This window comes from Rubritalea tangerina (assembly GCF_042683245.1).
Lineage (GTDB): Bacteria > Verrucomicrobiota > Verrucomicrobiia > Verrucomicrobiales > Akkermansiaceae > Rubritalea > Rubritalea tangerina.
In genome coordinates this window covers 57,672-115,342 of the sequence record NZ_JBHUJB010000021.1, presented here as the reverse complement: position 1 = coordinate 115,342, position 57,671 = coordinate 57,672, and the positions used below count along the sequence as shown (strand labels likewise).

At 49.2% G+C, this 57,671-nt stretch carries 47 protein-coding genes, 1 other RNA gene and 2 pseudogenes (2 of these 50 cut by a window edge); 21 read left to right on the top strand and 29 right to left on the bottom strand.

The window, feature by feature from the left end:
* Both ACFSW8_RS04740 and ACFSW8_RS04735 read left to right on the top strand, forming a co-directional pair.
* A protein-coding gene (locus ACFSW8_RS04740; protein ID WP_377090359.1) for a tetratricopeptide repeat protein crosses the window boundary here: on the top strand, positions 1–1,740 show its 3' portion. Its footprint begins 1,035 nt before the window's first position; only the last 1,740 of its 2,775 coding nucleotides appear in the window; the start codon falls outside the window, past its left edge; its stop codon occupies positions 1,738–1,740.
* A 26-nt stretch (positions 1,741–1,766) separates the two neighbouring features.
* Positions 1,767–2,411, top strand: a complete 645-nt coding sequence (locus ACFSW8_RS04735; RefSeq protein WP_377090357.1) for a hypothetical protein — start codon at positions 1,767–1,769, stop codon at positions 2,409–2,411.
* On the opposite strand, the gene lysA is transcribed toward ACFSW8_RS04735, so the two are convergent.
* Both lysA and pheA read right to left on the bottom strand, forming a co-directional pair.
* Positions 2,401–3,699: a diaminopimelate decarboxylase gene (lysA, locus tag ACFSW8_RS04730; protein ID WP_377090356.1), complete on the bottom strand. Its 1,299-nt coding sequence runs from the start codon at positions 3,697–3,699 to the stop codon at positions 2,401–2,403. The genes ACFSW8_RS04735 and lysA overlap by 11 nt on opposite strands.
* A 4-nt stretch (positions 3,700–3,703) precedes the next feature.
* Complete coding sequence (gene pheA / locus ACFSW8_RS04725; RefSeq protein ID WP_377090355.1) at positions 3,704–4,981, bottom strand: prephenate dehydratase; 1,278 nt, start codon at positions 4,979–4,981, stop codon at positions 3,704–3,706.
* 249 nt (positions 4,982–5,230) lie between these two features.
* Between pheA and ACFSW8_RS04720 the strand changes: the two genes are divergently transcribed.
* From ACFSW8_RS04720 to ACFSW8_RS04685, 8 genes are all read left to right on the top strand, one after another.
* Entirely contained in the window at positions 5,231–7,621 is a 2,391-nt protein-coding gene (locus ACFSW8_RS04720; protein WP_377177578.1) for a PSD1 and planctomycete cytochrome C domain-containing protein, read from the top strand.
* Positions 7,622–7,673: 52 nt separating this feature from the next.
* Positions 7,674–9,146: a DUF1501 domain-containing protein gene (locus tag ACFSW8_RS04715; protein WP_377177576.1), complete on the top strand. Its 1,473-nt coding sequence runs from the start codon at positions 7,674–7,676 to the stop codon at positions 9,144–9,146.
* Positions 9,147–9,159: 13 nt separating this feature from the next.
* On the top strand, positions 9,160–11,037 hold the full coding sequence (locus ACFSW8_RS04710; protein WP_377090352.1) for a c-type cytochrome domain-containing protein: 1,878 nt from the start codon (positions 9,160–9,162) through the stop codon (positions 11,035–11,037).
* A 2-nt stretch (positions 11,038–11,039) separates the two neighbouring features.
* Positions 11,040–11,567 carry a sigma-70 family RNA polymerase sigma factor gene (locus tag ACFSW8_RS04705; protein ID WP_377090351.1) on the top strand — a complete coding sequence of 176 codons (528 nt, stop codon included), beginning with the start codon at positions 11,040–11,042 and terminating at the stop codon, positions 11,565–11,567.
* Between the two features lies 1 nt (position 11,568).
* Positions 11,569–13,110, top strand: a complete 1,542-nt coding sequence (locus ACFSW8_RS04700; protein ID WP_377090350.1) for a LamG-like jellyroll fold domain-containing protein — start codon at positions 11,569–11,571, stop codon at positions 13,108–13,110.
* 5 nt (positions 13,111–13,115) lie between these two features.
* Positions 13,116–14,153 (top strand): NHL repeat-containing protein, encoded by a 1,038-nt coding sequence (locus ACFSW8_RS04695; protein ID WP_377090349.1) that lies wholly within the window; start codon positions 13,116–13,118, stop codon positions 14,151–14,153.
* A gap of 216 nt (positions 14,154–14,369) precedes the next feature.
* Positions 14,370–14,942 carry a discoidin domain-containing protein gene (locus ACFSW8_RS04690; protein ID WP_377090347.1) on the top strand — a complete coding sequence of 191 codons (573 nt, stop codon included), beginning with the start codon at positions 14,370–14,372 and terminating at the stop codon, positions 14,940–14,942.
* A 228-nt stretch (positions 14,943–15,170) separates the two neighbouring features.
* Positions 15,171–15,611: a hypothetical protein gene (locus tag ACFSW8_RS04685; protein WP_377177574.1), complete on the top strand. Its 441-nt coding sequence runs from the start codon at positions 15,171–15,173 to the stop codon at positions 15,609–15,611.
* Here ACFSW8_RS04685 and ACFSW8_RS04680 read toward each other — a convergent pair.
* Both ACFSW8_RS04680 and obgE read right to left on the bottom strand, forming a co-directional pair.
* Positions 15,608–15,961: a gamma-glutamylcyclotransferase family protein gene (locus ACFSW8_RS04680; protein ID WP_377090344.1), complete on the bottom strand. Its 354-nt coding sequence runs from the start codon at positions 15,959–15,961 to the stop codon at positions 15,608–15,610. The genes ACFSW8_RS04685 and ACFSW8_RS04680 overlap by 4 nt on opposite strands.
* Positions 15,962–16,004: 43 nt before the next feature.
* Complete coding sequence (obgE, locus tag ACFSW8_RS04675) at positions 16,005–17,132, bottom strand: GTPase ObgE (protein ID WP_377090343.1); 1,128 nt, start codon at positions 17,130–17,132, stop codon at positions 16,005–16,007.
* 232 nt (positions 17,133–17,364) lie between these two features.
* Between obgE and rpsP the strand changes: the two genes are divergently transcribed.
* Together rpsP and ACFSW8_RS04665 are read left to right on the top strand one after the other, a co-directional pair.
* Positions 17,365–17,616, top strand: coding sequence for a 30S ribosomal protein S16 (gene rpsP, locus ACFSW8_RS04670; RefSeq protein WP_377090338.1), 252 nt, complete (start codon positions 17,365–17,367; stop codon positions 17,614–17,616).
* Positions 17,617–17,764: 148 nt separating this feature from the next.
* Positions 17,765–18,055 (top strand): putative quinol monooxygenase, encoded by a 291-nt coding sequence (locus tag ACFSW8_RS04665; protein ID WP_377090337.1) that lies wholly within the window; start codon positions 17,765–17,767, stop codon positions 18,053–18,055.
* 6 nt (positions 18,056–18,061) lie between these two features.
* On the opposite strand, the gene ACFSW8_RS04660 is transcribed toward ACFSW8_RS04665, so the two are convergent.
* From ACFSW8_RS04660 to ACFSW8_RS04620, 9 genes and pseudogenes are all read right to left on the bottom strand, one after another.
* Positions 18,062–20,281, bottom strand: coding sequence for a molybdopterin oxidoreductase family protein (locus ACFSW8_RS04660; protein ID WP_377090335.1), 2,220 nt, complete (start codon positions 20,279–20,281; stop codon positions 18,062–18,064).
* A 5-nt stretch (positions 20,282–20,286) separates the two neighbouring features.
* On the bottom strand, positions 20,287–21,984 hold the full coding sequence (locus ACFSW8_RS04655; RefSeq protein ID WP_377090334.1) for a DmsC/YnfH family molybdoenzyme membrane anchor subunit: 1,698 nt from the start codon (positions 21,982–21,984) through the stop codon (positions 20,287–20,289).
* Positions 21,985–22,063: 79 nt separating this feature from the next.
* Positions 22,064–22,759 (bottom strand): annotated as a pseudogene (locus ACFSW8_RS04650) (serine/threonine protein kinase); the annotation flags it as partial.
* Between the two features lie 18 nt (positions 22,760–22,777).
* The gene (locus ACFSW8_RS04645) at positions 22,778–23,806 is read right to left on the bottom strand and encodes a PP2C family protein-serine/threonine phosphatase (RefSeq protein ID WP_377090332.1); all 1,029 of its coding nucleotides are present in this window, start codon (positions 23,804–23,806) and stop codon (positions 22,778–22,780) included.
* A gap of 6 nt (positions 23,807–23,812) precedes the next feature.
* A pseudogene (locus tag ACFSW8_RS04640) lies at positions 23,813–25,288 on the bottom strand (NarK family nitrate/nitrite MFS transporter).
* Between the two features lie 106 nt (positions 25,289–25,394).
* On the bottom strand, positions 25,395–26,291 hold the full coding sequence (locus tag ACFSW8_RS04635; RefSeq protein ID WP_377090331.1) for an ABC transporter ATP-binding protein: 897 nt from the start codon (positions 26,289–26,291) through the stop codon (positions 25,395–25,397).
* Between the two features lie 3 nt (positions 26,292–26,294).
* The gene (locus tag ACFSW8_RS04630) at positions 26,295–27,188 is read right to left on the bottom strand and encodes an ABC transporter ATP-binding protein (RefSeq protein ID WP_377090330.1); all 894 of its coding nucleotides are present in this window, start codon (positions 27,186–27,188) and stop codon (positions 26,295–26,297) included.
* A gap of 18 nt (positions 27,189–27,206) precedes the next feature.
* Positions 27,207–28,880, bottom strand: a complete 1,674-nt coding sequence (locus ACFSW8_RS04625; protein WP_377091563.1) for an ABC transporter permease — start codon at positions 28,878–28,880, stop codon at positions 27,207–27,209.
* A gap of 132 nt (positions 28,881–29,012) precedes the next feature.
* Positions 29,013–30,383: a CmpA/NrtA family ABC transporter substrate-binding protein gene (locus ACFSW8_RS04620; RefSeq protein ID WP_377090328.1), complete on the bottom strand. Its 1,371-nt coding sequence runs from the start codon at positions 30,381–30,383 to the stop codon at positions 29,013–29,015.
* 161 nt (positions 30,384–30,544) lie between these two features.
* Between ACFSW8_RS04620 and ACFSW8_RS04615 the strand changes: the two genes are divergently transcribed.
* The 4 genes from ACFSW8_RS04615 (at position 30,545) to nirD (ending at position 35,910) form a co-directional block, all read left to right on the top strand.
* Positions 30,545–31,480 (top strand): LysR family transcriptional regulator, encoded by a 936-nt coding sequence (locus ACFSW8_RS04615; RefSeq protein WP_377177572.1) that lies wholly within the window; start codon positions 30,545–30,547, stop codon positions 31,478–31,480.
* A gap of 112 nt (positions 31,481–31,592) precedes the next feature.
* A complete protein-coding gene (locus ACFSW8_RS04610; RefSeq protein ID WP_377090326.1) occupies positions 31,593–32,828 on the top strand; it encodes a hypothetical protein in 1,236 nt (411 codons plus the stop codon).
* Between the two features lie 129 nt (positions 32,829–32,957).
* A complete protein-coding gene (gene nirB, locus ACFSW8_RS04605; RefSeq protein WP_377090325.1) occupies positions 32,958–35,489 on the top strand; it encodes a nitrite reductase large subunit NirB in 2,532 nt (843 codons plus the stop codon).
* 85 nt (positions 35,490–35,574) lie between these two features.
* Positions 35,575–35,910, top strand: a complete 336-nt coding sequence (gene nirD, locus ACFSW8_RS04600) for a nitrite reductase small subunit NirD (protein ID WP_377090324.1) — start codon at positions 35,575–35,577, stop codon at positions 35,908–35,910.
* Positions 35,911–36,038: 128 nt separating this feature from the next.
* Here nirD and mutL read toward each other — a convergent pair whose 3' ends face one another.
* Positions 36,039–37,838, bottom strand: coding sequence for a DNA mismatch repair endonuclease MutL (gene mutL, locus ACFSW8_RS04595; protein ID WP_377177570.1), 1,800 nt, complete (start codon positions 37,836–37,838; stop codon positions 36,039–36,041).
* Between the two features lie 36 nt (positions 37,839–37,874).
* Entirely contained in the window at positions 37,875–40,253 is a 2,379-nt protein-coding gene (locus ACFSW8_RS04590; protein WP_377090322.1) for an ATP-binding protein, read from the bottom strand.
* 102 nt (positions 40,254–40,355) lie between these two features.
* Here ACFSW8_RS04590 and alr point away from each other — a divergent pair, with 102 nt between their 5' ends.
* The gene (alr, locus tag ACFSW8_RS04585) at positions 40,356–41,450 is read left to right on the top strand and encodes an alanine racemase (protein WP_377090321.1); all 1,095 of its coding nucleotides are present in this window, start codon (positions 40,356–40,358) and stop codon (positions 41,448–41,450) included.
* A gap of 148 nt (positions 41,451–41,598) precedes the next feature.
* Here the strand turns inward: alr and ACFSW8_RS04580 are convergent, their stop codons facing one another.
* The 5 genes from ACFSW8_RS04580 to trxB form a co-directional block, all read right to left on the bottom strand.
* Entirely contained in the window at positions 41,599–42,303 is a 705-nt protein-coding gene (locus tag ACFSW8_RS04580) for a DUF3109 family protein (RefSeq protein ID WP_377177568.1), read from the bottom strand.
* 1 nt (position 42,304) lies between these two features.
* On the bottom strand, positions 42,305–42,784 hold the full coding sequence (locus tag ACFSW8_RS04575) for a rhodanese-like domain-containing protein (protein WP_377090319.1): 480 nt from the start codon (positions 42,782–42,784) through the stop codon (positions 42,305–42,307).
* A gap of 87 nt (positions 42,785–42,871) precedes the next feature.
* Complete coding sequence (locus tag ACFSW8_RS04570; protein ID WP_377090318.1) at positions 42,872–43,684, bottom strand: helix-turn-helix transcriptional regulator; 813 nt, start codon at positions 43,682–43,684, stop codon at positions 42,872–42,874.
* A gap of 12 nt (positions 43,685–43,696) precedes the next feature.
* Complete coding sequence (locus tag ACFSW8_RS04565; RefSeq protein WP_377177566.1) at positions 43,697–45,229, bottom strand: YifB family Mg chelatase-like AAA ATPase; 1,533 nt, start codon at positions 45,227–45,229, stop codon at positions 43,697–43,699.
* 156 nt (positions 45,230–45,385) lie between these two features.
* Positions 45,386–46,339, bottom strand: a complete 954-nt coding sequence (trxB, locus tag ACFSW8_RS04560) for a thioredoxin-disulfide reductase (RefSeq protein ID WP_377090316.1) — start codon at positions 46,337–46,339, stop codon at positions 45,386–45,388.
* Between the two features lie 179 nt (positions 46,340–46,518).
* Between trxB and dnaG the strand changes: the two genes are divergently transcribed.
* The 3 genes from dnaG to ACFSW8_RS04545 all read left to right on the top strand — a co-directional run bounded on the left by dnaG (position 46,519) and on the right by ACFSW8_RS04545 (position 50,284).
* Positions 46,519–48,366: a DNA primase gene (gene dnaG, locus ACFSW8_RS04555; RefSeq protein ID WP_377090315.1), complete on the top strand. Its 1,848-nt coding sequence runs from the start codon at positions 46,519–46,521 to the stop codon at positions 48,364–48,366.
* Between the two features lie 79 nt (positions 48,367–48,445).
* Positions 48,446–49,081, top strand: coding sequence for an RNA polymerase sigma factor (locus ACFSW8_RS04550; protein ID WP_377090314.1), 636 nt, complete (start codon positions 48,446–48,448; stop codon positions 49,079–49,081).
* A 63-nt stretch (positions 49,082–49,144) separates the two neighbouring features.
* Positions 49,145–50,284 (top strand): PQQ-dependent sugar dehydrogenase, encoded by a 1,140-nt coding sequence (locus ACFSW8_RS04545; protein WP_377090313.1) that lies wholly within the window; start codon positions 49,145–49,147, stop codon positions 50,282–50,284.
* 14 nt (positions 50,285–50,298) lie between these two features.
* Here the strand turns inward: ACFSW8_RS04545 and ACFSW8_RS04540 are convergent, their stop codons facing one another.
* From ACFSW8_RS04540 to pyrF, 7 genes are all read right to left on the bottom strand, one after another.
* A complete protein-coding gene (locus ACFSW8_RS04540; protein ID WP_377090312.1) occupies positions 50,299–50,775 on the bottom strand; it encodes a rhodanese-like domain-containing protein in 477 nt (158 codons plus the stop codon).
* Positions 50,772–51,470: a DUF1573 domain-containing protein gene (locus ACFSW8_RS04535; RefSeq protein ID WP_377090311.1), complete on the bottom strand. Its 699-nt coding sequence runs from the start codon at positions 51,468–51,470 to the stop codon at positions 50,772–50,774. Before ACFSW8_RS04535 ends, ACFSW8_RS04540 begins: the two co-directional genes overlap by 4 nt.
* A 7-nt stretch (positions 51,471–51,477) precedes the next feature.
* On the bottom strand, positions 51,478–51,966 hold the full coding sequence (locus ACFSW8_RS04530; protein ID WP_377090309.1) for a hypothetical protein: 489 nt from the start codon (positions 51,964–51,966) through the stop codon (positions 51,478–51,480).
* A 6-nt stretch (positions 51,967–51,972) separates the two neighbouring features.
* Positions 51,973–52,536 (bottom strand): hypothetical protein, encoded by a 564-nt coding sequence (locus ACFSW8_RS04525; RefSeq protein WP_377090308.1) that lies wholly within the window; start codon positions 52,534–52,536, stop codon positions 51,973–51,975.
* Positions 52,533–53,180, bottom strand: a complete 648-nt coding sequence (locus ACFSW8_RS04520) for an RNA polymerase sigma factor (protein WP_377090307.1) — start codon at positions 53,178–53,180, stop codon at positions 52,533–52,535. The genes ACFSW8_RS04525 and ACFSW8_RS04520 overlap by 4 nt, the downstream gene beginning before the upstream one ends.
* Positions 53,181–53,210: 30 nt before the next feature.
* Positions 53,211–54,287, bottom strand: coding sequence for a DNA replication/repair protein RecF (recF, locus tag ACFSW8_RS04515; RefSeq protein ID WP_377090306.1), 1,077 nt, complete (start codon positions 54,285–54,287; stop codon positions 53,211–53,213).
* A 278-nt stretch (positions 54,288–54,565) separates the two neighbouring features.
* Positions 54,566–55,348, bottom strand: coding sequence for an orotidine-5'-phosphate decarboxylase (pyrF, locus tag ACFSW8_RS04510; protein ID WP_377177564.1), 783 nt, complete (start codon positions 55,346–55,348; stop codon positions 54,566–54,568).
* Between the two features lie 89 nt (positions 55,349–55,437).
* Between pyrF and ACFSW8_RS04505 the strand changes: the two genes are divergently transcribed.
* The gene (locus tag ACFSW8_RS04505) at positions 55,438–55,806 is read left to right on the top strand and encodes a KH domain-containing protein (RefSeq protein ID WP_377177562.1); all 369 of its coding nucleotides are present in this window, start codon (positions 55,438–55,440) and stop codon (positions 55,804–55,806) included.
* A 426-nt stretch (positions 55,807–56,232) separates the two neighbouring features.
* Here ACFSW8_RS04505 and rnpB read toward each other — a convergent pair.
* Positions 56,233–56,629, bottom strand: an RNA gene (rnpB, locus tag ACFSW8_RS04500) — RNase P RNA component class A.
* Between the two features lie 233 nt (positions 56,630–56,862).
* Positions 56,863–57,671, bottom strand: the 3' portion of a protein-coding gene (locus tag ACFSW8_RS04495; protein ID WP_377177560.1) for a sialidase family protein. The gene runs 790 nt beyond the window's last position; only the last 809 of its 1,599 coding nucleotides appear in the window; its start codon lies off the right edge, out of view; the stop codon is at positions 56,863–56,865.

Sequence of the window (57,671 nt, the reverse complement as noted above, 5' to 3'; positions counted from 1 at the left end):
GATATCGGTGAAAAAATTATTGCTAAATACGACAAAGAAGAGGCCATCAAATACTTCGCTTCCCAAGAATACTCTGACAAAGAATTTGCCCTCTATGGTGCCCCAGACCCAAGCAAAGATGCTGAGGCCTTCGAAAAGTGGCTCAGCAAAGAGATCAAACGTGAACTCGACGGCGACCTCGCACTACTTGAGGAAAATGAAAGCTCCATCGAGCTAATTGCCACTTTCTATCTAGAACGTGGGGAAGTCGCGCGCGCCATGCAAGTACTCAACCCACTGCTAGCTGCACTCGAAAAAGATGGGGACGACCGATGGTTCAATATTCTAGAACTTCTTTACCTCAATGGCGCTCAGGACAGCATGGTGAGCACACTCGTTGAACGGGGAAACGAAGACGAACATTATCGACTGCTCTGCAACCACCTCTTCGGTGACGTTCAAGAGACCGCAGACCTCTGGAAAGCTATCGATAAACTCTACCCAGACGCAAACAGCGAAGACCAACTCTTTCGCTTCCTCAGCCTCATGGGTACCGCAGGCGCCAAAAAGGCCGAGTTCCCACACCTCAAACTCCAACAAGCAATTTATGATGATGCTGAGCGAATCGGCGGCACGACTCTGCGATCAGCCACAGAAATCCTCGCATTTGCCGCTGAAGTGCGAAGCGATTCAACAAGCGCCCTTAGATTTTATAAAGAGCTCTGCAAAGATGTGGAATACGCGGAACGTAAAAACTTCGACGAAAAATACCGTCAGGCCGCAGAAGCTCAATTCAACTACCAAGAGATCATTAACTCCTACGATCTCGTCCCTAGCGCCTACAAAAACTCACCCACAAGACTGGCTCGTTATGCCATGGCATTGCGCAAGCTCGGCAAAAGTGATGAGGCTGAACGCGTGCTAGAAAAATCCCTCGTCCGCACACTGGGTACAACAAAGCTCGTTAATGCCGTCGCCGGTGTCATGCATGAATTCGGATACCGACAGGAAGCACACGCTCTCTGGCTGAACACATTGCTAAGCCTCAGCCCATCTGAGTGGGATTTCTTCTACACACTCAATTACATTAATAACCAATCCCACTACGCAATGCGCTCCCAGCAATGGAAGCTCGCCAACGCCCTCAAGCTTGCGGAAATCGCCATCTTCACGGAACCTAGCATGCGCCCCGTGAGCTCCTACCTCACACTGCGCTCCGGATTTACAGCAAACTTCACTTACGGCATGTCACTCATGGAGCAGGGGAAGGTAGCTGATGCGACTGAAATACTCGGCTCAGCCCATGATAGCCTAATTGGCGACGGCACACTCGCGGATGATTTCTTCCCAGCTTTGCTTAAAACCCCACTTCAAGATGAAGCAGATCAATGGTTTGAAGCCTCATGGAGACATGTAGAAAAAGAAATACATGCTTACCCGAACGACCATAACGCCAAGAATACAGCAGCCTGGTTAGGCTCACGCGCGGTGAGGCGACTTGACGCCTCACTCACACATGCGCGCAATGCTGTTAAATTGCGCCCAAACCAACCAGCTTACATCGACACTCTCGCTGAAACCTATTTCGCCAAGGGGGATCGCAAAAAAGCCATGAAGAACAGCCAAGCCGCGCTCGATTCCATTAGTAATGGCCTCGGACTCACCCCTACGAGCCTCGACCGCTCCTACAGCATGTATTCAGAGCTCTTAGACCAACATAGACGCTTTACAAAAGATCCATTCCCAAGCAGCAATGAGTAGTCGCAGCTAACACCTGCATTCTCATTATGTGGAAACTTGTTATCCTACTCGCACTCGCTCCATTTGTTGGAGCCTGCATTTGCGCCAACCTCTTTGGACTCAAAGCTCTAACCCAGCCCTCCAAGCTCAGCTGCGATGTTGACACGTTACTGAATAAAATCCTTTCAGTAATGGATAGAACAAACATCTCAATCCACTACGTCAAAAGACAAACATGGCCACGCGTGAACCAACACACCATTGAGCTGCCGCAACAATACCGTAATAGCAAAAGCTCGATACACCACGCCCGCGCTTGCCTAACACTTAGCTACACACTTCTCTATCAAGAGCACCAAGAAGCTATTGATTGGAGGTTGAAAACAATTAAGACCGGCTACCTCCTACCACTTTTCACTCTCCTGATAGTCGCATTCTCATTTCTTATCGGAAAACTGCCCGGCATCATCATGATCGCCTCACTCACCTTGAGCCTGGGCATCACTTCCTGCCTACTCTGGTGGAGCTTAAGAGTAGAAAGAGATGCGGCCCACCACATGGCGAGCCGCATCGAAAAATTAAGAGTTTTACCCAGACTCAGAGAGGAAGAAGCACTTACTGAGACCCTCAAAGCCCTCCCTTGGGCATCTCTGATTCCTGGGGTTTTCCTTAAGCTAACAACTAAAGGTTAGCAATTTCAGACTCTAAGATAGCATCCACAGATTGACGTGGACGGATGACACGAGCTGAGTCGCCATCCACCAAGATCTCTGCTGGTAAACCACGAGTATTGTAGTTAGAAGCCATCACAAAACCGTAGGCACCTGAGCTAAGAAGAGCGATGAATTCACCCTCCGCAAAGTCAGGTAAATCGCGGTTCTGGCAGAAGAAATCACCAGTCTCACAAATAGGCCCAACCACATCCATCGTGATGTGTGGCGTTTGCTTAGTGGGCTCTTTTACAGGCACAATCTCATGGTGACCTTCATAAAGCGCTGGACGAATCAAATCATTCATACCCGCATCAACCACCTTGAATGTCTTGGCGGTGCCTTTTTTCTCATAAAGACACTCAGTCAACATCACACCAGCATTGCCAGCAATGTAGCGGCCTGGCTCAACTAAAATCTTGAGACCTAGATCCTTCAGGAAAGGAACCACACCTACAGCATAACGCTCAGGCGTCAGCGGCCGAGCCTCTTCAGTGTGGCTTTCCCACCACTCAGTAGATCCTGATGCAAGGGCAGGGGAGTATACAATCCCAACACCTCCACCAATGGAGAAAAATTCAATTCCGTACAACTCCTTCAAACGCGCTGCCAAAGGAGCCACCTTCTCAGCTGCCTCAATAAATGGCTTCACGTCAGTAAGTTGAGATCCAATATGCATCTGGAGACCACGCAAAGTGATATTCTCAAGTTTTGATGCGCGCTCGTACGCCGCTTCAATAAATTCAAAATCTACACCAAATTTGTTCTCAGACTTGCCTGTAGAGATGTACTTGTGCGTCTTAGCATCCACATTGGGGTTCACACGAATTGCCACTGGAGCTTTCTTCCCAAGCTCACCAGCCACCTTGTCAATAAAGGCGACCTCAGCTTCAGATTCCGCGTTGAAACAATAAATCCCTTGCTCAATCGCGTATACAATCTCGTCGCGAGTTTTACCCACACCAGCAAAAGTGCACTTCGCTGGATCACCACCAGCGGCAATCACTCGCTTCAATTCACCACCAGAGACGATGTCAAAACCAGATCCCAAGTCGGCCAACAACTTCAAGACTGAGAGGTTAGAATTTGCCTTCACCGCATATTCAATCCCGTGATCGAGCTCAGTGAGCGCCTCGTCCAAGCGTGTGTAATTATCACGCAAGGTGGCTGCGCTATACACGTAACTCGGAGTTCCATACTCCTCAGCAATTTGCTGTAAGTCTACATCTTCACAGAATAGTGAACCGTTTTTATATTCGAAGGAATGCATTTCGTTAGTTCGTTTTGTTTGAGTGTTTAATTTCTTGGTAGCTGCCCAAAATTTTAATCATTGAACAATGATCTTGAAGGTTTTCTAAAGCTCTTATCACGTTATCACTCTCAGCATGCGCAGAGATATCGACATAAAAATAGTACTCCCACACCCGTTGCTTCGAGGGGCGAGACTCGATTTTTGACATGTTGATATCCTGCTCCTCAAAGGTCTTTAACGCTTTCACCAGTGATCCTGGTTGATCTTTGATTGCGAAGAGCAGGGAAGTGCGGTCGTCACCAGTAGGGGGACACGTCTTCTGACCAATCACCAGAAACCGAGTCGTGTTGTTTGAGTTATCCTGAACTCCTGACTCTAACATCTTGAGCCCATACATTTCAGCAGCCAATGGACCACCCATAGCCGCCGCACCTTCATTGGCTTTATCCTTGGCTATGTTAGCAGCCTTTGTCGTCGAAGACACCTCCACCAAATCAGCATGAGGCATGTTCTCAAGTATCCAATTGCGACATTGCCCGAAGACTTGCGGGTGTGAATACAAGGTTTTGATCTCGCTTTTATCAATGCTCGCCATGAGCCCATTTTCAATGCGCATCAAAATCTGAGCACAAATCTTCAAGGGGGACTCAACAAATAAATCCAATGTGTGAGAAACAGCTCCTTCTGTAGAATTCTCAATAGGCACCACACCATAACTCGCTTCCTTGCGATCCACACAATCAAACACATCCGCAAAGTTTGCCTGAGGTAAATAGGTCACACTGTGGCCAAACTTGCTGATCGCAGCTTGATGCGTCCAAGTGCCTTCAGGCCCTAAATAGGCAATTTTTAAATCATCCTCTAAAGCCAAGGCCGCAGACATGATCTCACGATAAATCGCACGAATGGACTTTTCCTCAATCACACCGTCACTCATGGACGAAAGCTTGCGTAACAATGACTCTTCGCGCTCAGGCGCATAAATCTGCAATCCTTCTTTTTTCTTAATTTCGCCAACTACGTGAACACAATCAGCACGCTCATTAAGCAACTCCACGAAACGTCTCAGCTGCGCTTCATCCACAAGCGCTAAACCAGCACCGACAATTTCACGGTAGATATAAAAAATAGATTCCTCAGGCAGACGACCATCACTGAAACCAATGAGCTTTGCACGCGTCGCATCATCTACAGAACGATGCGCCAAATCATCAGACGCAGCTGATGCGCGTTCCTTTAGAATCGTAATGAGCTGAAAATCAATCTCGTCAATCTTTTCGCGGATGTCGTCAAGTGGCACGGCTAGTCAATGAGTCTGGGTTGCACCAGCAATCGCACTGGCATGACTCCCAATAAATCTCATGCCAAGCGCACGCAAGCCTAAGTGTCCACACAAGCCACAAATTCAAGCCAAACGAAGCAAAACCCTAGATCTCCCATCAACCACACCCATCAATAACTTAACACAATGCATGTAATGCGGAATAACCAAATCACCTTTCCCTAGCTCCACTCGCTGAACCACCCACCAAGAATAAGTGAAAATTAAATGACACCAATCACACTTACTGAGGAGTCTCTTAGTGTGGACGCACATACACCGACATCTTTACTCGCACTCTTCTCAGCAACATCCCTCCTACTTTCCAGCTGCAACAAACCAACCGTCACAGCTCATGAAGCATCACCTCCTGAGCAAAAGCCAGAAACAACTTCCACGGACTCCGTTGCCAATCAATTCGCCGCTCTTGGTGAAATTAGCTTCAACGAACACGTTCGACCTATCCTAAGTGACACCTGCTTCCACTGCCACGGCCCAGACAAAAACAAACAAGAAGCCGGTTTTGCCATTCACACCTTTCAAGACGCCACCGCCGAACTCACTCAAAGCAAAGGTAAATTTGGCATCACCCCTGGTGATCCTGAAAAAAGCGAAATCATAAAACTCATCTTTGAATCAGATGAGGACTACCTGATGCCGCCTGCAGACTCGATCCATAAGCTATCAGAAACACAAAAGCACATCCTCAAAGCTTGGGTTGCGCAAGGCGCCAAATATGAAGACCACTGGGCATTCACACACCCCAAAAAAACACCCCCCGCTCCCACACGTGACCAAAACACCACGAACTGGGTGAAAAACACGATCGATAGCTATGTCGCCGAAAAACACCACCAACACAAGCTCACACCTTCTCCTCCAGCCAAACCAGAAGTGTGGCTACGCCGAGTCACCCTCTCACTCACCGGTGTGCAGCCCACTCCTCAGGAACTCTCCAGCTTTATATCCGACTCATCCGCTACAGCTAAAGAAAAAGCTGTCGATCGTCTTTTAGCATCACCGAGATACGGTGAGCACATGGCCGTAGCTTGGATGGAAGCAGCACGCTATGCAGACACGGATGGCTTTCAGAATGATCACCCACGCGAGAATTGGCCATGGCGCGACTACGTCATTAAGTCGTTCAACGAGAATAAGGGTTTTGACCAATTCACCATAGAGCAAATCGCTGGTGACATGCTAACCAACCCGACACACGAACAATTAGTCGCTACCGCATATAATAGAAATCATCGACAAAATGCCGAGGGTGGAGCACTCGCAGAAGAATTCAGAGTCGAAAACACCCTAGACCGAGTCGACACCGTCGGAACCACCTACTTCGCACTCACCATGAGCTGCGCACGCTGCCACGATCATAAATACGACCCACTCTCACAAAAGGAATTCTTTGCCTTTTCAGGCTATTTTAACAATCTCGAGGAAAAACCAGTCACGCGTGGCACTCAGTCAAAACCCATCCTCACTTCAGCATCCCTCTTCCCGGAACTTCACCCAGACATCCCGCAGGCGAAACTCATGGTCTCCAAGGAAGCGGCAAAACCAAGAAGCACCTATTTGCTTGAGAGAGGCCAATACGATTCACCTGATAAGTCCGAATCACTCACCAATACAGTCCCCAAGATCCTTCTTGGTAACCATCCAGCTCCCAAAAATCGACTCGAACTCGCACAATGGATGATGTCCGAACACAACCCGATCACCGCCCGCGTCATCGTGAATCGTATGTGGATACACCATTTTGGCAATGGCCTCTGTAGCACCCCTGAAGACTTTGGCTCCCAGGCAGCCTACCCATCCCATCCAAAACTACTAGACTGGCTCGCTGTAGAATTCCGCGAAAGTGGGTGGAACCTTAAACACATCCATAAACTCATCACCCTCAGTGCCACCTACGGACAAAGCTCAAAAACTACACCTAATCTGTTAGAACAAGATCGTGATAATAAATGGTTAGCCCGCGGCCCCCGCTTCAGGCTCTCAGGTTACACCATCCGGGATCAGGCCCTTTTCGCTTCAAATGCACTCCATGAAAAACTCGGCGGACCATCTGTAAAACCCTACCAACCGCATGGGCTTTGGAACAGCGTTGCTCACAATAAAAACATCTTCTATAAAGCATCCAAAGGCCAAGACCTCTACCGCCGAAGCCTTTATACGTACTGGAAGCGAGCGGTCAACCCACCGCGCCAACTCCTATTCGATGCTGCAAGCAGAGAGCTCTGCAGTGTTACAGTCAATCGCACGAACACCCCCCTTCAAGCCCTCGTTTTAATGAATGACGAAACCTTCCTCGAGGCGGCACGCCTGCTCGCTGAGTCCGTCATCACAGATCAAAGCATCAGCAAACATAAACACGCCGAGTCAATCTATCAGAAGGCTATCGGCTACATAGCCAACACCAAAACCCAGACCATCCTCCAAAACGCTCACCAACACTTCATCAATTACTACACCAATCACCCACAAGAAGCTGAAGCCTTTATCAATATCGGCAACTCAAAACCCATCTCGAACTACCCCGCTGCCGAATTAGCAGCACTGACCGCTGTCGCTCACATCGTCATGAATACCGATGAGATGCTCAATATTGAATAACTCTAACACCTAAAACTTGATGAACTTCCACAATCCAATTGATGAAAACAGAATGCTGCAAACGCGTCGTCACTTCTTTGGCACGATGGCAAAAGGAATTGGCGGGCTCGCCCTCGGCTCCCTAATCGGGAAAGATTTTCTCAGCGCCGATTCCTCACCCAAGCTTGCCAATGGCCTCACCGACCTTGCACCCAAAGCGAAACGCATCATCTACTTATTTCAGAGCGGCGGCCCCTCGCCTCAAGATCTTTTTGACCACAAACCCTACCTTCAAAAACACAATGGCGAAGATTTACGTGATCACATTGAAATGACGCAACGCGTCACAGGAATGACTGCCAATCAAGCATCATTCCCAATCGCTGGAACACACTATAATTTTGATAGATACGGGCAGAGCGGAGCCGAGATTAGCGAACTACTCCCCTACACCGCCCAAATCGCCGATGACATTTGCATTGTTAGAAATATGTACACTGAGGCGATCAACCACGACCCAGCCGTCACATTTTTTCAAACCGGCTCTCAGATTGCCGGGCGACCAAGCATGGGTGCATGGCTTTCATACGGACTCGGCACCTCAAACAAAGATTTACCCAACTTCGTCGCCATGGTGTCGCGGGGGTCTGGCCGCCCGAACTGCCAACCACTCTACGACCGACTATGGGGAAGTGGCTTTTTACCCACAGAACATGCTGGCGTTAAATTCATGTCCATTGGAGACCCAGTCCTCTACCTCAGAGACCCAAAAGGCATGAGTAAGCAAGCAAGACGCAAAATGCTCGACCACGTCGCACACCTTAACCAAAACAAATTAGACGAGTTCGGAGACCCCGAAATATATGCTCGCATCCAACAATATGAGCTCGCCTATCGAATGCAAACCTCTGTTCCCGAACTCTCAGATATCTCGGATGAGCCAAAACATGTACTCGAAATGTATGGTCCGGATGTCACCCAAAGAGGCTCATACGCATACAACTGCCTCATGGCCCGCCGACTCGCAGAACGCGGAGTGCAGTTCACCCAGCTCTACCACATGGGCTGGGACCAACATTTCACCCTCCCAAAACAACTCCCAGGCCAATGCCGTGATACTGATCAAGCCTCTGCAGCATTAGTTAAAGATCTCAAGCAACGAGGGATGTTAGATGATACCCTCGTCGTGTGGGGTGGCGAATTTGGGCGCACCTCATACTCCCAAGGAAAGCTCACAAAAACCACTTACGGGCGCGACCATCACCCTCGCTGTTTCCCAATATGGATGGCCGGAGGAGGCGTAAAACCCGGTATCACGCATGGGCAGACTGACAAACTTGGTTACAACATCGTGGACCCAGACGGAAACCCCGTAATTGGCGATAAGCACCATTACAGCAAGCACGCGGTACATGTACACGACCTCCAGGCGACAATGATGCACCTGATGGGAGTTGATCACGAGAAGCTCACTTTCAAATTCCAAGGGCGCAACTTCCGACTCACTGACGTCCATGGGCATGTCGTAAATGAAATTCTAGCATAACTCAGACTCTACTATGTTGAAAAATAAATGGTTCTGGTTCAGCGCTCTAAGCCTCACCTCTATTCTACTCCTCAGCCTTCCAGTATTCTTCCCTGAGCCTGCCACAGCGGATAGCCTATTACATCAGTGGTGTGACTTCCTGGGCTCCTTCCACCCACTGATACTCCATTTGCCGATTGGATTCCTCACACTCATCATTCTACTGGAGGCTTGGCAACTCATATCAAGACAAGCACAAGTTCCGATGACCATTCCGCTCCAGCTAAATGCTGTCGTGGCCGTCATAGCCTCACTTTTTGGCTTCCTCTGGTTTCAGACAGGTCAGTGGTCAGGCGAATCCATGAGAAATCACTTATGGCAGGGACTCATCTTTTCCTCATGCGCAATATGGCTCCCGTGGATCTACCAAACCGTCCGCTCACCACTCCCCTACAGAGCCTGCCTATTCGGAACTCTCGTAATCATGACCTCTGCTGCACATATCGGAGGGGAATCCGTGCATGGTGACCCACTCGCCAAGGCTCCATGGCTAGTGAACACACCCCCACACGTCTCTACCCCAACCCTAACAACTGACCCAGTCGTATACACCGACATCGTAGTGCCGATCCTAGAACAGAAATGCTATAAATGCCATGGAGCTGATAAACAAAAAGGGGCACTCCGCTTAGACTCTATCGCATTCATGATTGAAGGTGGCGAATCCGACACAGCACTCATACCTGGTGACGCCTCTAGCAGCCCACTAGTAACCACCATCCACTTACCGCTTAAGGACGACTACCACATGCCACCAGAAGGCAAACCTCAAGTTACCAGCCAAGAGTTAGCAGTGCTTGAATGGTGGATCGACTCAGGCGCCAAAGAGAACACCAAGCTTAGCCAAACACAAATCCCATCAAAGCTAGAGAGCTACTTTGCATCTTTTGTAACACCTAAGAAAACTCCTAACGAGGCAACTCAAGAAACCAAACAACCAACTATCTCCCCCGAAGTTTATAATCAATTTCTTACCAAATACCCACACACCTTAGACTGGACTCAAAAGGGAGCATCCACCCTCAGATTCTCTGCCGCATCAATACGCACAAACTATCACGATAAAGATCTCCAAGCACTGAGCCCATTTTCGAGTCAACTCGTTGAGCTCGACCTTAACGGAACATCCATATCAAACACAGCTGCAACTAACATACTTAAGTTCCCAAACCTAGAAAAACTCACAGTTGCAGCCACCTCAATCTCTGATGACTTCATCGAAACACTCCAACAACACAAAGGTATCACCACCCTCGTGCTTCACTCCACAGAGATTAGTGACCAGTCGGTCGATGCATTGGCAAGTATGCAGCAACTCAAAAAACTATTCCTCTGGAACACAAACTTAAGCAACACGTCTGTCAAAAAACTCATTAAATCATTGCCAAATTGCCATATTAACACCGGCGAAAACCACACAAGCCACAACGACCAACTCTACCTTGGTCACATTGATTTATCTCTCAGTTCGCGTTGGCACAACATCGATCGCACTATTGAAGAGCACTTCCTCAACCCCAATTATCAAGGGCCACACACCTACACCATCCACACAAATCAAGAACTCAGACCATGGGTCATGCTCGATCTGGGTGCGAATAAAAAAATCACCAGAATCAACCTCAATAACCGAACCGACCTAATGGAGCGCGCTAACCAAATTAAAGTATCCACCTCCATAGACGGAACACATTGGAAGTCAGTATACCAATCGACTAATCGCATCACTTCAGATTGGAAAATCAAAGTGCAACAATATGCTAGATATATTAAAATAGAACTAAACAAAGACACCCCTGAGTACCTTCACCTTAAAAACATCCAGATCTACGTAACCCAAGAAAATCACTAGAGATGGAAATCCCCAACACTAGCAACGCATTCATTGAGTCCTTAACGCAACATCAGCTTGCTATTAAGGCCTATGTGCGTTCCTCAATCGGTCACTACCTAGATAGTGACGATGTCATCCAAAAGACCAATATCGTGCTCTGGAAAAAAGCTGAACAGTGGGACCCTAACACCCCCTTTCTACCATGGGCTCTTCGTGTCGCTCACTACGAGATTCTCGCATTCTACAGAGACCGCTCCAGAAGCAAATTACTCTTCGATGAAGATGTCCTCGAAATGCTCACATACGAATCCAGCACACACGCAGAGTCCACATCCGAACGCGTACTCGCACTACGTTCATGCCTCACCTCGCTGAAGAAAGATCATCAGCAAATTCTATCAGCCAGATACGCTTTCAACCACTCAATCGCCGAAATTGCAAATGGCGCATCACGTTCAGAAGATAGCATCAAAAGCTTGTTATTGAGAGTGCGAAAACAACTCAATCGCTGCATCACTAAAAAGCTAAAACACTCACCCCTCCCATAAGATGAAAGAATATTCAATAGACGACCTCATCACCCTCTACCATTCAGACACCATAGACGCCAGATCTCAACTAAATGAGATTCTCCGCAAGCACCCTAACCTGAGAGCTGAATTTTCTGCCTACCTCTTCGATGAGGAACTCCTCAGAGAAGAACTTAAAGTCCTCGAAATCGAGAACTTCATCGGCCCTGAGCCCACAATGCCTTTAAAAAAGTCACTCACGAAAAAAGGAAATATCATCCACCACATCACATGGTTCAGCATGGGCGCTGCCGCAGTTGCTCTCATCGGCTTCTCAACCACCATGCTCCACCAATCATCCGAGCAACCAGGTAATTCAAGCCCACCCATCATCACCCAGAATCAACCTCAAACTGAGGATGATTGGATTGCCAAATTCAGTGATGCCGCACCTAACACCAGTTGGAACTTGGCCCCAAATGCCAGCATTGGATCTGAGTTCCAACAAGGCACCTATGAACTCAAATCTGGCCTCGCTCAGCTAACATTCTCATCAGATGTAGAACTCGTGATCAAAGCTCCCACTCGCTTCGAAATCATCGATAACATGAAGGTCATCTTACATGAAGGTAGTATGCGCGCCCACGTGGGCGAACGTGGTTATGGATTTATAATCAACACCCCCGACACCAAAATTCGTGACCTCGGTACTGAATTTGGAGTCACCGTCTCGCAAAACCAAGAGACTGATGTCCATGTCTTCACCGGCGAAGTTGAAATCCACTCAGAACAACACGACACCCCAACCTTAGCTCAGGACGGATACGCTGCTCGCTGGAAAAATGGCTCCACCGTCACACAGCTCAAACAAAATGAGTCGCTCTACCCCACTAAACACACCATAGCGAGACAACGCTGGATCGAAGCGAGACAAAAAACTTTAAGCGATCCATCACTCACCGCATTTTTCGACTTCTCCGCTAAATCCACCGATCTCCCGAATGCTGCAGGCAATTCAATTCCGGCAGCCACACTTCACTCACCCACATGGGTCAGTGGCAGATGGCAAGATCATGCGGCACTCTTATTCGATCAAGATGACCAGTGGGCACAATTCGAATTACCAAACTACCAAACCTCATTCACATTCCAACTCTGGGTGCGCATTGATCACTTTCCTAACGCACTTAACACCCTCCTAAATTCTCCGGAGTGGAAACCTGCTGCCCACCATTGGCAACTCACTAACAATGGCAACCTTAGGGTGGGCCTAGGAGGACCGCATGGCTACGCAATCACTTCGCGTGGGAACAGCGTCAGCGCCGGACAGTGGACACAACTCACAACAACCTACAACTCCAACACCAAAACCCTCAGCTACTACATTAATGACCAACTAGCACTCAACCACCACAACCATTACGCAGAAATCATCTTCGGCAAATGTCAAATGGGAGTCTGGCGCTCACATGGATCACCCAGCAGAACCTTGAGAGGGAAAATTGATGAATTCACCATTCGTGAAAGATGCCTAACACCCCAAGAAATTGCAGATTCCTACCATATAGGGAAACCGTTCTAATACATATGAAAAACACACCTATTGCACTCATGTGCTGTCTATCCATCACCTCAAACGTGCTCTACGCACATGAACACCACAACCATGCAGCGAAAGATGTCATCGCAGAACCTAACAAACCCACAGGCTCTGGAGAATTTATCTACCAAGCTGACCCAAACTGGGGCACTCTAGAGAATGGTGAAAATTTAGGCCCGACCCACGGAGGTGTCGCAATCGATGAGGCAGGATTAATCTACCTCTCCACTGACGGGAAAGCTTCAATTTACGTATTCAACGAGAGCGGATCACTAGTCAAGACGATCGCCCCACAAGCCCGCGGCCTCCACCAAATAACCATTCGCAAAGAAGGTGACAAAGAATACATCTACGGCGCCCAATTGAACGCCTACGGAGGTAAACGCATTGAAAAAATCCTAAAGTTAGATCTCGATGGCAACACCATCATTGAAATCCCAAATGAAAAATCAGGCAAAATCCCTGGAGGCTTTAGCGGCATGACTGGCGTCGCTGTCGCTCCAGATGGCTCCATCTTTTGCTCTATTGGATATGGCTCACAGTACATCCACAAATTCGACAACCAAGGGAAACACCTCTTCCATTTCGGCAAGAGAGGCAAAAAATACAACCAGCTCAAAACTCCCCATAATTTAGCAATCGATCACCGCTTCGGCACTCCTCGCCTACTTGTTGTTGATCGTGAGAATAGACGCCTCGTCCACTACGACCTCGAGGGCAATTTCCTAGGCATCTATGCAAAAAATTTGAGACGACCATGCGCCGTCTCCTTCCACAAGCATTTTTGTGCAGTCGCAGAGCTCGAAGCTCGCGTCACCATTCTAGATACTGAAGGCAACCACATTAGCCATTTAGGTGACAACCCTAACAAGTCACTCTGGGCCAACATGAAAGTGAAACCCGAACAGCAAAAAATCGGCCTATTTTCAGCACCTCATGGCCTATCATTTGACAGCGCTGGCAACCTCTACGTCCAAGACTGGAACGTCACAGGCCGCGCAACCAAGCTAACACGCGCCAAATAGGTCCCGACCTCGGACGCCCCCACTTTGCATATTAAAAAACACAAAAATGTGACACCCGCAGACAACTTTCGGAGTCATTCTTTGATGAATAGCCCCCCACTAATCATCGATACTCAGAAATTGTAAACTATATGAATAAACTACTACCCCTTCACGTGCTCGGAGCCTGCACTCTTATAAGCACGACTCACGCTGCATTCCTGTCCCCCATATTCCGTGTCCGCGACATCATTCTACGGAAATGGTGGAGTTTCCACCCCAGCCATTAACATCATTAATCTTTCTGGCCTAACTGGAACGGGAGCTACTGCCACTCACGACAATAATTCAAACTCAGCTACAATGTGGCACGCAGCTGATGCAAACCCCGGAACCGGCCCCGCCACAGTCGATGATCAAAGCCTCACATTCTCACTTGGCGGAGCCTACAACATCTCTGACATGTATGTGTGGAACCACAACCAGGCTGGACTAACTGCACGTGGTGTTAACCAATTTGATCTATTCGTCTCATCAGATGGAACTAACTTCACACAAATAATCACTGATGGTTCACTCGCCCAAGCTGGCGGAGGCGTAGAACTAGCCCAAACAATAAACTTTGGCAGCACTCAACTCAACATCACACATGTTCGACTTGAAATCGATTCCGCACACAGCGGATCTACTAATGACTATGTTGGCCTGTCCGAGGTTGCATTTGAAGCCACTGCCGCCGTACCTGAGCCCACATCCCTTACCTTACTCAGCCTTGGAGGTGTGGCATTGATTTTCCGCAGAAGGAAATAGAATGATACTCTGCTCACCCATTCAAGCGAGCCAACCACCGGCTCGCTTGAATCCATGGAATCTACCACTCATCAATCTAATTGATTTGACCCAAACTGAAATCTATCAAGTATCCGTCGTATGCAATGCACCCGTGGATTTTCGATGACACTTAAAAGCACCGCTCTAATTGCGGCAGTTTTCTCAGCAACAAGCTGCGTCCCGATGAGCAGCTCGCGCACACCCAATATGGGACAAAGTGAAGTCACCCCAGAAATGCGTGCACTTGAAATCGCCACAGAAGAATCTGGTAATTTCTACTACGGGCGTCGCTACTTTGTTGAAAAAACGCGGTTCTGGGGCTACGTCCGCAAACCCCGCCAACCATGGTCCAAAGCTCAGCTGGTCGTCATGAACGAAGACTCCGTCAGACAACCTGACAGACTCCCAGAAGATGGACCGAGCAACGCTCGCCACGGATACGATCAAAATTCGAATTACCGCATCACCGGTCACTTCACAGGTCGCAAAATATACGAACCAGCAAGCAATCTCTTCTTGCCTGAATTCAAAGCCACTGGCTACCGCCGCATAGACACCAATGGTGGCTGGCTCTTTACCCCACAGGATTACTACAACAAAACCAAAATTACCTTGGTGAACGAAACAGTCTCACAACCCACTCGCTAAACGTCCAACCAATCCCCCGATGCAATCAATGTGAGACTACTCACCTCTCTCACATATTCCCACACCCACACCTCAGCCACAGAGCCATCTTCTAATTCGACTGCGCTCAAGACACGGCGGTACTCCTCCCCCTCGTACGCATCGAGCTGCGCCAGTGTATTCTCATCCACTGTGTACACCTCGCCAATCACCGCCCTCCCACTGTTGCTTAGAACAAGACCAGGGTACCAATCGACACAGTAAAGATTCCCATGAGCTATAGCGGTCGACACGAACGAGGCCGACGCCATGCGGTGTGCATTTGACGCCTCACGACGTAAGGTCCCATAGACGAAAATGTGATAAGTCACGAATTACTTGAAATGCGTGAAAATGGCATTCAACAAGTTGACACTAAGCGTCACCCCGCTCCACAAAGGACTCTAAATCATCAATTTCCTCTTCAGATTCATCAGGCGCGTTTCCATGCAAGTGGTAGCCCACTGTCTCGTCGAGATAGGCCCGCAACTCTCCTAGTCCGTCCTCATTTTCAGCGGAAATAGGAATGATTTTCACCTTAGGGAAACGCATCTTGAAGTTCTCTAGATTTTCTTCAGCACCTTCTAAATCCATCTTATTAGCCACTACCACCCACGGGAACTTTGCCAATTCCTCATCGTACATCTTCACCTCAGTTCTGAGAATCTGTAGATCTTCAATCGGGTCACGACCATCAAATCCAGCCATGTCGACGACAAATAATAAAAGGTGACAACGAGTAATGTGCCTCAAAAACTCATGCCCAAGCCCACGGTTCTCATGCGCCCCCTCAATCAAACCAGGAATATCCGCAACAGTACAGCGACGGTATCCCGGAAATTCAACCACCCCTACAGTGGGTTGCAATGTCGTGAAGGGATAGTTACCCACCTTGGGCTCAGCGGCTGACAACTTTCCGACTAGCGTCGACTTACCTGCATTGGGAAATCCTACCATCCCAGCATCAGCAATCCGGCGCAATTCAAAATAATACACACCCTCATCCCCCTCAGTTCCCAAGGTGTGCTCTTCAGGCGCTCTGTTGGTTGATGACTTGTAGTGCCAGTTACCCTTACCACCCTTACCACCTTCACAGAGCACAAAAGTATCTCCAGGCGTTGTCAAATCGACGACTGGATCCAAATCAATCCCTTCACCACGCTCCATTTCTACCGCTTCCTTCAGCGATAACGCAGGGCTCTTGTAAATCACTGTACCCGGAGGTACTTTAGCAATCACCTTCTTGCCATTCTTACCGTGCTTGCGCGCACCAGCTCCATGCGCACCACCCTTGGCTACCAATTTAGGGTCGTAGAAAAATTGACGCAGATTGTCGGTGTGAGGACTACACTCAATAATAATGTCGCCTCCATCACCGCCGTCACCACCATCAGGTCCTCCCTTAGGCAAATATTTCTCACGACGGAAATGAACAACACCATTTCCTCCGTCTCCTGCCTTGCAGTACACGCGGATATTATCGATAAACTTGGCTTGCTTCATGTCTCTGGTGTTTCTACGTTCTCCCTTGCTGGGCGGAGCGACTTCTTACCAGCAAATCCCATTTCAGCAACCAACAATCGAGCCACTAAAGCATTTTTCTGCTCCTCTTGGTCACTTTTTCACCAAAATAGAACGATTTCCCTTGGCAAAACACCCTCTCCTGTGCAAGTTCCGCCCACCCGCCGACCCAGACTCCTCTGGTGAAGCGTTTATCAAATAACATTAAATTATTATGGTAGCACTCAGACTAAATCGCCAAGGTACGAAAGATCGTCCTTACTACAAGATCGTAGCCGTTGACAGCCGCAAGCGTCGCGACGGCCGTTACATCGAGCAAATCGGTACATACAACCCAATGCTTGAAGGTACTAACTTCACCATCGATCTTGAAAAAGCAGATGCTTGGATCGCAAACGGAGCTCAGCCATCTGACACCGTGCGCAGCATCATCAAAAAGGCTAAAAAAGCAGCTCTCGAAGCTTAAGCCTTCGCTAAGTTTTATTTTTTCTCAAAAGCCGCTCACACAGTGAGCGGCTTTTTTGTGCCCACACCACTCCATATATTATCTCCTTGCCGCCCAGCACAATGTCCTCTTGAGTAGAAACTCTCTAACATTTTAAAAATCCATTATTATGAGTAAATTAACTATCATAGCCGACATCCGCGCTCGTGAAGATAAAACACACCTCGTCAAAGCTGAACTCCTCAAGCTCATAGCGCCCACACGCGCCGAAGACGGATGCATCAACTACGACCTCCACCAAGATAACGACAACCCTGCCCATTTCATCTTCCATGAAAACTGGGAGAACCGCGAACTCTGGCAGGTCCATATGAATAGCCCACACATCGCGAATTACCTAGAAGCAACTGAAGGCTGCGTGGATGAATTCATCGTCCACGAAATGACGCACATCGAATAAGCCCTCTCACCTCTCCACCGTCACAGCACAGTACTTGTAACTCGGCTGGCGCGAGTATGGGTCAAAACTTCCCTTCGTCAGTCGATTCATTTCCTTGTAATGCATCGGCATAAACAACTGACCGGGGGAAACACTCGGCGTCACACTCGCTACTGCAGCCACAGATGCTCTTCGTGACCTAACCACCACACGACTATTGGGCTCCACTCCCAACTTGCGCGCATCGTCTGGGTGCATCTCTACATATAACTGATCCGGATGAAGCTTGCGCAACACCTCTGACTTTTTCGTCCGCGATTCGGTATGCCATTGAGCGGTGCTTCCTCTCCCAGTGAGTAAGACATAAGGAAATGCATCACAGGTCGGCTCAGCCACAGGCGTCACCTCACCATACACAAACTTGGCCCTCTGATCAGCGTGATAGTACTTCCCATCAGAAAATAATCTACGTTGATTATCCTCCACCACCTCCCCCACTTGATCACTCCGGCACGGCCACTGAATCCCTCCCATGTCATCCACCATCCGATAGCCAGTGATCCCAGAGAAATCGCAGGGCTGTCCCATTGTAAGATGCCCGAACATCTCAAAAACAGCCTCAGGGTGCGTCCATTTTCTGAATCGCTCTCCCACTCCCCAGTAATGGGCAATCAGCTTGAAAATGTTGAAGTCAGATAACGCCTCCCCTGGCGCTTGAGACACCTTTTTCACCAAGCCAATCCGACGCTCAGAATTGATAAACACCCCGTCTTTTTCAGCCCAACCTGCAGCAGGTAAGATCAAATCAGCAACTTCAGCAGTCTCAGTGTTTGCATACATATCCTGAACAACCAAGTAATCTAGCTTTTCAACTGCCTCCTTGAACCTATCCTGTTCAATCCATGAATGCACCCCATTCGTCGCAAGCACCCACAACCCCTTAATCTTACCCTCGTGGATGCCGTCAATAATCTGATCGTAAGCCCAGCCTAAGCCCGTAGGAATATGCTCTTCTTCAACACCAATCACTTTAGCCACCTTAGCTCGGTGCTCCGGGTTCGCAAAATCATGCCCACCCAGCAAATTTGTGGTGTTAGAGAACAGGCGTGAACCCATTGCATTACACTGACCTGTGATCGAGTTAGCCCCAGTCCCTGGCCGCCCCATATTCCCCGTCATTATCGCTAGATTGATGATTGCTTGAGCCGTCCGCACCCCCTCATGACTCTGATTCACCCCCATCGTCCACCAAAATGAAACCCTCTCCCCACGATGAATCGTCTCCGCCAACTTATGCATCTGATCAGATGAAATACCAGCCACCTCTTCCACCCTCCTCAAGTCAAACGCACGCACATGCTCCTTAAACCCTTCAAAGTTGCAAGTGGATTGTGCAATATAGTCTTCATCCACCCAACCACGTTCAATAAGAAGATTGGCTAATCCATAGAAAAAGACCAAATCGGACTTGGGTAAGATCGGGTAATGCTGCGTCCCCGCGACAGCTGTTTCTGTCTTGCGTGGATCAATCACAACAATCTCAGGATTGTTCCGATTGCGTTCTATCCGCTGCCACATGATCGGATGCGCTATACAGAGGTTCGACCCAACCAAAACAATCACATCGGATTCTTCAAAATCCTGATAGGTATAGGGAGGCGCATCAAAACCAAAGCTTTGCTTATAGGCTACAACCGAGGTCGCCATACATTGGCGCGTGTTCCCATCCCCATGCTTAATCCCCATGCCAAATTTTGCGAGCGCCCCCAAAAATGCCATTTCCTCAGCCACTATCTGTCCAGTACTGATAAAGGCGACAGACTCGTCTCCATGCTCAGATTGCACCTTTTTAAATGCATCACAAAAAGATCGCATCGCTTGATCCCAACTCACGACCTCAAGCTCTCCCGTATCCTGATTGCGCAGCATTGGCCGAGTCGCACGATCCTCTGCACCGAGAGGCGTCAGCGCCTCCCACCCCTTTGGGCAAGCCATCCCCAAATTCACCGGATAGTGAGTAGAAGGCGTTAAAGACACTGCCTGACCATCCTTTAAGTGCATATTGAGTCCACAACCAGTTGAACAAAAACCACAAACCACATTAGTTGTCGCATCGGGAACCAATTTCTCAGGAACTTGACCCAACCCAAACTTTCCTGGTGAGCGCAACAGCTCAGCGGTCTTAGGCCCCTCCCATTGCCGGATTGGAGGTAACACCTTTTCGAGTCTTTGTGTAAGTGTGGCCATATCTTCTAGTGGGTATGTACTGGGCTCAGTTCGCCGGGCATTTTCAAGGTGACGACAGCTTGAAAGAAGAGACTCCGCTCAAACCATTCTCCCATTAAGATAATCGGCAAACATAGAAGGCTGATGGGCGCGTAAAAAAGCCCAAGCGTGAGAACCAATGAGGCAGCAACAAAACATGCCCAGCGCAATTTTAAGAGCCCACTCAACGACTTCAATTGAATCAGCGCACTCTTCTTTGCAAAACTCCACTCTGCATTCCTAGCCGGAGTGATCAATAGAGCCTCAATCAACATCTTTACCAACACGGCCACTGTAAAACCAATCACACTCCATGAGCTCGACACACCATGCAACAATACCTCAACTGCCACCAATCCTGCAAAGCCACCCAGCACAGTCGTACCGACAAAGCGACTCAACGTCTTGGCGAAACTCCAAAATTCCCGCTTAGTATCCACGTACACCATCACTGAGCAAAACACACTCACCAAGCCTAACACTACAGCTACAGCTCCCGTCAGCGAAACTACCATAGCAGGCATTTCAAAACCAAAAATCTGTGGGTACATAGATTGAATCACTGGGTACCACAAAAAAACTGCATACCCGATCAAAGCTGGCATCCAAGCCCCAAACAAAACCACCTCGCGACTCAACCAAGAAGTCTTTAAACCTAAGAAAACACGCCACGCTCCCAGAGGGCTACCCAGATGCAGCACGCTCGCCAGCAACCCTGCTCCACCCAACACCACCGCTAAGACAGAGAGACCGAGTGATAGACTTGAAAAATAGTTAGGTGCAAACATGCGACCTAACACATCAACTACTGACAAGCCCACAGCCACCTGAGTCAGCATCAACATCCAAACCAATGGCACATGGTTATGCGCTGGACTTAAATCCATAGCATCCGCCGCTACCATCTTCTCACCTAAATCACGCTTACTTCTAAATGCTGTCGTCGGCAGAGTATAATCTGAGCGAAATGCCCCAGCCACAATACTCCCACCACGCATCCCTTCAGCGCGCTTCTCCTCAACCGACACTAGCTGGATAGAAATAGCCCCATTGGGACAGGATTGCACGCACGCAGGCGCCTCGCCCTCATCAAGCCGCTCATGACACATGTCACATTTGCGCACAATGCCAAGAGCATCGTCATACTTAGGCACATCGTAGGGGCACTTGAGTGAACAATACTGACAACCGATGCATTGATCATCGAGATGCTTCACCACCCCTGTGTTTTCGAGTTTCTCATAAGCACCCACTGGACAACCACTTAAACATCCAGGATCAAGACAATGGTGGCACGCTGAGGTCACAGTCTGTTGCTCAGCCACACCTCCAACAAGCCCACGAATCGTTCCAATATCTCGCCACGATTCTTTTTCCTTAAGCCCATTCAAACTGTGACAAGCAACCACACAGGCCTTGCACCCCGTGCACTTATCCATATCCACTTCGAATGCATACTGTTCACCCGTGGATGGTTTGCGAATGGGAATTAGATCCTTGTAGTACTTCTCTTGAATCGGGGTACTGGCATACTCATGCTTTTGGCTAAACCTCTCGACAGCACTGAAAGTTCTCTGCTCCTCAAGCAACTGATCAATGAGAGTAACCTCACCAACATCACCTTCGGAGAGAGCTGCCGGTGGAGCCACTCGGTCATCAACATGCCCTTTCTCAAGTCCTGCCATACCCATCACCCAGCAAATTGTGTGCCACCCAAATCCAGATTGATGAGTACAATTTCAACCAGACTATGAACACTATTCATCAAAACTTCAGAAACAACACCAACACAAGTAGCACAAACAAAACAAAAGATAAGGCCTTCCAAAAACGCAAAGGATCACGCTCCATCAATGGTAAATGACAGCTTTCAATGTATTTCGGATTGGGCTCTTTTAAATCACCCACAAACTCACTCATGCTATCGTAGCGCGCTTCAGCATGAATGCTCAACGCTCGCTTCAGCACCCCATCCATCCACACTGGCACTATCGGAGAATGCTTATAGATCGGCGTGTAATGTAACTCACTAAAATCGCGGTAAGTCCGTGCCTTCCTCCACCTCTCACCATAAGGGCACTTGCCACCAGAAAGTAGATGGTAAGCAATCATCGCAATAGAAAATTGATCCGAACGCACACCAATAGAATCCTCAATTTCTAAACGGTATTCAGGAGCTGTAAAATCGATCGTACCAAGCGCTATCGGCTGTTCACCACCTTTCCCATGCAAGCTCTCAACCCGACATGAACCATAGTCAATCACCACAGGCCGCTCTCCCTCCCTTAGCATGATGTTATCCAACTTCAGATCCTGGTGAATCGTCTCCTTTCTATGCAAAGCCCTCACCCCCGAAATCACCTGCTCAACAATACGCACAATCTTCAAGGTGTCTACCTCCCCATTCTGCGCTGCCAACCATTCAGCTAAAGTCTCCCCCTTAACTTCCTCCATCAAATAGTAAAGAAACGTTGGCTTCTAGCTACGCTCAACCACACTGATCAAATTTCTATGATCAACCCTGCGTCCAATCCACTCCTCAGCGATAAAGCGGTCAATGTATGCCGGATCGTCCTGGAAATTTGGCGACGGTGTCTTCATCGCAAAACACTCTCCACTCAGCGGATCCACCACCCTGTATACCTGACTCCGGGCACTTTCGAAAAGAATTTGCTCCACCTCTAAACCATCAATCTTCATCCCCGGATACAACAGCGGCGGAAATGGACGCTCCCGTAAAAATCGCTGCATCTCCTCCTGACTCGCCTCCGGAACACTGTCCACCCTCAGCACCATAGCCGTCAAATTATCGTCACTCCCCTTGAGCAACGCCTTCTCAACAAGAGCTTCAGCTCCTGAATCTAACGAGTCATGACCACCTAAGACCTGAACAATCTCACTATCGCGCAACCAACCGTGCACACCATCCGTCGTAAGCACAAACACATCTCCTTGCTCAAAGCCCACCTCACGATAATCAACCTTAGGATTTAAATTCAACCCCATTGCCCTCGATAGATAAACTACCCCTCTCGCTACCTGTGTATTGTGATCATTGGTTAACAACTCTAACTTCTCATCCCGCAGCCGATACACTCGCGAGTCTCCAATGTGAAATATGTGAGCAGTGTTAGATGCCAGAACAATCGAGCTATGCGTAGATAAATACCCCTTTTCTTTCGCCAACCCTTCACTGTGCCCCTGACTGTAAAGCCAGCGGTTTAGCGCATTCAGCACCCGCTGCCCAGAGGTCTTGACCGACCACGAATCAGGCGTACTGTAATAATCAAATATAAAACTACGCACGCACATACGAGCAGCCATTTGCCCGCCGCTGGCAGCGCTCACTCCATCAGCGACAACAGCTGCAATACCTTTCGTATACGATGAAACCGCGTCGGGCACCTCAACCCCAACGCAGTCTTCATTTTGCTGTTTTAACCCCGCTCGGGAGCATTGACCCACCGAAACCTTCAGCGCTGATTCGATGGGTGCTGTCGTAATCATAAATTCTTAAGAAACTTCAATAAGCTCCACTGAGCCATCCGGCATCACTTCCGCCGTATGCCCCGCTGGCTCTTCTAAGAAATAGGTTGCAATGAAGCCAATAGAACTTGAGCCAGCAATGATCAAGAAGAACGTGGAAGCATCAACAAAAGAGAAAATAGTTAAAAACACCACGGCTCCAACATTTCCATACGCTCCAGCCATGCCAGCAATCTGACCCGTCACGCGGCGTTGCACCAATGGCACCATAGCAAATACCGCCCCTTCACCAGACTGAACAAAGAAAGAACACATCATGGTTGCCGCAACCGCCACCGGAATTGCCCAACTGCTATCAATCTGGCTCATCGTGAAATAACCAACCGCCAAACCTACCATGAAGATCATCATCGACTTTCGACGACCAAATTTGTCCGAAATCAAGCCGCCTGCCGGGCGTGCTACCAAATTCATAAATGCAAAACCAGAAGCTAACAAACCAGCCTTCACGGGTGACAGATCGAAAGTCTCCATAAAAAACAATGGCAACATAGAGACTACCGCCAACTCTGACCCAAAGGTCACAAAGTAGTTAAGATCTAATATAGCAACTTGCTTGAACTTATATCGAAACATCTCAGGAACCCCACCTTCTTTGAGCATAGTCTTGTTCACACGGTAAATTTAACTCACCTGAAAGACGAAAAGACATGCGAGTGCCAGATATATCACATTGACCACACTTTGAGTCAGCAGCTTCACGCCAGCAGGTGAAAGCTTCCACGCTAACACCGCAAGCGCCGCATACATGGGCACCGTCATAATCAATAAGAAATAGAAATCGCGTCGATCACTCACCTCCATGCCACCACTCTTCTTCGGCTTAAAGTAAGTCGCTCCCTCAGGCGTATCACGCGCAACAATGTAATAGAACACACCATAACTCGATGCGATAACCGCAGTACAATAGAGTGCATACCTCCACCCATTTTCACCTCCAAACGCCAATGCAATGGATGGAATAGCCATAGCCGCAGCCGCAGAACCAAAGTTCCCCCAACCACCATAAATCCCCTCAGCGAGACCAACTTGCCGCGCCGGAAACCATTCACCCACCATACGAATACCAATTACAAAACCAGCCCCAACAAACCCCATGCAAAAACGCGCAATCGCAAGTTACTCGTACGATTGAGCCGATGCAAACCACGCACACAAACCACCAGACGCTAACAACAACGTACTGTAAGTTTTGCGAGGCCCCAACTTATCAACCAGCATCCCAACAATCACTCGGGACGGTATGGTCAATGCCACATTCACAATCAGCAATGCCTTCCATTGCGCTTTAGTTAAATCAAACGCCTCCGAAATAATTTTACCGAGAGGTGCATGGTTAAACCAAACCACAAAGGTGATAAAAAAAGCCACCCAAGTAATGTGTAGAGTACGAATGCTCGGGTCCTTCAGATTGAGTACATTGAGTTTATCAGTGTTGTTCACGCTCTACATGAAAGCAATGCATATGCTAGATCCCGTCCAGACACAAAAACACGAATCATGATAAACATGATTCGTGTTCATGAATAAAACTTATTGGAGGAAACTACTAAGCGACAACCCCCATCGCCTTATCAGCGAGATCTTGAATTTGCTCTTTGTGCATGAATCCCATTGTCTCACCACCTGAGAAAACTCGAGTCCCCCCCTTGATATGAGATCGCTGCTCCAAGAAGGCCAAGAGGTGCTCTCGATACGTGAAAAACTTCGGATCGTTAAAAACCTCCTCCCGGTTCCTAGGGCGCGGAAAATCAATTTCTAAAATCTCCCCCAAGCCCGCCCTGGGACCGTTAGACATCATCACACAACGATCCGCCATGAAAACCGCCTCATCCACATCGTGAGTCACTATCATCGCAGTAAGCTTTTCACGCTCTAAAATATCAATGATCACATCCTGAAGCTCCATTCGAGTCAGTGAGTCGAGGCGCCCAAATGGCTCGTCTAGCAAAAGCACCTTCGGCTGCAGAGCAATTGCCCGAGCAATCCCTACGCGCTGCTGCATCCCACCAGACAACTCACGGGGATACTTTTTCATAGAGTCTGCCAAGCCCACAACTGATAATGAATGCTCAACTATCTGTCGCTGTGTTGCCTTATCCACATGCGGGTACACATTCTTCACCCCTAGCATAACATTGCTGTATGCCGTCATCCACGGCATCAAACACGGCGCCTGGAACACAACAGCACGATCAGGACCTGGACCATCAATTTCCTTATCCCCCACGATGATTCCACCACCAGAGATCTCATTCAATCCAGCTAACATCGTCAATACAGTCGACTTGCCACATCCAGAGTGGCCAATCAGAGAGATAAACTCACCTTCCTTAATGTTGAGGTTAAAGTCTTCCACAACCCGAAATGGATCGCCATATGGATTTGGATATTCCTTGATGAGGTTCGATATCTCAACAAACTTCGAATTCGTTTTACTAGTCATGGCTTAGGCAGATTTGTTGCTAGAAACTGGGTTTTGCTTAAAGGTCGGCGCCAACACCGGTGGCGCAAAACTCTTAGGAACCACTTTAGGCATCGGAATGATCTCTCCCCCCAACTTCTTACTCTCCTTGTTGAGCCCCATCATGAAGCTCGTAATCTCAGACTTGAGCCGCATAAACTCAGGGTGATCATTTAAGGTGTGACGATCGCGTGGACGGGCCATATTGACCGTAAATTCATCAGACAATGTCGCCCCAGGACCCATAGTAAGCGGCACAATACGATCAGCCATCAACACCGCCTCATCCACATCATTGGTGATCATCACCACAGTGCGCCTATCCTTCTCCCATATGTTGAGAATCTGATCCTGTAACTCCGAGCGTGTTAGCGCATCCAGGGCTGAAAGCGGTTCATCCAACAAAAGAACTTCTGGGTCGAGCGAAAGCGTACGCGCTAACGAAGCACGCTGCCGCATTCCTCCAGATAACTCATGCGGCTTCTTATCGAAGGCGTGATCTAACTTCACCATTTTCACATAGTGCTGAGCACGCTCTCGCAGATCTTTTTTAGCAATCTTAGGCTCCACTGCTTTGATCGCGAGCTCAACATTCTCCACCACACTTAACCAAGGTAACAAAGAATAGTTTTGAAACATCAACCCAAGATCAGGCCCCGGCTCCTTAACACTCTCCCCCTTGAAGCACACATCCCCAGTCGTAGGTTTCTGCAAACCTGAAAGCAAGTTCATCAAGGTGCTCTTACCTGCACCTGAGAAACCAATCACAGCCACAAACTCATTCTCTTTAACCTTCAAATTAAGATCGGTAAGTACGTCTGTACGGTTCGATGGCGGACCAAAACTCACCGACGCGTTTTCTATCTCTAATATAGCCATTTCCTTAACCCTTCTAACTTAAACACTCACAGAACCTTCAAATGTCACCATGCGCTGAAACACAATCATGATACGGTCGAGAATCAACCCAATGATACCTACTAAAAATACAACCACCATCATCTTAGCCAAGGAGTCAGAAGCCCCATTGTTGAATTGATCCCACACAAACTTACCAATCCCCTCAGAGGATGAAAGAAGCTCTGCAGCAATCAACACCATCCAACCAACTCCAAGAGAAATCCTCAGACCTGCGAAGATCAATGGAAGTGCAGATGGAATCACAATCTTGAATAGTCGTGAGAAAAAACCAAGCTTCAGAACTCGAGCCACATTCATGTGATCCTTGTCGATCGATGCCACTCCCAATGCTGTGTTAGCCAATGTCGCCCAGAGTGAACACAGCGCGACAGTCACCGCTGACGCTATGAATGCCGGGTTAATCTTGTACTCACCTAAAAATGGAAGATCCCACAGAAACTCAATGAATGGGTTGTTATCAGGGTCCGGAATCAAACCTGAAACAATGATCAATGCAATCGGCAACCACACAATCGGTGACACCGGCTTAAAAATGGCAATAAATGGTGTCATTGCCGCCATAAATGTAGAATTAAGCCCACAGAGGATACCAATGGGAATCGCGATCGCTGTACCAATGATGAAGCCCGTAAACACACACAGAATCGAGCGCTTCACCTGGTACCAAATCGTCGCTGGTTGCGCATACTCTGATTCTTCCATCTTCCCAAGGCGTGATTCAGCTTTCGCTATAGAACGCGCCTTGTCATAAGCAGCCTTACCTGTAAGCCCCAAGAATTCCTGGTTACTCTCGCTAATCTTCCCTGTTGCAGATTCAATTTGAATTGCCTTATTGCGATCACCTAACAGCTCTATCTGCTTCTTCAAGAATTGCTCTTCCTCTGCAGCCAATGTCTGCTCCAGGAGAGCACTGGCGACTGCTGGGCTCTTCACCTCACGTATCTTATCAATCTCCTTCTTAAGAGCACTAAGCTCTTCCTTCTCAGCATTGTATAACTCCTCTGCTGCCACCACTTCTTTAAGGTACGCATCATACGCTGCCGCATCCCCAGCCGGCAACTGATCAGCCTTGGCTATCAAGGCCTCCTTTCGCTCAGCAGCTGCAACCTTATATTCCTCTTTCTTTGCCTTATAATCCTTATCAAGCGGCTCTATTAGCGCTTGCGTCTCAGCATCCACAGCTTCCTTAGCCTCGGTGACCGCAGCATTAGCATCTGCAACCTTAACCTTAACAGCTTCTAACTTCTGCTCGGACGCAGCCAACCTACTCTCACGTTCTTCACCAGTGAGCTCATAGGCCACCTTCTTCATTTGCTCGCGCTCCGCATGTGTATCAATCGCCTTGTACCCACTCCATGTCTGAGACGGGTTAGGTAGCGTCCCAGACTTTGTCTGAATACTCCCCGATGTCACATGCCACAAAATAAGGAAGGCGATCACACCAAACACTGGAACCAAAATCCATTGGCCAATCTTTTGTAACTGCACCTTAGGCTCCTCACCGTAACACAAACGCACCACCGGCGCTAAAAAGGTCAAACCAGTGAGGTCGATCAGCTTGAGTAGACTGTATTTTATCTTTGTTAGAAACTTCATGAGATACTTTATCGAGTTGGCATACTCATCAGCAAACTCCAGACCATCAGCCATTAGTTCCACTCATGATTGCAGTGAATCGAGCTCCACCCCCCGAAAACAACCTCCTCCCTAGCAAAAGACAAAATGGGCCACCCCAATTGGAGTGACCCACTTTATTTTGGTAATGAATAACAGATGGCACCGTTAGGATTCAGGATCCTTCAAGCCTATGGTGTGACTATTGAGGTACTTCACTGGCTCCTTACCATTGTACTCAACTCCGTCGATAAATTCAGTTGTAGGCGCCTTGAAACCATCGGTATCCCATGGGAACAATTTCTCCTCTACCTTCCCTTCCTCAACCAACATTTTTGCAGCCTTCAAGTATACTTCAGGCTTATAGACACTTTTTGCGGTCTCAAAGTACCACTCCTTGCTCTTAGGCTCGGAAATTTGCCCCCAGCGACGCATCTGCGTAAGAAACCAGATGCCATCAGAATACCATGGGTAGGTTGCAAAATCTTTAAAGAACACATTGAACTCAGGCATCTCCCGCTTGTCGGTCTTCTGAAAATAAAAGTACCCAGTCATGGAGTTTTTGATCACGTCGTAGTCAGCACCCACATAATCAGAACGCGACAAAATACGAGCCGCCTCCTCACGGTTCACAAGCTTGCCATTCGCATCCTTCTCATCAAGCCATTTGCCAGCCAAGATTAGCGCCTTCGTCACAGCGAGGTACGTTTGTGGATTCTCGTCAGCCCACACCTTGGAGACACCAAACACCTTCTCTGGGTTATTCTTCCAGATATCGTAGTTAGTAGTGACTGGCACACCGATCCCTTTAGAGACAGCCTGTTGATTCCATGGCTCACCCACGCAATACCCCTGAATATTACCTGACTCGAGGGTCGCTGGCATCATGGGTGGCGGAGTTACCGACAATTCGACTTGCGCGTCGGTACGACCTCCAACGTCACTCTTAGTGTACATCCCTGGATGAATGCCTGATGCCGCTAACCAGTAACGCAATTCGTAGTTGTGCGTGGATGTAGGAAACACCATACCCATTTGCAGCTTCTCACCCTCATCGAGCTTTTCTTCTACAATCGGCTTCAAAGCAGCTGCAGAGATCGGGTGCGGTGGCGTATCCGTATCAAGCTTAGAGTCATTCTCCTGCATCTGCTCCCAGATATTATTAGATACGGTAATCCCATTACCATTGAGGTCCATCGTGAAGGCTGTGATAATGTGCGCTTTTGTGCCAAAACCGATGGTCGCAGCCAATGGCTGACCTGAGAGCATGTGCGCTCCATCCAAGTCACCTGAAATCACATTATCCAGAAGCGTCTTCCAGTTAGGTTGAGCAACCACATCTACCTGCAGCCCCTCGTCCTCAAAGAACCCTTTCTCCTTAGCAATCACGATCGGCGCACAGTCAGTGAGCTTAATAAATCCAAACTTCAAGGCGTCCTTTTCCACGTCTAGTTGCTCAGCATACAGCACCGAACTAGCGCAGCCCCCCACTAATAGAGCGAGAGTTCCAACTTTTTTGATAAACGAATGCGTCTTCATAATTTGTAGTCACCCACCATTCAGCACCGACCGTGCCACCCACCCCCATGTTCAGACCATCATTTCGATGAAATTGATTCATCATGAAATCTGGTACGCATTTTGCTGAATCCCATTTACCCCCCACCCTACCAATTGAAAATTCCTCCAACCACCTCGCCATGACACTACCCGAAATTAGACAGCTCAAAATCTTCATCGCTCTGGAGGAAACCCGTTCGTTCACAGCTGCAGCGAACAAAAACTTCATCACCCAGTCCGCCGTATCCCACTCAATTAAGTCACTTGAGAAACAACTCGATTGCTCACTGATAGAGCGCATGGGTAAACGCATCACCCTCACCCCCTATGGGGAAGTTTTCCTCCACCATGCCAAACGAGTCATCAACGAGCTGGAAACCTCACTCACCAAAATTGAAACACTCAAACACTGGGGGTATTCATCGATCCGCGTCGGCGCATCAGACACAATCTGCCAGTACATCCTCCCACAAGTGCTCAAAGAATTCGCCAAGAAGCACCCAAAGTGTGAAGTCACCGTTGACCTTGGCGACACTCCCGAGATGCAAAAGAAATTAGCACACGGAATGCTAGACCTCGCCATTGGCATCCACCTAGCTCCCGCTGATAATAACTTCATCTTCACACCGCTTGCCGAAGACTCACTATGCTTCATCACAGCAAGCGACCATGATTGGGTTTCTCGACAAACGAACCGCGGCGGCTCACTAAAAGATGTGCGCCTCATCGCCTATAGCGCTGAAAGCGAAACCATGCGTCTCATCACAAAACACTTCAACGACAACACCGTCAAATACCGCCACCCCCTCACCCTCGGCAACATGGAGGCCATTAAAGAAATGACTATGCAAGGGCTTGGTGTCGGAATCGTTCCACCCTGGGTTGCTAAACGGGAATTCACCAGCGGCAAACTCATCGCCCACACTATCTCAAACCCTGCACCTAAACGCTCCTGGGGAATCTTCTCCAACAGCGGAAAAACCTTCTCACTTCCAGAAGAAGATTTCATTTCCATCTGCAAACTTGAACTCAATAAAGCAATCCACAGTGGGCGCGAGTTAGAACACGCTATTTAAACTCCATCTCACTCCCCCCAACACAAATATGAATTATCTTCATTAATGTGATGCACCCAACGCGGCCCCACACTCAGGACTTTGGCACATCCGTTGCTGAACCTGAGCCGTTATGAATAAAAAAATTCTATTCTCACTGACTGCCCTCACTCAAGCGACTGCTATCGCAGGCACACCTGTTGAAACACCTACAGAAACCACTGAAGATTGGTTTAAATTCTCTGTAGAAGCACGAGCTCGAGTGGAGCAACGTAAACAACAGGGCCTCGATAACTCATGGGCTGGAACCTTCAGAATCCGCCCAGGATTCTACCTCGGTAAAGAAGAAGGCTTCGCCGCCTTTGCACAAACCGAACACACACTCGCCTTCATTGACGATTACCAAACTGGCACCCCTCAATCCTCGCGATTCACCCCCTACACCCCCGGAAACACCCCTATCGCAGACCCTGAGAACAACGAACTCAATCAGCTCTACGGTCAATATAAAGGCTATGGAGCTCTTGCTAGAGTCGGCCGTCAACGCCTCATCTACGACAATGCTGCATTCATCGGCAACGTAGGCTGGAGACAGAATGAACAAACCCTTGATGCCGGTCTCATCGACTACGGCAAAGACGCATTCAAAGTTAAATACGCCTACGCTAACCGTGTGAACCGCATCTTTGGAGCAGATGCAGCAGGCCCAGTGAAAGCACTCAAAGGTGACGCCCATCTCTTCAATGGATCCTACAGCTTCGGCGAACACGCCTTCACCGGCTATGTCTACCTCATGGACTTCTCAGAGCTCCAGTTCGCTCGCGCAAGCAATAATACCTACGGTGGCTTCTTCGACTTCGATGTCTGCAATGGGAAACTCCACACCGAGTTCGCCTACCAAACCGAAGCTGGCAACCAGGCAAGCTATGAGGATGTATACGGTCACGCTTTCTACGCAAACAAAGTCAGCAACTTCTCCTACAACTTTGGCGTAGAATACCTCGGCCAAGACTTCGTAACACCTCTGGCTACGGTTCACGCATTCAATGGTTTCGCTGATGTATTCATCGCCGATAGACTGGGCCTAACCTCAGGATCTAACCAATGGAATGGCCTCACTGACTTCTACGCCACCCTTGGAACTAAAATTCCTGGCGACATCGCACTCAAAGGCTTCGTACACGGCTTCTTTGATAAGAATGTCGACCAATTCTACGGATTCGAATTCGATGCAGTCGCCGCAAAAAAACTTCGAGACGACCTCAAAGCCATCGCTAAATACGCCTACTTCTTCGGCGACAATGACGCCCAAAACAAGTTCGACGACAATGTTGCTCAGTTCTCCGTAGAACTTAACTACACCTTCTAACCACCCCCATTCTCTCCGAGAGAGGCACATAAACCAGAAACAGCATTCACCCGATTCATGACTCCGATTCATGGGTCGGGTGTTTTTATGGCACGTCACTTGCTCAACTAAGATCAACGAAGCACATTTATGAAAGAAAGAATCATTGTTATCGGCAACGGTATGGTTGGCTACAAATTCTGTGAACGACTCATAGAAAAAGATACCAACAAAAAATTTAAAGTCATCACCTTCTGCGAAGAACCACGCCCAGCATACGACCGCGTCCACCTCTCAGAATACTTCTCAGGTAAGTCCGCCGAACAACTCAGTATGTCACCACTCGATTGGTACGAGAAAAATGACGTAGAGATTCATATCGGTGAGAAAGTCACCCAAATCGACAAAGAAGCCAAACGCGTCATCTCTTCCTCAGGTAAGGTCATCGAGTACGACAAACTTGTCATAGCCACTGGCTCATCACCCTTCGTCCCACCAGTACCCGGCATCGATAAACAAGGAGTCTTCGTCTACCGCACAATCGAAGACCTCGATGCCATGAAGGAATTTTCCACAAACGCAAAATCCTGCGCCGTCATCGGCGGTGGCCTCCTCGGTCTCGAAGCTGCCAAAGCAGCCCAAGACCTTGGCCTCAAAACTCATGTCATTGAATTCGCTCCCCGCCTCATGCCAAGACAGCTCGATGAGACTGCAGGCATTCTCCTTAAGGACATTATTGAGGAACGTGGCATCAAGGTGCACCTGAGCAAATCGACATCTAACATTACAGGTGACACACATGTCGAAAAAATGGAGTTCGCCGATGGATCTGAGCTCAAGGTCGACATGATCATTGTCTCAGCAGGCATTCGCCCAAGAGATGAACTCGCTCGCGAGGCATCCATCACCGTTGGCCCACGCGGTGGAATCGAAGTCGACAGCTACCTTCTAACAAGCGATCCTAATATCTTTGCCATTGGTGAATGTGCACTCTACCAAGGAATGATTTATGGCTTGGTCGCCCCTGGTTACCAAATGGCTGACGCTGTCAGTGACCTCCTCATGGGTAAGGAAGCCACCTTCGAAGGCGCTGATATGTCCACAAAGCTAAAACTCATCGGTACTGATGTTGCTAGCTTTGGAGCCATTGAAATCCCTGAGGGTTCAAATGCACGCGAAATCATTATCAATGACACCCACAACAAGCTCTTCAAAAAGCTAGTCGTATCTGAAGATGGTAAAAAACTCCTCGGTGGAATCCTCGTTGGTGACGCCAGCGCCTATGGCTCACTCCATCAAATGTATATAAATGAAATGGAGATCAAGGGTGACCCAATCCAGCTCATCCTTCCCGCCTCCGACGGTGAACCTGCTGGAGCAGGCGTCAATGACCTTCCAGACACCGCACAAATCTGTTCCTGTGAAGCGGTGACCAAAGGCGCAATATGTGGCGCCATCGAAAAGGGTTGTTCCTCTGTCGCTGAACTCAAAGCCTGCACAAAGGCTGGCACTGGTTGTGGAGGGTGCGTCCCCCTCATGACCGACCTCTTCAAAACCAAGATGAAAGAGTCGGGAGTGGAAGTGAGTGATCGCCTATGTGAACACTTCGACCTCTCGCGTAAAGAAATGTACCAAGTCGTGCGCGCCACGGGCATCAGATCGTTCAATGAGTTATTAGAAAAGCATGGCTCAGGCTTGGGTTGCGAAATCTGCAAACCGGCAGCCGCCTCCATCCTCGCATCAGTCTGGAATGACCCCATTCTTAATAATGCCCCGCTACAAGACTCTAACGATGCTTTCCTAGCCAATATCCAACAGGATGGCACCTACTCCGTCATCCCTCGTATTCCTGGTGGTGAAATCACCCCTGACAAACTCATCGTCATTGGCGAAGTCGCTAAAAAGTTTAACCTCTATATGAAACTTACTGGTGGTCAACGCATCGACCTCCTCGGAGCACGCGCCCACCAACTCCCAGCCATTTGGAGAGAATTGATCGACGCTGGATTCGAATCAGGCCACGCATACGGAAAAGCACTCAGAACCGTCAAATCATGCGTAGGCTCCACCTGGTGCCGATTCGGAGTACAAGATTCTACCACCCTCGCTATCGACATCGAAAAACGCTACCGCGGAATCCGTTCGCCCCATAAGCTCAAATCCGCTGTCTCTGGTTGCACACGCGAATGCGCTGAAGCACGATCCAAAGACTTTGGGATCATCGCTACTGAAAAAGGTTGGAACCTCTACGTCTGCGGCAACGGCGGGATCACTCCCCGCCATGCCGACCTCTTCGCTACCGACCTCGATCGCGAAACACTCATCAAGTACATCGACCGCTTCCTCATGTACTACATCAAAACTGCCGATAAGTTGGAACGCACCTCAACCTGGATGACAAAACTCGAGGGCGGCCTCGAACACCTTCAAGATGTCGTCATCAATGACTCGCTCGGAATCTGCGAGGAACTCGAAAAACAAATGGCTCACCTCATCAATACCTATGAATGTGAATGGAAAAATGCCATCGAGGATCCAGAAAAACTCAAACGCTTCAAGCATTTCCAAAACTCTGACGATGTAGACGAAACCGTCGAATTCGTTGACCTCCGTGGCCAGATCTGCCCCGCCCGCCTCAATGAATCCACTGAAGAAGAATCCGGCGAGCTCGCTAATGCTTAGTTATAAATGTATTGAATGCCACTCAGCCCCGTCACTGGACAAAGCAATTTATCCACACGCTCTAACACAATAACAAATCAATCTCATGATCACTCAAACCACTTGGACAAATGTCGGCCCAGTCGAGAACTTCCCGCTCCACCTCGGGAGCTGTGTAAAAATCGGTTCGAAACAAATTGCCATCTTCCAACTCCCAACCCAACAGAAATGGTATGCCGTCCAAAACTACAATCCGCAAAACCAACGCATGGTACTTTCACGCGGACTCACTGGTGATGCCGATGGCACCCCCATCGTCATTTGCCCGCTTCACAAGTACCGCTTTGCTCTGGACTCCGGCACTTGCCTTACCGACGCAAACTATTGCTTGGATACATTCCCCATCAAAGAACAAGATGGTGCACTCCTAATCGAAGCATAACATTCTTCACCACCCGTCGTGCTGTCGGCATCACAGCATTTTGCCTAATATGCGCCTAACTCTATCACATAGGGTTAGGCGCTTTTTTTCACAGAACTATAGCGCTCAAACGCTCATCCTGAACCGCCCTAGCTAAACTTGCGCTCAATCTCCTTGAGAGAAATATGCACTAATGTCGGACGTCCGTCCGGAGTACAATAGGGCAAATCACATTCAAATAGCTGCGCTAATAAATGCTCAGCACCCTTCCTTTGGCAAACTTCATTCCAAGCGGCACGCTTCGCTAATTTTTCAGCAAAAACCTCAAAAGCAAGTGACTTCCCACGCTTCCCTCCCACCGTCTCGACTAATTCATCAATCAAGGACATCACAAAGGCTCGCGGATCCTTGGCGCTCAACACTGCTGGCATACTGCGCACTTGAAGCGTACCGCCACCAAATGGCTCAACCCGTATCCCCGCTTCCGTAAAGTTCTCCAGATTCGTCATGACCACATCCAAATCATGAGCATCCAAGTCGATCAACTCAGGAACTAACAAACCTTGAGATTCAATATCATCAACATCCTCCCCAGCAAACCCCTCATAGACAATACGCTCACGCGCCGCCTTAGGATCTAGCAATACGAGACCATCTTCGCCCTGTAGCAGGAGGTATCTATCGTGCAGTGTCGAGAGTATCGTAAATTGCGGTCCAACACTTTTCTCGACTTCGACCAATTCTTGCTGCTTCACAACAGGTGTCCTGACAAATGGCTTGGGAGCCTCAGTCCGAGGCTTCTTCACATCAACCACCTTCTTCACCTCCTCAGCTGGTTCATTTCTTACCTCCACAACAGCCCTAGACACCTCCTCCGAGGGTTTGGGGCGAACAGGTATAGCGTCCCCAGTCTTGCGTGAGATAATTTTGGGGGCGCCACGCAATGCAGCTGGCTCTACAGGCACAGAAATTGCCTCCTCGACCGCACTCAACACTAACTGTCGCACCTCTAAAGGCTTATGAAACCTAACCTCCTTCTTCGCTGGGTGCACATTCACATCAACCAATGACGGATCCATCTCAATCCACAACCAGGCAGAGGGATTCAAGTTGTCTGCTACCGCCCCTTTGAAGGCATCCTTCAAGGCTCTGCTGATAGCGGGATCCTCAATCGGCCTCCCATTTAAGAAAACAAATTGCTGCCTCCTTCCCTTGCGCGCAAATTCAGCCGGCAATACATAGCCGTGAACCGCCATCCCGTACGCTTCCTTCACAGGAACCTCAATTAACTTTCTGCCAGCCTCACCACCCGCAATCCCAGAGATGCGCGTGCGCTTATCAGGCGTGGAGGGTAAATCAAATACCGTCCGACCATCTTTGCGCATCGTGAAACGCACCTCTGGCCATGCCAACGCATGCAACTTCACTTGATGTTCAACATGCGCACTCTCAGTAGACTCCGCCCGCATGAACTTCCGCCGCGCAGGCACATTGAAAAATAATTGCCTCACCTCAAACACAGTACCTGCCTGTAAGCCCGCCACCTTCACTTCTTTCACAATCCCACCATCCACAATGACCTCCGTCCCTTCCACCGCATCATGCTCACGCGTGGCCAATCGGAACTTTGAGACAGATGCTATACTCGGCACAGCTTCTCCACGAAATCCCATCGTCGTGATAGCTGAGAGTTGCTTGGCATCTTTCAATTTACTCGTAGCATGCCGCTCCAAGCACATCAAAGCATCCTCTTTCCCCATTCCCGATCCATCATCCGTCACCTTGATCAAACTCGCTCCCCCCTTCTGAATCTCCACCTCCACCGAGCGCGCACCCGCATCCAGAGCGTTCTCAACCATTTCCTTAACCACGCTGGCAGGACGCTCTACTACTTCCCCCGCCGCCACCTGGCTTGCGAGCACATCCGGTAATATCGAGATCTTTGGCATCGGCCATGAGACTGGCAGCCATCCCCCCAGAAACAATCACGAACTTCCGAAATCCTCAGTCCCAATCCAACCCAACCCAACCAGCTCAATATGAATATCTTTCTTGTACGGCTTCACCGTCACCACTTCTACCTCCAGAGCAGCTGGGTCAAACTTTCGTTCTAATGCTTCAATATCCATCCTCAAATCCTCACGTAATTCTCTCATCGCCTCCTCCACTTCTACCACCTTCACCTCAGCTCTTTCTACATCACGCTGTTGCTGTATCGCCCTGCTAGCAGATCTTGCACTCGCTGCACCACCGCGCAGTGATCCCCCACGACGCTTTGATCCTAGCAAAGCCCCAAACAAAGTATCCAAAACTCTTGAGCCCGCATCAATCTTTGCCGATTGCGCCTGCGCTCGCTCTCTATCCAATGTTGCTATAGCCCTGCTCAGCTGGCCTGATTTGCTGCGCAGCTTAACATCAATCTTCTCCTGAAGCTTCTCTATCGCCATGTCTCTCTCTTCGCGCGCCCGATGCACTAAACTCCCACGAAATGCGCCTTCTTGCGCCCCAATATCAGAATAAGAATCTAACAAAGGAGCGTACAATACTACAGCACGCTCACTTCGATAGATTTGCTCCTCCCAGTCCTTTTCAAGAGTCTGATAGTTAGAACGCGACATAGCATATCCCGGCAACGGCTCAAATGTCCCACCCGCCTCCGGCTCCTTAGCAAATTCCTGTGGTGGCACATCAAGCTCACTCTCCCAATCAATTCCATCCTCACCAATAGGGTTGATCACGCGCAACACACGCTCCCCCTCAGCTCCAGACTTACGATGGTGAAAGTACACTTTCGCCTGGCGTATCAGATAAGGACTGTATTGCCCGCCCCCTGAAAAATAACAATCCACGCCACTTTCAACATGAGGCGGCAACTCTAAACTCGCACTAATCGCTTTCCCCTTTGGCAAACGCATCTCCCTTTTTACCTCATTCCAACACTCTCGCTTCGCATCCATCAGGCTCTGAATCTGCCTACGAGTCAGTGGCCCACAAAGGTAGTGCATCACCCAACGAACGTGAAACAATAGAGGCCCAGATGCATGCACATTATGCATCAGAAAAACGCGCTTCCCTAAGCCAGAAAGTAATTCCTCCATCTGTGCTCTATCAAAGCCCCCTCCTGCTGAGGATGCTCCCTGAAGCCCGTCTAAAACTCGCATCTTGTCACGTTCAGTCTGTAGTCGCCCAAGCCACCATGTCCCAATATTCGAGAGCGCCTTATAATCCAGATCTACTGGATTCTGCGTAGCTAACAATGCCCCCAAGCCAAAAGCGCGACCTTGCTTGAGAATTGTCATCAATGGCTTCTTGCTCGCAGGATTTGCTGTCGGCGGAAGATATCCATAAATCTCATCCATGTAGAGTAAAGCGCGCAGACTCGTGGTGCCACTCTGCCTCCTCATCCACGACAACATCTTGTTCAGCAACAAACTCACAAAAAACATCCGCTCACTGTCATCTAAATGCGCAATCGAAAAAATCGATATCCTCGCCCTGCCATCACTTTGGTATAAGAAGCGATCAATATCCATACTAGGACCTTCCATCCACGCGCCAAAACTCGGCGATGCCAACAAGTTATTGAAGCGAACTGCCAGCTCTTGGCGCTTCTTCCCAGAACAATAAGAATCCAAATCAATCACCCCAATTTTATCAAAAGGTGGGGACAGAATAGCCCGAATCACCCCCTCCAAACTAAGGCTCATTCCACGCTCCCAATAATGAGTGAAAAGCTTCCCTAATAACACTGACTCAGGACTCTGAGCTTCATCAACATCAAGTCCTGCCAATGCTAACAAGGAACTCACAGTGCTCTCCACGTACTCGGCATACAACTCACCATCATCTATGACCTCATGAGCTGGTGGTGATAAGTCACCTAGCAATGAGACAGGCACCCCAGCCTGACTACCCGGCGTGAAAATAGTAACATTCACGTTCTCTTTAAAATAGCGCACCCGATCCGCTGACTGCCCCCATTGCTCCAAACCTTCTTTCCACATTGTTGCCACTCCCTCCGCATACTCTCCTACATTTTCTCCCTTTCTCAGAGCATCCTCCTCACTCACCCAGGGGCGGAAATCTTCTCCCCTAAACTCCGGAAAACTAAGCATCAAATTCGCAATATCCCCCTTTGGATCAATCACGATCGCCGGGATATTATCCATACCCGCCTCTTCTAACAAGCTCATGCACAAACCAGTCTTACCTGAACCCGTCATCCCCAACACCACACCATGGGTCACTAGATCCTTCGAGTCGTACAATACAAGTTCCTCACTCACCTTCCTCGATGGATAGTCCCACTCCTTGCCAAGATAAAAGGCTCCTAACTTTTCAAACTCTGACTGTGAAATATCCATCCTCTAGCAATACGTCCACTCCCTCAGTGCTGCAAGAAAACTCATCTTCCATCTCACTTACTGCTTTGCAAATTCGCCTCGATTGCCTCCAATAACACTATCTTGAGTCATTCAATAACAGCACCACCTCGAGCATGGGCAGAAATTAACCTCAGCGCTCTACTCAAAAACTTAGCCTTTATCAAACAGCACTCCAATCAAGCTGTCATGGCCGTTCTAAAAGCCGGTGCTTATGGACATGGTATCGAAGCCATCGCTAGCGCCCTCGATAACCAAAATCTCGCCTACTTCGGCGTAGCCAGTGTCATCGAAGCTCGCAAACTCACACAGGCTCAAATCAATACCCCCATCTACCTCCTCGGACCCACATTCCCAGAGGAACGACCAGAAATCGTCCACAACCGCTGGACCCCCTGCATCTCATCCATCGATGAAGCCGAACACTTTAACCAACTCAATTCAGGAAACACTCCAATTGTAGTGCACATTACAGTCGATACTGGCATGGGCCGCGGCGGCTTCCTCCCGATGGCTCTGCCAGGAGCAATCAGCCGTATCCAACAATTACCTAACATTCAAATTGAAGGAATTGGCTCCCACCTACCAAGCGCGGATGAAGACCGTGACTTTACACTCAAACAATTTGCTAGCTTTGAAGCCGCTGTAAGATCAAACAAGGCAAAGTATATCCACCTATCTAACTCTGCTGGCCTTCTCGACTACTCTAACACTGCCACCAACCTCGTACGCCCCGGGCTCATGCTCTATGGTATTTCCCCCATCCCGAAATACCAACACCACTTAAGCCCCGTTATGACGCTCAAGTCACGCGTCTCCCTCGTACGCACCCTGCCCGCTGGACATGGCATATCCTATGGCCGCGACACCATTCTCGATCAGGACACACGCGTGGCCACAATTGGAATTGGCTATGGCGATGGCTACCCACGTGCCGTTTCCAACACCAATGCAAAAGTGCGCATTCGCGGCACATTATGCCCGCTCCTTGGTCGAGTCACCATGGACCAAATCATGGTCGATGTCAGTAAGCTCCCCGATTGCACCCCAGGAGATGAGGTCGAATTGTTTGGCCCTAACATCCTTGTTTCAGACATAGCAAAAGCAGCAAATACAATCCCATGGGAGGTCCTCACAGGAATCACCCCCAGAGTCACACGCACTTATACCACTTCGTGATTCAAATGTGACTATGATGATTATGAGGGGGGTAATTGGAAGGCGATGATTGAAGAGTCCCGCACGCGCGGGATGACTCAGCTGCCAACGCAACGAGGTGCCAAATCAGCCTAAAAGCACGCCATTTTCTTACACAGATCGGTTGATTTCACCCATCAAGTGAATCGTACTCGATCACTGGTGCGCTTAACTCGGCATAAAAATCCCGCCCAGCCAACTCACTGAGTGCACGCAATTCCGCTTCGAGCACCTTCCAAGCAACTTGCCCGTCTTTTTCAGCTCTGCCACAGTGCGTACATGACGCAAAGCCCGGATAGTCATCAGCCTTCTGTGGGTCGTTATCAATGCTCACCAATGTCAGCACCGGCCTAGGCCGCTCAGCCGATTTGGGCAAAATAACTAATGGATGAATCCAACAGGTTAACGGCTTCAAAAACCAATCACCAAGACCATCTTCCATACACAAGCGCTGAATACCACAACGACCCTCACGGTCTAAAAACACACAGCGGCTGCGTTCAAAATGCTTCGGAAAGTCAACAGCCAATTCACCCTCTTCAGTAGGCCTTACCTGAGTCTTACGCGCTTTCCCACCTCTCACACTCACCACCACCTCGTCTGGCAAACGTAATCCATAACCCTCAAAACGCTCCGCTTGTGTCTCGACTAACCATTCCACACCGCGAGCCTCTTCCTCAGATAAATACACCCCATCATAACAACACGTAGCCGAACAACGTGACAAACTACAAGGCTTCAACAACACCTCAAATGCGGCGTGATCCACCAATGCTTCCATCAACTGCATCTTCAAGCCTGCAGCTGTCTCGTGATAATGCGTTATTCCCGACACCTTAATTGAGCCCACTCATTTTCCATAACTCCCAACCACCTTTAAAAACCCTCACATTATAACCGCGATTGTGTAACTTCGACGCCATCACAAACGAATCCTTACACTTCTCACTCTGACAATAGATAACTATTACCTTACCTGAGGATTTTGCAGTATCTAACACCCCCTTAGACTCCTGATAACTTTTATCAAAGGTCTTCAAAGGCAAACTGTGCGCCCCCTCAATATGCCCTAAATTAAAGAAAATAGGCGGCCGCGTATCCAATAGAAAAGCCTGACCACCTTGTTGCATCTCAAAAACTTTCTCGATAGGTATCTCTAAGGCGCGGTACTGAGAGATCACTTCTTCATTCTTTTTCTCCTTCTTTTCCTCCACCACTGGATCAACCGATTCTACCCTCTCTTCCTCAGGCTGAGCACATTGGCTGAGAATAAACCCACCCATACCCAGTGCGATCAATTTGATACATGCTTTCATGAACCCAAGCATATACCACCCCCAACACTACGAGCAAGCCGCATGATTAATACGCACTCACACATTTTCTATCAGGACATACCTCTATCACACACCATCCCTGAAACGCTTCAACAACTCCGCTTGCGAGTGCACCCCGTAAATACGATAGAGTTCTTTGATATACCCAGATACTGTATTTTCCGAAATACCTAATTGATTTGCGATCTCCTTGCGCACTCCCCCAGATAACAATAAATTGAGTATCGTGCGCTGCCTGGGGCTGAGATGCTCCGATCGCGCGTGATCACACAGACTCAAGCTCGCCTCGTGCTGATGAAACCAGTCAACTTGGCTAAGCATCAAATCCATAAGCCTTCTCTCGCGTTCCTCATACAGCGGTTTCTCAAAGTCTCGATAAAGAGCCGCAATACTCATAGAGCCATCCACCATCACCCTTGCTGATAACACTAAGGGTGCAATGTTAGCCGCACGCCATAACGCATAAACATCCTTCTCATAAAACTGGTGATCAGGGTCTATCTCCTGCCTTAGTCGCGTCGTCTGCCTTCCTGCTTTCCCCATAACCTCCTCAATAAATGGCGCATTCAACTCACCCATATCCGCATGCTCAATCGCTTGCAAATACCAAGCAAATCGATCCTCCTCAAAACCACCATGGATGAAATCAACAGCAACAGGCTTATCTCCTGGAACCATCGGCGGCAACAAAGTCCAAACCCAACAATCACTCTGCGTCAGCATCGCTAACTCACGCATCAAACGCACCTTCTTCTGTCGCACTGTTCCATCGAGTATAGCAACCGCACTCATCGCGCGTAGCACACATTCTACATCATGCACGAACTCTCCACCTCCGACCCCTCGTTCACTCACCTCCTGTTTTACTACCTTTTCCATACTCAATTCTCTTCAACTTAACTTTCTATCAAGCGTTCTATACTGAACTGCCTCCATAATGTGGTTCACCCCTATCGATTCCACACCCTCTAAATCAGCCAATGTCCGCGCCACCTTCAATATACGAGTATACGCCCGCGCTGAAAAATGCAGCATCTCCATCGCTTGCTCCAAATACGACACCCCCTCATCATCGAGATGACAATACCTTTCCAACAAACGACTCGGCAATTGGCTGTTGGAATAAACCCGCTCATGCCCAGCATACCGTTCACGCTGCCGTGACCTCGCCGCCACCACTCTCTCCTTAACCTCCGCAGAAGACTCACCTCCTTGCTCATCTCTGAGCTCCTTAAACTCCATCAAGGGAACCTCCACATGAATGTCAATTCTATCGAGCAAGGGCCCACTAACCCTCTGACGGTACTTCTCAATCTGATAGGGTGAACAACGACACTCTCGCTTCACATCACCGTAATACCCACAAGGACATGGGTTTAGCGCAGCCACAAGCATACACTGGCATGGAAATCGCACCGACCCAGAGGCCCTAGAAATACTCACACTCCCATCCTCTAACGGCTGACGTAGCACCTCTAATGTCTGCCTCTTAAATTCGGGTAATTCATCCAGAAATAACACCCCATTATGCGCCAAACTCACTTCGCCAGGCCCCGGGTGCGTCCCCCCACCCAATAAGCCAGCATCTGAGATGGTATGGTGCGGAGATCGGTAAGGCCGCGTCACTTTAAACCGCCCATTCAGCTTCCCCGAAATCGAATGAATTTTCGTCGTCTCGATCGCTTCCTCTAAACTCATGTCTGGCAAAATACCAGCAACGCGCTTTGCAATCATTGACTTACCAGTCCCAGGTGGCCCTACCATCAATAAATTATGCCCTCCCGCTGCCGCCACCTCCAATGCTCTCTTCACATGAAACTGCCCTTTCACGTCACGCAAATCCTCTACAAAATCTGCACTTCCTCCATCGATAAAACCTTGTAAATCGCGCTGCTCAGGCACCTCTAGCAGCTCACCTATCACTAACAACCAAGCCTGATGCAAACTCTCAACTCCATAGACCTCTATTCCCTCTACCACCGCTGCCTCGGCAGCATTTTCAACAGGCACAATCAAGCGCGTACGTCCCTGCTTCTTAGCTTCCATAGCTATCGATAACACGCCCTTTACGGGTCTCACCCCTCCATCTAATGCTAACTCACCAACCACACAATAGCGCTCCGGATGCGGCAACTCTCGCTCCATCCCCACTGCTGCCATCGCTAAGGCTATCGGCAAATCAAATGAAGGCCCTTCCTTCCTCACATCTGCTGGTGCCAAATTGATCGTAATCAAACCATTCCCAAAATATAACCCACTATTGCCTATCGCACTCAATACTCGCTGCGAACTCTCACGCACCGCAGCGTCAGGCAAGCCCACCAATGACATGGTGAATTTCTCGCGCTTAACGTGATTCACCTCAACCTCTACCTCAAGCGCATCCACTCCCCTCAAAGCCGCAGAATAGAGTCGCACTAACATAGTCCTTACTCTAACAGACGGCAGCATCACCATGCAAGCCATTCGTTGCACAAACCACCACCTAAAAACCTATAACACCTCATCAGGTAACAAAAAATGGCGTGCAAGTAGATCCACTTGCACGCCATGAAATTGACTAAAACTTCTGCGATCAGCTTAGAGGGCAGCGATGTAGTGCTCAGCTTCAAGTGCTGCTGCACAACCTTGCCCAGCCGCAGTAATCCCCTGACGGTACACAGTATCAGCAATATCTCCCGCAGCAAAAATCCCTGGAGTCTTTGTTGCGGTCTTGCCTGGAATCTGCAGAAGATAACCGCTCTCGTCCTTATCTACGAGAGCATCACTCAAGAACGTGCTGTTTGGATTGTGACCAATCGCCATGAACACACCCTCTACCGCTAGCTCAGAGCTGCTTCCATCAACAGTATTCTCTAACTGCACGCCGCGTATGCGGCCGTTGTCATCAAGTAGGTATTCAGTGACTGTGGAATTCCAAACAGGTTCGATCTTCGGATTATCAAGAGCTCGTTGCGCCATCACCTTAGATGCTCTCAATTCATCACGACGGTGAATCAAGTACACTTTGCTTGCAAACTTTGTAAGGAAAGTAGCCTCTTCTGCGGCAGTGTCACCACCACCTACCACTGCCACTGGCACATCTCGATAGAAAGCTCCATCACACGTTGCACAAGCAGTCAATCCTGCTCCGCCTTTTACCAGATCCATCTCACCAGGAAGACCGAGGTAACGCGCTGATGCACCAGATGCAATGATCACAGTCTTCGTGTTCCAGCTCATAGTCTCAGCGCCAAAAACCTGCTTCGCATTGACAGTGAAGCTCTTGTCTTCGTTCTGTTCAACACTAGTAACTTCCACACTATTTTGCACACGAGCCCCAAACCTCTCAGCTTGTTGCTGCATTTTTTGCATCAACTCAGGCCCCATAACACCATCTGGAAACCCGGGAAAGTTCTCCACATCAGTAGTGGTCGTAAGTTGTCCTCCCGGCTGTGAACCTGTGAGAACCAATGGGCTGAGGTCTGCACGTGCTGTATAAATCGCTGCTGTGTAGCCAGCAGGGCCTGTTCCGATAATGATTACGTTCTCCATATATCTCGTGTGAGTAAAATCTGCGCGGATTATGCCCATGAATTTTCTGCCCGCAACCGAAATGATCGCTAATCACCACTCATACCAAGTATTAGCACATTGAATAAATCCCAAACATCCTTCATCTTCAGTTAGATAGAAGCCAACCCATTTTCTGGATTGCATCCCCCCCTCGCTGCGTGCAGAACTATCTCGTGCCGCGTATCCCTGAGGAAACTATCCAAAATATTCTAGACCAGACTGACATCGTCGATGTCATCTCCAGCTATATCCCCCTCAAACGAGCTGGCGGCACCTTCAAAGCCAATTGCCCATTTCACAATGAGAAAACCCCTTCGTTCAATGTCAACCCAGCCCGCCAATTCTTCTATTGCTTCGGCTGTGGTGAAGGTGGCTCAGCCATCACTTTCGTCCAAAAATATGAAAACCTCCCTTTCGTTGACGCAGTTAAAAAACTCGCTGATCGTTCCGGAGTCCCCATCGTCGAGGATGTCTACGACCCGGATGCCGCAAAACGCCAACGCTCAAAATCTCGCCTCATCCAGCTCCACAACGAGTCTGCAGAGTTTTTCCACCAACTAGTGCGCAAAGCCCCCGAAGCCCAGCTCGCCCGTGATTACCTAAAAAAACGCGGTTTTAACATCGATTCCGCCGAGCGATGGCTCATCGGCTGGATGCCAGAAAATCCCAGCATTTTTCTCCAATGGGCCAAACAAAAAGGCTACACAGGCAGAGAACTTGAAAGGTCGGGCATCTGCTCCCTCAAAGACCAAAACAACCCGCGTGCTGGCCTTTTCGTGCGTTTTCGCAATCGCCTCATGTTCCCCATCCACAATGACTACGGCGACATCATTGCGTTCTCTGCCAGACAATTGATTAACGACCCAAACAGCGGTAAGTACATTAACTCACCAGAAACCCAACTCTTCGATAAATCAAAGGTCTTCTTCGGGCTCGATAAAGCGCGTAGACCCATCTCCCAAGCCAAGCACGCCATCCTCTGCGAAGGACAAATCGATGTCATCGCCCTCCACGAACAAGGGATCCAAAATGTCATCGCAGCCCTCGGCACCGGCACCACCGAAAAGCACGCACGCATCCTTAAACGCTACACCAAAAATGCAGTGCTCTGCTATGATGCCGATGCCGCTGGCTACAAAGCCGCCACACGTGCATTCAAAGTCCTCGTCGCAGAAGAAATCCATGTCCGCTGCGTCACTATGCCCGCCGGCGAAGATCCAGATTCCTACGTCCAGAAATTTGGCGTCGATGCCTTCAAACAACTCGTCGACGAAGCAAAAGAGTTCTTCGACTACAAGCTAGACCACGCCGCCAACACCACCAATCTCGCAAGCATTAGAGAAAAATCAGAGCTCGCATCCGAACTCTCAGAGCTCGCTCAGCTCGTCAAAAATAAAGTCGCCCAAGATACCATTATCGCAAAAATTGCCGCCAGACTCGGCACCAGCGACAGCGATTTCCGTGACCAAATCGCTAAAGCAGCTAAGAAAAAACGCTTCGAAGAACAACGCACTCGCAATTATACAGACCCGAATGAACCACCCGCCGAAATCATCACTCCTGTTGAAATGGACGGCACCGTGGCCTACCTCTGCTTTCTCGCCCTCTCGTCTAGCGAGGCGCTAGACTGGCTTTGCGAACAAGTTGAAGCCCTCCATGAGCCGCTCGCCGTCACCCAAGGCGGTCACCTCCTCAACAACATCCTTGCGCGCAAACCCGACCCAAGCAAAGCCTCCTCCATCCAAAGCTTTCTGATGACCCTGCCGCCAGCAGAACAAATGGCGCTCCAACGTAATTTCGCCGAGGCTCTCCCAGCCAACCCCATTCAAGCCGCTGAGGAGACCACCAACATGCTCATCTCCAAAAACCTCCAACAGCGAGAAGCCGCAATCCGCACCGCCCTCAAACAACCTAATCTTACCTCAGAGCAACTCACCACCCTGCTCGCAGAAGCCCAAGAAATTCAAGGGCTTCTCAAAAACCTCCGCCAGCGCTTCATCCGCTAAGCACCCAACACCCCCACTTTTTATCACCCGGCTTTGCAACTTATCCGTTGCTACGTGGTTCAAATAGACATATAGCATTATGTCGAATACTGCCACGCAGACCATCCCACTCCCTATGCCCGACATCGATACGCCAAACTCTGACTCAGAAAACGCGATCGATGTGGCTCTCATGCTGCGTGTCAAACAAGGTGACCACGCTGCCTTTGAATCTATCGTCGAACGTCACCAAGATATGATCGTCGGCACTGTTGCTAAAATGTTAGGCAACCCCAGCGATGCCCAAGACATTGCCCAGCAGGTCTTCATCCGCCTCTGGAAATCCGCCCCTCGCTACAAAGAAAAAGCAAAGTTCACCACCTTCCTCTTCACCATCACACGCAACCTCGTCTTCAATGAGAGCAAAAAACGCTCACGCCGAAAGACCCACTCGCTCGAGGAACGTGAAGAAGAACACCACGACCAAGTAGCCGACTCGCTCACGCGCTCACCAGATGCCGAAACCCTTCAGTCAGAACTTCAGTCTGCTGTCGATGCCGCTATCAATGCCCTCCCAGAAAAACAACGCATGGCCGTCATTCTACGTCGCTACGAAAACATGCCCTATGACCAAATTGCCGAGGTTCTCAACACCTCAGTCTCAGCAGTCAAAAGTCACCTCTTCCGCGCCCGTACCGACCTGCGTGACGCCCTGAACAATTACCTCGACGCCTAGCAGAATGCGCCTTCACGCGAATTCTCAGTTGCATTAGCACAGAGCTTTGCAAATAGTGCAGATATGAAACCTATCCTCATCGCGCTTGCTACCACCACTCTGGCTACCCAGGCCACCCCACGAGCTGAATTACTCATCAAACACCTAGATAAACCCACCTACCTCACCGCACCTACAAACTCTCAGGACTTTCTCTACGTCCTCGAGAAAGATGGACTCATCCGTGTGTTCGATCGACAGTCCGGGAAATTGCTCGACTCACCTTTCCTCGACATCCAAGACAAGATCACCATCAAAATGAATGAGCAAGGGCTCCTTGGTATGGCCTTCTCCCCAAACTATAAAAACGATAAACGCTTCTACCTCTATTACACTAACAATAAAGGTGACACCGTCGTGTCACGCTACCAATCAAAGTCCCCAACAGAAGCCTCCCGCGACTCCGAAGAAATTCTACTCACCCAAAAACAAGACTACAGAAACCATAATGGCGGATGGTTAGACTTTGGGCCAGATGGCATGCTCTACATCGGTCTCGGCGACGGCGGTAGCGCCAATGACCCCAAACACCGAGCGCAAGACCTCAACACATTCCTAGGCAAACTCCTGAGAATAGATGTATCCCCAGCAAAGGGCTACAAGGTCCCTAACGACAATCCTTTTGTGAAATCTGACAAAGCACTACCAGAAATCCTATCCTACGGACTTCGCAACCCTTGGCGTTGTTCTTGGCACGAAGGCTCACTATACATTGGCGATGTCGGCCAAAACGCCTGGGAGGAAATTAATGTCACACCTCACAAACAACTCTTCAGTGCTAACTTTGGCTGGCCACAACTCGAAGGCACACACAAAACAAAGAATAAACCCGCCAAAACTAAAAACCCCGGCAAACTGATCGCCCCAGCCTACGAATACAAACACGACACAAAAAACACCGGCGGCTTCAGTGTCACAGGCGGCCTCGTCTACAAAGGCTCTGTCACCTCTCTAAAAGGACGCTATTTCTTCGCCGATTACGTCAAACCACACATCTGGAGCGCATCACTCAAACGTGGAAAACTCACCGACCTGCGCCATCATAAAGCTGACTTCAGCCAAAATGGCAAAGCCATACCGCAAATCGCCTCATTTGCCGAAGACCCACAGGGAGAAATGTACCTCATCTCCCATCAAGGAAAAATCTATCAGGTCGTCGAGTAACCACAACCTCACTATCACTTCCCCTGCTCTGTAGTTAAGCGATCCGCATCTGCGCGGATCGCCTTCCACCCACCGTGTAGAATATACACCTCTGAGTGAAAGCCTGTATCACGGATTTTCTTTGCCACAAACTCACTGCTGCCACAGGCATCTGTCGCACAATACACCACGAGCTTTTGTCCGTTCACCCCCGCCATGCCAATTTTCTCCATGTGTATCGGCACAGCCAATTGGTTATCCGCATCATTCTCCGGTATCAACAAAGCCCCAGCCAAACGCTCACGTTCGAACTCCGCTCGACTCCGAGCATCTACCCATAGAACATCACCCTGCCAATCTACTAACACCGTCTCCAGACACACATGGACATCCTTCATCTCAGCTTGCACGCAGGGGACAGTGCGATCAGGCCCACCTAGCACGAGAAACGTTCCCACGGCAAAAATGGCCGAAATCACCACAAATACGACACTCTGCAAGATCCACTTCATTTCTTCTTAGGCTTCACAGTCATAAAGGTCTGCACCACCTTGTAACGTGGATTCTTACTGTCCGTTGTCAGCCTGAGCGCAGCAAAAAGAACTTTCTTCGTGGTCTTAGGGGTCACTGTCAACTTGTACTCGTAGCCCTCCTTCACTGTCTCGAAAGTGTACTCTACCTCAGGACTGGAGCATGAATGCTTCACTATCTTGATTGGATCCTCGTGGTCCACCTTAACCACTATCTCCTTAGACTCAGCTTCTGCACCTAAATCCCACACCAGTGAATGCGGAAAAGCCGCAATCAAATAGGGAATCGTCACCTTCGTCGATAGAATAATCGATGGCTTCTCATCCGAATCACCTCGCGCCCAAACCACAATCTTCTTATCCACCGTACCCTTAAAATTCCCCAACTCAAACACCCCCTTAAACACCCCCTCTTGACCTGGCTTGAAGAGTACCGGACCATCTTTAGACAGCCTCTCGCCCCCCTTCAGCATGGCCGACATACAAGTACACGGCGCATCATAGCGCTCCACGATCACATCCTCGTCTGAGGTATTCTTAAATGGAAAGAGCACCTCCACCTTCTTCGCATCCGCAGCCGCATCCACAGATTGCTCCTTGGTCTCAAAACTTAATTCCCCCGCACCATAGACCAGAGATGTCAGTATGCCCGTTATGATCAAAAGCAGCCGTTTCATTGCAAAATCACTGTACGATCTCAACTAACTCAATGGCCAGCAAAAGTCGACCACCACGCCATTTTGGCCCAAAAATATACAACGGCTTCCCCTTCTCTAATGTCGGACCCGCCTTCATGATCTTGCGCTTACTCTGCCACAACTCGAGATCTAACATGAGCTTAGCGCCTTCAGCCTTCCCCCGTGGTTCAAAACTAATCAACAGTTCCTCAGATGGACTGAGCGGCGCCAACCAATTCTCGTAACTCCTAAACACAGGCTTCCTATCAGAACCTAACACTCTGTAGTGCTCGTATCCAGTTTTACGAAGTGAACGTAGCTTTTGCTCAACCTCACCACTCACAACCTGCAGATTTTCACCCGCCGCTGCTGGGTTGGCATCTGTGCCATAATAAACAGTCACCTGCATCCGGCCAATGACTTCCTTGCCAACATCCGCTGCCTCTATCCGCATACAGATAGCCACTAACACTAAGATTTGAAAAATGATTCTCATCGCATTTTAATAATAAAGCGTTTCCCTCTCGGCTTTCACCAACATCCTTGGACTCACGCCGACACTCGAATCACCAGACACAATGTCCAAGGACTCAGGAATTTCCTCCAATCCCTCAAGCACGATCACGGTACTTTCTCCAGCCACGATCACCTCAGAGCTCACCCCACTCACTGGCGTGTACACACCATCCAGAACCGCTGCCACCTCCTGCCCTTTCGGCTCCACCCGTGTGCCTAAGAAAAAACACAACGCCATCCCCGCCAATGCAGCAGGCGCAAATAACCATTGAAACTTCGCCCACAAGCTAGCTTTCTCAGCGACTTCCTCATTGCTGGCTGCCAGCTCTATCGCGTGATGACGCACCCGCTCGTTAAAAAACTCTGCGTAGGGCGGCTCCTCGTCAGCAGGCACATGCTCGACAAGCTCTTCAGACAGACCTTCCCATCCCATTTCCTTTTCAAGCTGATCAGCATTCTCCTCAGCCCAAGCTTCCATTTCACGCAGAGCATTTCCCTCAAGCTCCCCATTGAGCCAGGCTTGAATTGTTGATTTGTCAGGAGTTTTCATGGTTTCAATAATGTTTGAAGTTTCTTACGGGCATAAAATAATCGGCTCATAACTGTCCCTTTTGAGCATTCCATCACCTCTGCAATCTCAGCATATTCCATGCCTTGAATCTCTCGTAATAAAATCGTCTCTCTATGCTCATCACTTAATTGATCTAAGGCACGTTGAATTTCTACCTGCCGCTCCACACGCCCAAGCGCCTCATCCGGCCGTGCCGCCTGCTTAGGTGCCGTGCGTGCACTCATATCCATGCGATCCGACAACTGCATCTCCTCATTGAGCTCCCCCTCACTCTCATGCTTCTTCTTGCGCATCCAGTCATACACAACATTGTGACTGATACGAAACAGCCACGTCGAAAATTGTGAACGGTTCTCAAACTTCGGCAGTGCTCTCCACGCCTTCACAAAAGAATCCTGGGCCAAATCCCATGCGTCTGCGTCATTTCGTACCATGTTCATGATCATTGCATATACCTTTCCTCGATGACGAGTTACCAACGTGTCAAATGCCGCGTAGTCACCCGATTGCGCCAGCTGCACTAGCTGAAAGTCCGTCGGTCCATCCCCTCCACCATTCCCGTTGGCTTCGCTCGCAACATCGCCCATCAAAAAATTGGACGTAATCAGGCGGGAAATATTCATGACACTTTAGCTTTTAGCGCAGAAATCTCATCATTCAACGGAATTGTCCCTCTCCCACTTACTCACCTTACCGTCACACACCCTGTAAAGCGGCCATTCACCCCAACCACCATCCAACCAATCAACCGAGGTTGTCGTGATGAATTTCTGCGCACCCACTGGCAAATGAGCCATCAAAGCATTGCGACGACTCGGATCGAGCTCGCCAAAAATGTCATCTAGTAAATAAATCGGTACCTTCCCAGCATCAGCCTCAATCGCCTCACCCTGAGCCAACTTTAACGCCAACGCGATCGTGCGCTGCTGACCTTCACTGGCAAATTCCGAAGCTGGCATGCCGTGGATAAATATCTTCACATCATCGCGATGCGGCCCCACTAAGGTCTGCCTCTGGCGTCGCTCACTTTCTCGCGACACCGCCAGCGCCTCTCGCATCCCTCCTTCGCTGCCGGCGACATACTGCAAACTCAGAATCTCATCTCGTCCGCTGATGTTGCTCTGCGCTTCACTCGCCCGCGGCTCCAACATAGCAACTATCCTTTGCCGCACCTCGTGCAGGTAGTCACCATGCTCGATCAATATCTCCGTGTATGCATCCAACTCAGCTTCACGAGAAACTGGGTCTTTCAATAAAACATTCCTAGCCTTCAATGCACGACGATATCTACTCAGCGCCCTACGGTAGCCTAAATCTAACTGAGAGCATAGAAAATCTAAGTAGTGCCTGCGAATACCACCACTCCCCCTAACAAGCTCAATATCCTCATTCCCCATCCAAACGATCAACCCGCTCTGTGCCAAGTATTGGTTCTGAGTGCTCACCTCCTCACCGTCTATCCCTAACTGCACACCTCCTCTCCCGTAGCGTATCGTCAACTCTTGCTCCCAACACTCACCCGCAACCCCAGCACCTGTTGCCTCAAACCGAACCAGAGGGCGCATCGACTTTGCTCTCGGAGATTGAAGCCGAAGCAATACACAAATCGCCTCTAAAATCGACGTCTTGCCCTGAGCATTGTCCCCGATGAATATCCCTCCCCGATCACGCAACTCCATAGAAAGCGTCGCAAAACAGCGGAAATCAATCAACCTCAGAGACTTAATCATGATATCGAGTCTAGTGTCAGAAATGGATGGTCAAAATACTAAAAGAACGCGCTTATCTCTATTCCTAACAGCAGAAGCCAATCTACAACCATCATTCTCAACGCAATTTTGATCAGATCGCACAGTCACTACACTAGGCGGTGTGGACAAATAGATTTGCTGGTCGATGAGAGATGGTTGAGTGACTGGCAAGGCGGTGATTGTGGAAGTTCCGCACGCGCGGGATGACTCAATTACCAACGCTGCGAGGAGCTAAATCAGCCACAAATTTGAGCAACTTAAACACAAGGGTAGGCCGCAGCAATCTTGTCAGCCCATTCCTTAGCTTTTTGCCCATAACCTTTCTCCATCTCTTTGTACATGATGCCGCGAGAGACATTGATCGTGTCAGGAGCCACTCGCCCCTTGCCTGCCATATTTTCTAAATCCCCCCCTTGAGCACCTAGCCCTGGAATTAATAATGGGAAATCTTGGATGCGTCCCAGCACGTCATCGCTCGCATTCGTCAACCCAACCACCATGCCAACATCTGTTTTTCGCCCCTCTTTCTTTGCGCGCGCACAAATATCCTGCACTAACTCAAACACATACCTGTCGCCAACCATCTGCCGCTGGAAATCCGCACTCCCAGGGTTTGAGGTCACCGCCAAAATGTAAATCGCCTTACCTTCCCAGTCCAAAAATGGCTCCATCGTGTCGTAACCCAAAAATGGATTCAATGTCACGGCATCAACATCCCAGTTCTCAAAATACGAACGCGCATAATACTTCTGAGTCTCACCAATATCCGAACGCTTCGCATCCAAAATCACTGGCACCTCCTTTGGCATCTCACCTAACATTTCCTCTAAAATCTCTAACCCTCTGATACCCATCGCTTCAAAATACGCCATATTGGGCTTGAAAGCCGCCGCGTATTCCCACGTCTCACCCACCACACGTTTCAGCAATTCCGGAATCGCCTCGATACCACCAGAATCATCAGGTCGAGGGTCCAATCCCACACAAAGCCGGGATCCTGTCGTCGTCAATCGTTGTGAAAGTTTGTCCGCGTAGCGCATGCGCGAAGTCTTCAACCACTGACCAAAACATACAAGAAGATTCCCACTTTTCACTTGAGAGTTTGCCCACTTGGTTAGATTGTATGCCTATGCATGAGACCACTGAACAAATTCGCAATTTCCTCCAGTTCGTTGCCCTTCAGTTTATCTCTCACCCAAGTGAAGCCCAGCTGAAAGTCGCCGAAGCCACTGACAACCACGTGCGCTTCCGCCTTATCCTAAACAAAGCAGACGTCGCCATCCTCATCGGCCGCAACGGGTTCACCGCCAGCGCCATCCGCAACGTCCTCAAAGCCGCAGCCATCCGCGATGGCATCAACGCCACCTTGCAAATCGTCTCACACGAAGAAGAACACCAGCGCCTCGCTGCCATCGAAGCCGGACAAACCATCGAAGAAGAGGACCACCTCGAATCACACGATGAAACCGACGACGACTTCCTCGAAGAAACCAACTAAATCCCCTCACTACCTCTGCGCAAACCAGCTTGCGCTCAGCCTCTTGAAAAACCTCATCGATGTTTCGGCTCCAAGCCCAGAGTGGCGAAGCCAACTCTGGGATCTAGCAAAAACCGACTAGAAGTCTGAATGACTTCAGGCTTATACCAATGAGCAAAAGTTTCTGGTAGTATTTTCGAGCTGATTTTGCCGTTTCTCAAGGAATGAGAAAGAAGTGGTGCGTGCACCATGACTGACGAATGACGCAGAGAAACGGCAAAAGCAGCCGAAACTCCTAAACGATGGCGTAGCCCAATCCATAACCTAACAATCATAAATACTACCAGAAAATTTTGTGAGTTGGTATGAAACATGATTGAGACCCTTATGCCTATACTCCTTTGGCGTCAAAATAGCGAAGCACACCGCAAACCGAAACGCTAAAATATCCATCGCCCTCCTGTAAGCCGGATTCTGTCCATCCCGCTACGCGGGACTGGGTGACCATTTGTCTCCTGACCGAAGCCAGACGCAGCGATGCTGTCGTGCGACTAATACCCGAGGATTCTAGTCGGGCGGGCAACCCTTCCTCTGTTTTGTCTTGCACCATGCGGGGTTTACCATGCCACACCAGTTACCTGATGCGCGGTGGGCTCTTACCCCACCCTTTCACCCTTACCTGTGACCCGAAGGCCCATCGGCGGTATACTCTCTGCTGCACTTTCCGTCTACTGAGCTTCAACCCAGCATCCCCCGTTCTTCACGAGGCGCAATGCCCTACGGTGTCCGGACTTTCCTCTACCATGTTCGTAACGAACATCGCAGCGATCACCCGGAGAGCGATGGACCTGCAAACTAGGCAGATTCTCCCAACGAGCAAGCACATTCTCCCACCACTCAAACAACACACTACTCCGTCTCGCTGCCGACAGAGCCCCCACGACAACCAACACCATACAAAAAAAGCCCAACACACACCATGCTGGGCTGAGATCCCCCCCCTTGGCTAATCTTAGCACCCCAGCACAGCGGACGTATCCACAGACCTCCACGTGCTGAGCGCAAATAAAACAGAGCCTACTGGATGGTATACTTCTTCTCTAACTTGTCCTTCCCGTCGGTCAAGGCCTCCAGGGTGAAACGCGCAAACTTCGTGCGTGCGTTACCATTTTCATAAAGAACCCCGATGCTACCATCTTTAAGAATCGTCAGTGATGAATAAGCAGAGGCACCTGGATTCACTACTTTCCCATCCGACCACGTCTTACCTTCATCGTAGGATATGCGGATGGTCAAATTCTCACGACCAGTTTGTGATCCCGCATTACTAAACAACAAGCGATCCTTCTTATATCCATCCTTGGTGCTGGTGTAGCGAATGATCGAACCATTACAGCGTGGGTCAGGAAGCTCGTATTCCTTGTGAGACTCCCAAGTCTTACCCCTATCCTCAGAACGATGCACCCATCGATAATCGCGCCCAACACGCGAATTCACCATCAATCTCCCATCGCTCAGCTCCACCACCTTTGACTCGTCAGCTGGTGAAATCTTCGCATCGTAGAAATTCCAAGATTTCCCTCCGTCCTTGCTGCCATAAAGATAGACTGAACGGGTCGGCAAATGCACAAAGTTGTGCAACAACTCACCATCGCGCGTCTGAATCCCACGCCCAGAGGTGATGAACTTAAAATCGAGCTTATTCCATTCCTTGGGAACAATCTCATCAGTAAAATCCTTTGGCTTCGACCAAGTCACACCATGGTCTTTGGAACTCTGAAGGTAAAAACGAAACTCCTTGGTTTTTCCCATCCAATTGTAAAAACAAAAAATCTCACCATTCTCGCGATTCAGAATCAACGACGCATCACTCGCACCCTCGCCAT

Excerpts from the sequence above, each read along its gene's own strand:
- ACFSW8_RS04530 (WP_377090309.1), bottom strand. The coding sequence starts at position 51,966 with ATGAGAATCATTTTTCAAATCTTAGTGTTAGTGGCTATCTGTATGCGG.
- ACFSW8_RS04520 (WP_377090307.1), bottom strand. The coding sequence starts at position 53,180 with ATGAATATTTCCCGCCTGATTACGTCCAATTTTTTGATGGGCGATGTT.
- ACFSW8_RS04570 (WP_377090318.1), bottom strand. The coding sequence starts at position 43,684 with ATGGAAAAGGTAGTAAAACAGGAGGTGAGTGAACGAGGGGTCGGAGGT.
- ACFSW8_RS04610 (WP_377090326.1), top strand. The coding sequence starts at position 31,593 with ATGAATAAAAAAATTCTATTCTCACTGACTGCCCTCACTCAAGCGACT.
- ACFSW8_RS04660 (WP_377090335.1), bottom strand. The coding sequence starts at position 20,281 with ATGGCCACACTTACACAAAGACTCGAAAAGGTGTTACCTCCAATCCGG.
- rpsP (WP_377090338.1), top strand. The coding sequence starts at position 17,365 with ATGGTAGCACTCAGACTAAATCGCCAAGGTACGAAAGATCGTCCTTAC.
- ACFSW8_RS04620 (WP_377090328.1), bottom strand. The coding sequence starts at position 30,383 with ATGAAGACGCATTCGTTTATCAAAAAAGTTGGAACTCTCGCTCTATTA.
- ACFSW8_RS04525 (WP_377090308.1), bottom strand. The coding sequence starts at position 52,536 with ATGAAAACTCCTGACAAATCAACAATTCAAGCCTGGCTCAATGGGGAG.
- pyrF (WP_377177564.1), bottom strand. The coding sequence starts at position 55,348 with ATGCGCTACGCGGACAAACTTTCACAACGATTGACGACGACAGGATCC.
- trxB (WP_377090316.1), bottom strand. The coding sequence starts at position 46,339 with ATGGAGAACGTAATCATTATCGGAACAGGCCCTGCTGGCTACACAGCA.
- ACFSW8_RS04535 (WP_377090311.1), bottom strand. The coding sequence starts at position 51,470 with ATGAAACGGCTGCTTTTGATCATAACGGGCATACTGACATCTCTGGTC.
- ACFSW8_RS04695 (WP_377090349.1), top strand. The coding sequence starts at position 13,116 with ATGAAAAACACACCTATTGCACTCATGTGCTGTCTATCCATCACCTCA.
- ACFSW8_RS04575 (WP_377090319.1), bottom strand. The coding sequence starts at position 42,784 with ATGAAAGCATGTATCAAATTGATCGCACTGGGTATGGGTGGGTTTATT.
- ACFSW8_RS04700 (WP_377090350.1), top strand. The coding sequence starts at position 11,569 with ATGAAAGAATATTCAATAGACGACCTCATCACCCTCTACCATTCAGAC.
- ACFSW8_RS04590 (WP_377090322.1), bottom strand. The coding sequence starts at position 40,253 with ATGGATATTTCACAGTCAGAGTTTGAAAAGTTAGGAGCCTTTTATCTT.
- ACFSW8_RS04655 (WP_377090334.1), bottom strand. The coding sequence starts at position 21,984 with ATGGCAGGACTTGAGAAAGGGCATGTTGATGACCGAGTGGCTCCACCG.
- ACFSW8_RS04615 (WP_377177572.1), top strand. The coding sequence starts at position 30,545 with ATGACACTACCCGAAATTAGACAGCTCAAAATCTTCATCGCTCTGGAG.
- nirB (WP_377090325.1), top strand. The coding sequence starts at position 32,958 with ATGAAAGAAAGAATCATTGTTATCGGCAACGGTATGGTTGGCTACAAA.
- ACFSW8_RS04735 (WP_377090357.1), top strand. The coding sequence starts at position 1,767 with ATGTGGAAACTTGTTATCCTACTCGCACTCGCTCCATTTGTTGGAGCC.
- ACFSW8_RS04550 (WP_377090314.1), top strand. The coding sequence starts at position 48,446 with ATGTCGAATACTGCCACGCAGACCATCCCACTCCCTATGCCCGACATC.
- ACFSW8_RS04710 (WP_377090352.1), top strand. The coding sequence starts at position 9,160 with ATGTTGAAAAATAAATGGTTCTGGTTCAGCGCTCTAAGCCTCACCTCT.
- lysA (WP_377090356.1), bottom strand. The coding sequence starts at position 3,699 with ATGCATTCCTTCGAATATAAAAACGGTTCACTATTCTGTGAAGATGTA.
- obgE (WP_377090343.1), bottom strand. The coding sequence starts at position 17,132 with ATGAAGCAAGCCAAGTTTATCGATAATATCCGCGTGTACTGCAAGGCA.
- ACFSW8_RS04565 (WP_377177566.1), bottom strand. The coding sequence starts at position 45,229 with ATGTTAGTGCGACTCTATTCTGCGGCTTTGAGGGGAGTGGATGCGCTT.
- ACFSW8_RS04625 (WP_377091563.1), bottom strand. The coding sequence starts at position 28,880 with ATGGCTGATGGTCTGGAGTTTGCTGATGAGTATGCCAACTCGATAAAG.
- ACFSW8_RS04540 (WP_377090312.1), bottom strand. The coding sequence starts at position 50,775 with ATGAAGTGGATCTTGCAGAGTGTCGTATTTGTGGTGATTTCGGCCATT.
- ACFSW8_RS04545 (WP_377090313.1), top strand. The coding sequence starts at position 49,145 with ATGAAACCTATCCTCATCGCGCTTGCTACCACCACTCTGGCTACCCAG.
- ACFSW8_RS04630 (WP_377090330.1), bottom strand. The coding sequence starts at position 27,188 with ATGGCTATATTAGAGATAGAAAACGCGTCGGTGAGTTTTGGTCCGCCA.
- ACFSW8_RS04645 (WP_377090332.1), bottom strand. The coding sequence starts at position 23,806 with ATGATTACGACAGCACCCATCGAATCAGCGCTGAAGGTTTCGGTGGGT.
- nirD (WP_377090324.1), top strand. The coding sequence starts at position 35,575 with ATGATCACTCAAACCACTTGGACAAATGTCGGCCCAGTCGAGAACTTC.
- ACFSW8_RS04665 (WP_377090337.1), top strand. The coding sequence starts at position 17,765 with ATGAGTAAATTAACTATCATAGCCGACATCCGCGCTCGTGAAGATAAA.
- ACFSW8_RS04685 (WP_377177574.1), top strand. The coding sequence starts at position 15,171 with ATGGGACAAAGTGAAGTCACCCCAGAAATGCGTGCACTTGAAATCGCC.
- ACFSW8_RS04635 (WP_377090331.1), bottom strand. The coding sequence starts at position 26,291 with ATGACTAGTAAAACGAATTCGAAGTTTGTTGAGATATCGAACCTCATC.
- ACFSW8_RS04505 (WP_377177562.1), top strand. The coding sequence starts at position 55,438 with ATGCATGAGACCACTGAACAAATTCGCAATTTCCTCCAGTTCGTTGCC.
- ACFSW8_RS04705 (WP_377090351.1), top strand. The coding sequence starts at position 11,040 with ATGGAAATCCCCAACACTAGCAACGCATTCATTGAGTCCTTAACGCAA.
- mutL (WP_377177570.1), bottom strand. The coding sequence starts at position 37,838 with ATGCCAAAGATCTCGATATTACCGGATGTGCTCGCAAGCCAGGTGGCG.
- ACFSW8_RS04715 (WP_377177576.1), top strand. The coding sequence starts at position 7,674 with ATGCTGCAAACGCGTCGTCACTTCTTTGGCACGATGGCAAAAGGAATT.
- recF (WP_377090306.1), bottom strand. The coding sequence starts at position 54,287 with ATGATTAAGTCTCTGAGGTTGATTGATTTCCGCTGTTTTGCGACGCTT.
- ACFSW8_RS04720 (WP_377177578.1), top strand. The coding sequence starts at position 5,231 with ATGACACCAATCACACTTACTGAGGAGTCTCTTAGTGTGGACGCACAT.